This window comes from Erwinia artemisiae (assembly GCF_051400835.1).
In the GTDB taxonomy this organism is placed as follows: domain Bacteria; phylum Pseudomonadota; class Gammaproteobacteria; order Enterobacterales; family Enterobacteriaceae; genus Erwinia; species Erwinia aeris.
In genome coordinates, this window is sequence record NZ_JBLFFM010000001.1 from 901,041 (window position 1) to 957,095 (window position 56,055).

Below are 56,055 nucleotides of genomic sequence, written 5' to 3' on the forward strand. Positions count from 1 at the left end.
CCCGTTTCGTCCCGCCAGTCATGGAGCGATCATGAGTAACCCGTCCCGTAAACGTCCGCTGAAGCTCAGCACCTCCGTCAGCCTGATGGTCGGCGCGGTGCTCGCCGTGGTTTTGCTGATCGTTCATCTGTTCTATTTTTTCCAGATAAGCCATATCACCCGCACCGGCGTTAAGGATAAAGCGCTGGCGGTGGCGCGTACCCTGGCCGATTCTGCCGAAGTACAGCGCGGCCTGCTGCTGCCCGCCGATCGCAACATTATTCAGCCGCTTACTCAGGCGGTACAGGAAAGCAACCATTTGCTGTTTGTCGTGGTCACCGATATGCGCGGTATCCGCTATTCTCACCCTGATAAAACCGCCATCAACCGCCCTTTCATCGGCGAGGATTTGCAGCCGGCGCTGGCGGGTAAGGAAAACGTGTCGATCAATCGCGGCCAGCTGGCGCAGGCGCTACGCGTATTTACGCCGATTTACGACGCCCGGCAGCGGCAGATTGGCGTGGTGGCGGTAGGTATCTCGTTGAGCGAGGTCGCGCAGCAGATCGCGCGTACCCGCTGGTCGGTACTGTGGACGGCACTGTTCGGCGTGCTGGCGGGCGCTATCGGCACCTGGTGCCTGGTGCGGGCCTCCCGCCGCGTGCTCTCCGGTCTGGAGCCTTACGAGATTTCGATGCTGTATGAGCAGCGCCAGGCGATGCTGCAATCGATTAAGGAAGGCGTTATTGCGGTGGACGATCGCGTACAGGTCACGCTGATCAACCGCGCCGCGCAGCAGCTTTTTACCGAAGCGCGCCATCCGCAGGACGAAGCGCCCGGCCCGCTCATCGCCAACCTGCGCGAAGTGGTGCAAAGCGGCGTGCCGCAGCGCGACAGAGAGCTGCATTTCAAGGGGCGCGTGCTGCTCAGCAATACCATGCCGGTGCGCAGCAAGGGCATGATTATCGGCGCGGTCTGTACCTTCAGGGATAAAACCGAGGTCAGCCAGCTGGTGCAGCGGCTGGACGGCCTGGTCAACTATGTTGACGCGCTGCGCGAGCGCTCGCATGAATTTATGAACAAGCTGCATGTGATCCTCGGCCTGCTGCATATGAAAAACTACCAGCAGCTGGAAAGCTATATCCTGAAAACCGCCAACGGCTATCAGACAGAGATTGGCTCGCTGCTGATGAAAATTAAATCGCCGGTGATTGCGGGCTTTCTGTTAAGCAAGATCGAACGCGCGACCGATCGCGGCCACCGGCTGATCGTCAGCGAGGACAGCCTGCTGCCGGACTGCGGCAGCGAAACGCAGTCCGCCGCGCTGATCACCATTCTGGGCAACCTGATTGAGAACGCGCTGGAGGCCGCAGACGGCCAGCCCGGCGGCGAAATCAGCGTGCTGCTGCACTATCAGAACGGCTGGCTGGCCTGCGAGGTCAGCGATGACGGGCCGGGCATCCCGGAACCAGATGCTATCTTTGAGAAAGGCGTTTCCAGCAAAGGAGACGATCGGGGCGTGGGCTTGTTCCTCGTCAAACAACAAACCGAAAGCCTTGGCGGAAAAATTATTGTAGAGTCCGAACCCGGCGTTTATACGCAATTTTTAGTCCAACTGCCCTGGGATAGAGGAAACAAAAGCGCATGATTAACGTGTTAGTCGTCGATGATGACGCCATGGTCGCCGAGTTGAACCGCTGCTATATCGGCCAGCTGGAAGGATTTCACTGCGTGGGCATAGCCTCGACCCTGCAACAGGCAAAGGAGATGGCGCTGCATGGCGGCATTGATTTGATCCTGCTGGATATCTATTTGCAGCAGGAGAGCGGGCTGGATCTGCTGCCCGCGCTGCGCCAGGCGAAGCAGGCGGTGGATGTAATTGTGATCTCTTCCGCCGCCGATGCCGATACCGTCAGGCAATCGCTGCACTACGGCGTGGTGGACTATCTGATCAAGCCTTTCCAGTTCTCGCGTTTTGAAGAGGCGCTGACCGGCTGGCGTCGCCGCAAGACGCTGATGGACAGCCAGCCCTGGTATCAGCAGGCCGATGTGGATCGGCTGCTCCACGGCGACAGGGATGCGCCAGCCGAAGGCAAACGCCTGCCGAAAGGCCTGACGCCGCAGACGCTGCGCACGCTCTGCCAGTGGATTGACGCGCATCCGGCGGAAGAGTTCTCTACCGACGAGCTGGCCGCAGCGGTCAACATCTCCCGCGTCTCCTGCCGCAAATACCTGATCTGGCTGGCGCAGTGCCATATACTCTTTACCAGCATCCACTATGGCGCAACCGGCAGGCCGGTCTACCGCTATCGGCTACAGGCCGAATACAGCGAGCTGCTTAAACAGTACTGTCAATAACCCGCCAGCGCTCGTCCAGCAGCCGGAAAGGCTGTTGGGTTGCCAGCACCACCTGCTGCTCTCGCGTTACGAAAATGGCCTCGATCTGCGGATAATCCTTCAGGAAAACAAGGCTCTGTTCTACGCCCAAGCCATACAGCAGCGTGGTAAAAATATCGCCGTCGAGCGAACGGTCAGAAATGACCGTTACGCCGAGCAGCTCGTTGTCCAGCGGATAACCGGTTTGCGGATTGAGGATATGGTGATAGCGGCGGCCGTTCAGCTCGAAGTAGCGCTCATACACGCCCGACGTCACCACCGATTTATTGCTGACGGCGACGCTGCCGATCAGCGCGCCCTGCTCGCCAAAAGGCAGCTGCACGCCTATCGCCCATGCCGTTTCGCCTGCGGGTGCATCAAGCGTTTGCAGATTGCCGCCAAGATTGATCAGCCCGCAGAAGCAGCCGCGCTGATGCAGAAAATCCCTGACCACGTCGGCGATATAGCCTTTGGCTATCGCGCCCAGATCGATCTCCATGCCGGGCTGCGGCAGAAACACCGTCTGCTGCTGCTCGTCCAGCTGCACGCGGGCGGGATCGGTTAATGCCAGCAGCGCCTGTAGCTCGTGCGCGGGCGGCACGCTGTCGCCCTGAAAACCGATTTTCCAGCGCTTGACCAGCGGCCCGATAGCGAAGTTGAAACAGCTTCCGGCCAGCAGGCTCACTTCCCTGGCGCGTTTGATCAGCGCAAACACCGGCGCGCTGACCGCAACGGGATGGCTGCCCGCCGCCGCGTTCACCGCCATCAGCTGCGAACCGGCACGATTCACGGTAAACAGATTTTCCTGCTGGCGGATCAGGCGGAACACGTCGCCCGCTAGCTTTTCGTCGTGCTCCGCCAGCTTCAGCAGGATGGGCGAGCCCATCAGCACCGCAGAGTAAGCGTAAAGTCGCGCGTCAGCTGGCATCGTGGCTCTCCGGTGTGTTAATGATGCAGGGCGAAATCAGCCGCGTGACGTCCGGCCAGCGTGCCGAAGATAATGATATCGGCAATAGCGTTGCCGCCGATACGGTTACCGCCGTGAATGCCGCCGACGACTTCACCCGCCGCCCATGCCCCGGCAATAACCTGCTGCTGCTCATCCAGCACGGCGGTATCGCTGTTGATGGTGACGCCGCCCATCGTATGGTGCACGCCGGGCGCGATGCGGATGGCGTAAAACGGCCCCTGGTTCAGCGGATGGCGCATCGCGGTCTGACGACCGAAATCCTCATCCTGCTGGCGCTCGACAAACAGGTTGTAGCGCTCCAGCGTCGCCAGCAGCGCGTGCAGATCCATATTGAGCTTGATCGCCAGCTCCTGCGGCGAAGACGCGCTGACCACAAAGCCTTTGGCAAGGTATTCGTCGGCCGCCTTGTTGTTCAGCCTGACCTGTTCGTCAAAAATCACCCAGGCGCTTTTCTCCGGCAGCGCGATAATATCCGCCGACACTTTATCGCGGGTCGCCATCTCGTTGCAGAAACGGTGTCCGGCCTGGCTGACCAGAATGGCGCCGCCGCCGCGAATCGATTCGGAGATCAGATAGGAGGTGGTTTGCTCTACCGTTGGATGGATTTGGATTTCGCCCATATCCACCGTGCCCGCGCCAAGTTTTTGCAGCAGCGCGATACCGCTGCCGGTCGCGCCCTTATGGTTAGTGGTGACAAAGCCGTCCAGCTCCGGCCGGTAATGGGTGACCATCTCGCGGTTGGCGCTGAAGCCGCCGGTGGCAACGATTACGCTGCGGGCGTTAAGAATGCGGCTGTCATAATATTCATCGACCACCTTCACGCCGCTGACCCTGCCGTCGGTATAAATGATCTCTTCCACCGAGGTTTCCAGCAGCACCTCGATATTGCGCTGGTTAATGTTTTTCACCAGGCCGCTGATCAGAAAGCCCCCTACTGCCGAGCGGTCTGCCGGACGATGGGTGCGGTCGATGCTCATGCCGCCGGTGATGGTGATATCGTTCAGCTCAATGCCTTTCGCCGCCAGCCATTCGATAGCCTCAGGCGCCAGCTCCACAAACTCTTTCAACAGCACGGGATTGTTTTTGAAATGGCCGCCTTTCAGGGTTTCTTCATAGAACAGCGTTTTGCTGTCCTTGATGCCTTTCAGCTTCTGGAAGCGCGTTTCCGCCGCGTTCATGCCTACCGAGGCCTTGATGGTATTGCCGCCGATGGTCGGCATTTTTTCGATAATGGCCACGCGCGCGCCTTCGTCATGCGCCTGGATAGCCGCCGCCAGGCCCGCGCCGCCGCTGCCGATAACCACCACGTCGTAGTTTTGCGGCGCCTGCGGATTGCCGCCCTCTTCTATTACATGCTCTTTGCTGGAGGTAGCGAGCGCCCGCGAAACCGCTTTTTTCAGGGCTTCACTTTGGGTGGTGGCGCCGGTAATCGCATCCACATGCGGGCTGTTAGCAACCAGAATGCGGTTGCGCAGGCTTTCGAAAGTGGTGGTGAAATCGACGTCGAGCGTATCGTCCGGCACCAGCGTGATATCGGTAATGCGATCGGTATCCAGCGCGACGTTGATTTTTAGCTTCAGCGCCTCCGCCTCGACTTTTTCCTGATAAACGCCCGCTTTATATTTGCGGCCGGTCGCGCTCATATCGCGGATCATCGCATCCACCAGCGAGAAGCGCCACAGCGGCTCGGGGATTTTCAGCGCCTCGCGCCGGTTGCTGTCGATATAGAGTTCCAGATGGTCGTTGTGAATAATGCGATCGGCCCAGTCAGGATAGGCGATGCAGGCTTTGCCGATTGCCACCAGATCGAAACCGTGCTCCAGCCCGCTTTCGGCATCGGCTTTATTCACCACGCCGCCGACGCCGATCACCGGAATTTTTGCCAGCGTTTCGGAGCGCATAGCGCGGAATTTGGTAATCAGCGGCGTGGGATCCTGGGTGTCGACGATAGAAGGCCGCAGCAGCTGCCCTACGGAAAAATGCACGTAGTCCAGCCCGCGCTCGGCGAGTTTTTCCAGCAGATACATCGTGTCGTCAAAGCGAATACCGGGGACTTCCAGCTCTTCCGGCGAGAAACGATAGCCGATGATAAAGGTATCGTCCGCGAAGCGTTCGGCCATTTTATGCGTGATATCCAGCACCGCCAGCGGGAAGCGCGTGCGGTTATCGCGGCTGCCGCCCCACTGGTCGTCGCGCTGGTTGGAATTGGGCGAATAGAACTGCTGGATCAGGTAGGTGTTCGCGCCGTGCAGCTCCACGCCGTCGAAGCCGGCCTTGATGGCGCGGTTCACCGCGTCACCGAATTTGGTGATCATCACCTCAACTTCTTCGCCGGTCAGCGCCTGCGGCGTGGTGGCGCCTTCACGCGGCGCGGCGATGGCGCTGGGCGCAACCGGCGTTCTGCCGCCGATCAGCTCCGGCTCCACCATCCTGCCGCCGTGATAAATTTGCAGAATAGCCTGCGAGCCTTTGGATTTGATCGCGCTTGCTATCCGCGCCAGGCCCGCGATTTTGTTATCGCTGTCAATGCCTATCGCGCCGGGAAATGCCGGCCCTTTGGGATCGATAAAACAGCACTCCACGATCACCGCGCCCAGGCTGCCGGCACGTTCGCGATAATACTCTACCAGTTCACTGGTGACGGTGCCGTCGTAGAATCCCGTACAGGTGGTCATTGGCGCCATTACCAGACGGTTTTTTAATACGGCGCCATTCGGCAGCGTCAGCGGATTAAGGATCGGGGTGAGCGTGTTCATTATTATCGACTCCAAAATTTAAATTTTTGAACCGTGTTACATAAGAAACATCTTCGCTTAATTAACGGGTTCTGCTTTATGCAATAAATATATCAATTCTGGATTTATTAAATCGGTTAATTTAGTTATTAAACTTTTTAAATTACCAGAAACAATTACCGCATTATGTCACGCCGTCACCGCTCTGATTGTTACTCATTAGTTAACTAAAAGCAAATTCCAATTGCCACCTAAAAATAAAAGCATTAAAATCAATACACTAAAAATAGTACCAGCTATTTCAGGAAATAAAAACGTAACAGTAAACTGCTCTACACGTAACAATTTTGGGAAGACAATCAGGGAAAATGCATTTTCCAAAAAAAAGAACAAAATGGCTGGAAATATTTATTGATCCAGATCAATATTATTATTCAGGGCGACCTGCATTATCTTCACAGTTCCTTAATAGTATGTTAAAAACATGTTTAAAAAGGTCATCCTGTCACCAGGGTCGCGGTAAATAAGCCCGTTTAAAAAGGGCGTAGCCATTAACCGGGACATATCTCTTTTATTACTGTTAACTTGCAGATCAACACTATGAAAACAAAATCAACGTCGAGTGGATCGCCCGCCTCACCGGGAACCAAAAAACGTCTTGTTATGCTTTTTCTGCCCGTGCTGGTCACGGTGCTGCTGCTGCTGACGCCGGTCCCCGGCGGGCTGGAGCCTTACGCCTGGCGCTTCTTCGCGGTGTTCGTCGGCGTCATCGTTGGCCTGATCTTCGAACCGTTGCCCGGTGCGGTGATCGGCCTGACCGGGGTGGTGGTCATTGCCCTGTTCAGCCACTGGCTGCTGTTCAGTCCGGCCGAGCTGGCCGACCCCAAATTCCAGGCCGCCACGCAGTCCTTTAAATGGGCGGTCAGCGGGTTCGGCAACTCTACGGTCTGGCTGATTTTCGGCGCGTTTATGTTCGCCGCGGGTTATGACAAGACGCAGTTTGGCCGCCGTCTGGCGCTGATCCTGGTGAAGTATCTGGGGCGACGCAGCCTGACGCTGGGCTACGCCATTACCTTCGCCGATCTGCTGCTGGCGCCTTTCACCCCGTCCAACACGGCGCGCAGCGGCGGGACTATCTACCCGATTATCGCTAACCTGCCGCCGCTGTACGGTTCCAAACCCAACGATCCCAGCGCGCGTAAAATTGGTTCTTATTTAATGTGGGTGGCGATCACCGCAGCCTGTATTACCAGCTCAATGTTCCTGTCGGCGCTCGCGCCTAACCTGCTGGCGCTGGCGCTGGTGAAAAGCATCGTGGGCTTCGATATCTCCTGGGGGAACTGGTTCCTCGCCTTCCTGCCGCTGGGCCTGCTGCTGATCTTAACTATGCCTTTACTGGCCTACTGGTTCTATCCGCCGGAAGTGAAGATCAACGACGAGGTGCCGCGCTGGGCAAAAAGCGAACTGGAAAAACTGGGCAAGCTGTCGCGCAACGAAATGCTGCTGCTGCTGTTTGTCTGCTGCGCGCTGCTGATGTGGATTTTCGCCACCAGCTGGATTGAACCGGCCATGGCGGCGCTGCTGGTCGTGGTGCTGATGCTGTGGACGGGCGTACTGAACTGGAACGATATCACCAGCAATAAACCGGCCTGGAACACCTTCGCCTGGTTCGCCACGCTGGTGGCGCTGGCGGATGGCCTGGCGCGCGTCGGCTTTATCGCCTGGCTGGGCAAAGAAGGCGGCCAGCTGCTGACCGGCATCGATCCGCAAGTGGCGGCCGTGATGCTGCTGGTGGCCTTCTTCCTGCTGCACTACCTTTTTGCCAGCACCACCGCTCATACCACCGCGCTGCTGCCGGCCATGCTGACCATCGCTGCCGCCATTCCGGGCATCAATATGCCGGTCTACTGCCTGATGATGGTGACCTCGCTCGGCGTGATGGGGATTATCACCCCATACGGCACCGGCCCCAGCCCAATCTACTACGGCAGCGGCTATCTGCCGACCAAAGACTACTGGCGGCTTGGCACTATTTTCGGCGCGATTTTCCTCGGCGGCATGATGCTGATTGCCTATCCGTGGATGGTCATGATGTTCTGACCGTAAAAAAACCCAGGCTGACGGGCCTTTTCCGGCCCCGGCCTCTTTCCTTGCCGTGGCGCACGCTACGGCTTACCAGGTGAGCAAAATGTCAAACAAACCTTTCGTCTATCAGAACCCTTTTCCTCTCGCCCCTGACGAAACCGAATACTATCTGCTGAGCAGCGATCACGTTTCCGTCAGCGAATTCGCCGGTCAGGAAGTGCTGAAAGTCGAGCCGGAAGCGCTGACTTTGCTGGCGCAGCAGGCGTTTCACGATGCCGCTTTTATGCTGCGTCCCGCACACCAGCGCCAGGTCGCCGCTATTCTGAGCGATCCGGAGGCCAGCGAGAACGACAAGTATGTGGCGCTGCAATTTTTAAGAAACTCCGAGATCGCGGCGAAAGGCGTGCTGCCAACCTGCCAGGATACCGGCACGGCCATTATTATGGGCAAAAAAGGCCAGCGCGTCTGGACCGGCGGCGGCGATGAAGCGGCGCTGTCGCAGGGGGTTTACAACACCTACAGCCAGGATAATCTGCGCTACTCGCAGAACGTCGCGCTGGATATGTATCGCGAGATCAATACCGGTACTAACCTGCCTGCGCAGATCGATCTCTACAGCGTGGACGGCGATGAGTATAAATTTCTCTGCATGGCTAAAGGCGGCGGCTCCGCCAACAAAACCTACCTGTGGCAGGAGACGCGCGCTCTGCTCAACCCCGGCAGGCTGGAGGCCTGGCTGACCGAGAAAATGCGCACGCTGGGCACGGCGGCCTGCCCGCCTTACCATATCGCCTTTGTGATCGGCGGCACCTCGGCCGAAAGCACCCTGAAAACGGTCAAGCTGGCCTCAACGCACTACTATGACGGCCTGCCGTTTGAAGGCAATGAGCATGGCCAGGCGTTCCGCGATCGCGAGCTGGAGCAGGCGCTGCTGGCGGCCGCGCAGAAGCTGGGGCTGGGCGCCCAGTTCGGCGGCAAATACTTCGCCCACGATATTCGGGTGATCCGCCTGCCGCGCCACGGCGCTTCCTGCCCGGTCGGCATGGGCGTTTCCTGCTCCGCCGACCGCAATATCAAAGCGAAAATCAACCGCGATGGCATCTGGATTGAAAAGCTGGAGGATAATCCGGGACGCTATATTCCGGCCGAACTGCGCCAGCAGGGTGAAGGCGAGGTGCATCAGATTAACCTCAACCGGCCGATAGAAGAGGTTCTGGCGCAGCTGTCGCGCTTCCCGGTTTCTACCCGGCTTTCGCTAAGCGGTACCATTATCGTGGCGCGCGATATCGCCCATGCGAAGTTCGCCGAACGGCTGGAAAGAGGCGAAGGTTTACCGCAGTACCTGAAAGATCACCCCGTTTACTACGCCGGCCCGGCCAAAACCCCCGAAGGCTATGCTTCCGGCTCGCTTGGCCCGACAACCGCCGGACGAATGGATTCTTATGTCGATCGTTTACAGGCCAACGGCGGCAGCCTGATTATGCTGGCGAAAGGCAACCGCAGCCAGCAGGTGACCGATGCCTGTCGCGAACACGGTGGCTTTTACCTGGGCAGTATCGGCGGCCCGGCGGCGGTGCTGGCGCAGCAGAGTATCAAGAGCCTGGAGTGCGTGGAATACCCGGAACTGGGTATGGAAGCGGTATGGAAGATTGAGGTGGAAAACTTCCCGGCGTTTATCCTGGTCGATGATAAAGGCAACGACTTTTTCACGCTGATTGCGCAAAATCAGTGCGGTAAATGCGCTAAATAATCAGCGGCCCCTTTATCGAATAAAGGAGCCAGCCATGAGCGCGCCAGATAAAGGCTGCTGGCGCGCTAATACAACGACAGTGCCCTGCCCGTTACATGCCCTGTAAATTCGCTTCTTATCCACCCTGTTTATTTGCTGGCGCTACTTATCCCCTGTAAAAAATAACCTACACCCCATCTCTGGGGGAAACAGAAGCGCGCAGTAAAAATGAACCTGATAAAATACCACAGGGTTATTTTTGAAAAACGACTGGTAAAACAAGCGGGTCTTGTTACGAGCCTGGCTATAACGATGAAAAGCTCCGTTAAGAAACAGAACACATATTCCGCCCATCTTCTTTATACTATTTCAGGAAAACGTCATTCGTTTAAAAAGAAGCGCGCAGGCTATTATTTATTATTCTCCGAAGCGTCTTTACTGGCAGACTGAAGAATAAGCGCGTAGCGCGCCAGCAGCTGTTTTAAGCGATTCTCTATTTTCCCTCTTAATACCGGCGATAGCGGATTCGACTCAAGCTGACGCAACAGCTCCTCTGCGGGCTGCATCGCTTCCAGAGGCTGCCGAAGAGTGACCAGCTGAGCCTCGAATTCCGTATAGGTAAGACAGCCAGCGCGCTGCTCCTCCGGCACCTTCACCAGCGCCAGCATTTTTTTTAATCTCAACCGTGCCGTATGCCACAGCACCAGCTGCTCCCTGGGCAGCGCGGCCAGCATAACGGCCTCCTGCCAGTTTTTATCCTGGCCGCCCAGCTCTGGCGTAACCTGGCGGGCCAGCAGAGCAATCCGCTGCGCTTTATCCGGCTCGGGCTGCATCAGCTGCAAAGCCCACGAGCCTAAAGCGCACAGCAGGCAGGCGACAACCATGCCGGCAAAAAAGCCCCGGCTACGCTCCCAAAAACTAAAACTGACCGTGAGCGCGCCAGAGCTGGTCATATCACCCGGCACGTAAACCAGCGGCGTGAACTCATCGCTACGACCGGCCCGCGCCAGGGTCGCCCTCGTCAGCATGGTCCGGTCAGTTTTGAGCTGGCGTTCCGGCACGGTAAGCTGCGCTATAAGCTCGCTGATTTGGATATTCAGGCGATCAAGCTGGCTCAGATGCTTGTAGGCCAGCACCTCAAGCGTGTTGACATTTTGTTCCAGCTGCGCCTGCAGTCGGTAAAGCAGATCGAGATCGCTCGCTTCCGGCTGAAGCTCCTTAAGCCGTTGTTGCATCCCGGCGCTCAGCCAGGTCACAATCGCCAGCCGGGCGGAAAGCGGCTGCGGCCAGAGCGTCGGCCACTGATGTTTCATCATTGCCGTAATGATTTCAAACCCTTCGCACAATCCCGGCAGCCCGGCGCTGTGCGCCCTGGCCAGCGTATACCAGGCCACGCTTTGCAAATCCATGCCGTTCGCCCGAAAAAGCGCGATCGCGAGCGCCTCCACGCGCTGCCAGTCCGGCCCTGACTCGCCAGGCTGATTGAGCAAGGCGATTTCCTGCCGCAGGGCGGAAAATTCCGCCAGCGCGCGAGGATCGCCGCCTGTCTGCAAAATATTGTCGCCGTGTGTTGTCATGCCGGTTGTTCCTTTTTTCCAATAATTCTGTCAATCCCTGAATGGACTTCAAGCGTTTGCGTCAATATGCTTTCCCGCGTCACGATAAAAAATTTTCCTCAGGACAGAGGATAAAACCGTGATGTCACCCTAAAGTCACCTGTAATATATTAACCATAATAGTGATTTGCAAAAGTAATTTATCGTTCCTCGTTGCAATGAGGATGCTTCTTCACAAAACAGGCGGCTTTTATTTTCATTATTTCACCATCCGATCTTTTTCAGTAACATAAAGCGGCGGCTTGTTGGCAAGCGTAGCAAACAGCCCGCTAAACAATTATCGAAAAAAGATCCTTCATAAAACCACCGTTCCAGTTAGCGGGTTGTTTTTTACGGACGGCCGCTGATATCAGATGGCTTTCAGGAAGCTATTAGCCGCCGCATCCTGAATAAGCCATTTTTACTTTATTTGCTTAATAGATTTGATTAAATATTTCCAGTTTGTACCCCTTTTCTTTCATGCGCCGTTGATAAAAAGCCTGGCGCATCACATTTCGCGGCACCGGTCCGGGCGAACTCCGGAATTTCGTCTAAAGTTTGTTTCAGGGTCAATAACTTACAGCTATTCGATTGGGATAGGGAGAACGACTAATGCAGAAAGTTGAAAAACGTCAATGGAAAACCGTGCTGTCGCTGCCGTTGCTGATTGCCGCGCTGACGCAGGCCGGCTTCGCCGCTGCCGCCGATGGGCAGCCGCAGCCGCCTGATATGACGCTGGGGCCGCTGTTTAAGGCGGTGCAGGCCGCTAAACTGTTTCCCGATCAAAAGACCTTCGCCGACGCCCTGCCGAAAACCAGTCCCAGCCTGATCCTGGCAGACTGGCAGATGCAGAGAAAACAGCGCAATTTCGACCTGCGCCGATTTGTGAATACTAACTTCACGCTGCCCACCAACGGCCCGGCCTACGTGCCGCCTGCCGGACAGAGCCTGCGTGAACATATCGACGGGCTGTGGCCGGTACTGACCCGTAACGCCACGCCGGTTAACCAGTGGGATTCTCTGCTGGCGTTGCCCAAGCCTTACGTCGTGCCGGGCGGCCGCTTCCGGGAGATTTACTATTGGGACAGCTATTTCACGATGCTTGGCCTGGCGGAAAGCGGCCACTGGGATCGCGTGCAGGATATGGTGGATAACTTCGCCTCGCTGCTGGATAAATATGGCCATATCCCTAACGGCAACCGCAGCTATTATCTCAGCCGCTCGCAGCCGCCTTTCTTCAGCCTGATGGTCGACCTGCTGGCGACGCATAAAGGCGACAGCGTCTATCGTCAGTACCTGCCGGAGCTGCAGAAAGAGTATGACTACTGGATGAACGGCGCTGACCACCTCAAAGCGGGCGAAGCCAGCAAGCGGCTGGTGAAGCTGAAAGACGGCGCGCTGCTGAACCGCTATTGGGACGCCCGTGACGTGCCGCGTACCGAATCTTATATGGACGACATCGCGACGGTGGAAAAAGCTAAAGGACGCGATAAGGGCGAGCTTTATCGCGATCTTCGCTCGGGCGCGGCCTCCGGCTGGGATTTCAGCTCACGCTGGTTCGCTAAGCCGGACGATATCTCCTCGATTCAAACCACCGCTATTTTGCCGGTCGATCTGAACTCGCTGATGTTTCATCTGGAAAAAACGCTGGCGCGCGCCAATAAAGAGGCCGGTCAGGCGGACGCCAGCGAGCGCTTTGCGCAGCGGGCCGAACAGCGCCAGCAGGCGATTAACCGCTATTTCTGGGATGAAAAACAGGGCTGGTACGCCGACTATGACTGGAAGATGGCGCAAGTCCGTCCGCAGCTGACGGCCGCGACGCTGTTCCCGCTTTATCTCAAGGCGGCAACGGCGGATCAGGCCAACCGCACGGCGACGGCGGTCCAGGCGCAGCTGGTGAAGGAAGGCGGCCTGGTAACAACCAACGTCAACAACGGCCAGCAGTGGGATGCGCCAAACGGCTGGGCGCCGTTGCAGTGGGCAGCCGTGGAAGGGCTGAACAACTACGGCAAGCAGACGCTGGCGAAAGATATCGGCATGCGCTTTTTGAAAAACGTGCAGACCACCTATGACAAAGAGCACAAGCTGGTCGAAAAATATGTGGTGGAAGGCAATAACCTGGGCGGCGGCGGCGGCGGCGAATACCCGCTACAGGACGGCTTCGGCTGGACCAACGGCGTCACGCTGAAGTTAATGGATCTCTACTGCCCGAAAGGGGTGGTATGTAATAACGTCGGCGATATCACTAAAGGCCAGTAAGCCTTTCTTCAGGCGGTCCAGGATCGCCTGATTTCCCCCTGCTTGTTTCTCTCCCTTCGTTGCTTACCAGAAAATCACGCACGCTTGCCTGATTCCTCCTGCTTATTTTTCCCCTTCACGCCGTTTATCAGAAAAATCACGGATTGTACGCCGTAGTTGTAAAGATAATAATTATCATTAAGATTGTCATACTCTTTACACTTTTGCTGCCAGCCGTTAACAAGTCCGGCAGCGCTTTCTGTTTGAACTCTGAAAGGGAAGAAGCATGGTTTTCGCTCAAAAACGCCTGCTGTTCTGTACTACGCTGTTTGTCTCGCCCGTTGCCCTTTGCGCCGCCGATACGCTGGTCGTTACCGCCGCTCCTGCCGAAACGGCCACTACGCCGACCTCCGGCTATAACGCCACCACCAGCCAGGGCGCAATGAAAACCGACCGGCCGCTGGCGCTTACCGCGCAGGCCGTTTCCGTTGTCACCCGACAGCAGATGGAGGATCAGGGCGCAACCGACGTCAACCAGGCGCTGAGCTATACCGCCGGTGCTTTTACGAATTTTGCCGGCGCAGCCAGCCGCTACGATACCGTTTCGCTGCGCGGCTTCCACGGCGGCGACGTGGATAATATCTTCCTGGACGGCTTGCGGCTGATGAGCGATCCCGGCAGCTACAATATACTGCAGGTCGATCCCTGGTTTCTGGAACGTATCGACGTAATTAAAGGCCCCTCATCGGCGCTTTACGGTCAAACGGTGCCCGGCGGGCTGGTGATGGAAAGTTCGAAGCGTCCGCAGTTCAGCCAGCAGGGCCATTTCCGCGCCTCGGCGGGCAACCATAACAGCACCAGCACCGCCTTTGATTATACCGACGCCATTAACGAACAGTGGGCATTCCGGCTGACCGGCCTTAGCCGCCACAGCGATACGCAATACGATCATACGCGCGAAGAGAAATACGCCCTTTCCCCTTCCCTGCTCTGGCAGCCGGATGAAGATACCTCTCTGCTGCTGCGCGCTTATCTACAGAAGGATCCTTCCGGTGGCTATCACGGCGCGGTGCCCGGCGACGGCAGTATTACCGAACATAACGGACGCAAGCTGAGTACCGGCTTTTACGATGGCGACAGTTCTCTGGATCAATTTAAACGGCGCGAGCAGATTTACAGCTATGAATTTGCCCATCGCTTTAACGATACCTGGGCTTTCCGCTCCAACGCCAGCTACGCCCATTCCAATGTCGATCTCGATCAGGTTTACCAAATTGGCTGGGATACGGCTGACGCGGATCGGCTGAACCGCTATTACTCCGGCTCCCGCTCGTCACTCGATGCCTTTGCGCTGGATAATCAGCTGGAGGCGGATTTCGCCACGGGCGAGCTGGCACACAAAGTCGTGCTGGGCGCGGAGTACCATCAGTATAAAAACGATCTTTACGAAGCCAGCGGCAACGCCAGCCAGCTGAACGCGCGCACGGGTGAAGCGCTGGGGCCGCAGCCGGATTACGATTTTTCCCGCTCGCAGCGCCGCTACTATCAGACCGGCGTTTATTTGCAGGACGAGATGAGCTGGCAGCAGTGGCATCTGGATCTGTCCGGGCGCTATGACCGTATCGTATCGCAAACGGAGAACGATGCGACGGCAGACAAGCATCGCCGCCAGGACGATCATCTCAGCGGGCGCGCCGCACTGCTTTACGCCTTTGCCAACGGCGTTTCGCCTTACGTCAGCTACAGCCAGGCGATTACGCCGCAGTCGCTTTCCGACATTAACGGCAATCTGCTGCAGCCGACGACCTCGGAGCAGTATGAAACCGGCGTGAAATATCAGCCGCCGGGCACCTCGGATCTCTATAGCGCGGCAGTGTACGATTTAACGCAGAAAGATGTGGGCAACCGCGTGGTTAAGGAATCCTATTACGACCCGGCAGGCAAAGTGCATTCGCAGGGGCTGGAGCTGGAAGCCCATCATCAGTGGACGCCGCGCCTGAGCACGCTGGCCAGCTACACGCTTAATCACGTCCGTTATAAGGATGCCGTGGACGGCAACGACGGCCACACGCCTTACGTGACGCCAAATTCAATGGCTTCTTTCTGGGGTAAATATCAGTTTGCGTGGGGCGTCAGCGCGGGCGCGGGCGTACGCTATATCGGCAAGCAGTGGGCGGACAATGAAAACACCACGCGGCTGCCCTCCGTCACGCTGTTTGACGCTTCGGTGCGGGCCGATTTGGGCGTCTGGAATCCCAGCCTGAAAGGCGCTTTCGTGCAGCTTAACGCCACTAACCTCACCGACCGTCACTACGTCGCGGCCTGCTACGGCACGGGCTACTGCTACTGGGGAGCGGAACGTTCGGTGATGGCCACCGTCGGCTACGATTTCTGAGGCAGATAAGAGAAACCCCACGCCGGAGCGTGGGGTTTCTCAGTAAGCTTTACCGCTGCGCGATTAGCTTCTGACTTTACGGTAGATCCACAGCACAACGATGGCGCCAATGACCGCCACGATAAAGCTGCCGAAGTTGAAGCCGTCTACCTTGCCGAAACCGAACAGCGTACTGATCCAGCCGCCGACCACGGCGCCGACTACGCCCAGGATCACGGTGATAATAATACCACCGCCATCTTTACCCGGCATAACCCACTTAGCGATGATACCGGCAATCAGACCGAAAATGATCCATGACAAAATTCCCATTTACTGCTCCTTTGCTTGTACTGATTAGACGGCATAAGTATAGGCAAGATTTCTAACTCTGTGATTTAAAGCCAAACTTTTTGCGATTTTTTTTTCAGACCGGCTAAAGCGTCACGCGCCGATGCCGATAATTTGACGTAACACCGCCAGGTGCGGATTTTCTGACACCCAATCGGAGTAGGACGTGAAAGAAGAAGAAAAAGAACAATATCTCAAGCGTGGCCCGCTCGCCGTGCTTGCCGTATTAAAAAATTTGCTAAAAAATCAGACACCTGTTCTGGTTTCTCATGCAAGAGGCCAGTTTATTACGCGGCTGCTGTATGCGGATAAAGAGCGTCTGATCGTCGACTACGGCAGCAATGAGTATGAAAACCAGCTGGCGCTGGAAATGAATGAACTGCATCTGGCCGCAGAAACCTACGGCGCAAAAGTCGAGTTTACGCTTAACGCCCTTGAAAACGACAGTCATGAAGGCCTGCCCGCCTTCGGTGCCGGGCTGCCCGACGAGCTGCTGATGATCCAACGACGTGAGTTCTTTCGCGTGGCCGTCCCGCTTGACCCCATTTTTTACTGCTATGTCAAATGGCCGGACGGCAGCGGCCAGGGCCGGATGCGAGTCCAGGATCTCTCGCTGGGCGGTATCGGCGTGTTAAGCGATTCTCCCATTCCGGAAAGCCTGGAGGGTGGCGAAATCTTTAAGAAAGTGTGTGTTGAACTGGGCGAATATGGTCGCCTTGAGGCGGACGCCACGCTGATTAACGTCGGCGAGCGCAGCGTGGTAGGCAATAAAAATGAAACCGTGGTCACGCCGCGCCTGAGCTTTCGCTTCGCCTCGCTGGATTTCAGCCAGGAGCGCCTGTTACAGAACGTGATTTTCTCGCTGGAACGTCTGGCGCGCGAAAAAGCCACCCGCTTTCAGTAGCCGTAAGCCATCCTGCTGACGCAGCAAGCTTTATCAGGTCGCGCGCCCACTAAATTGTCCGGTAGGCCGTGGTCACTTTCCACAAATAGCGCGGCGCCTGCGCTGCCGGATGCTTGTTCTGTACATGCTGATAAAACTCTTCCGGCGTCATGGCGTTGATCATGGCAATAGCCCGATCCCTGTCGCGTGAGAACGTTCTCAGCAGCGCGCCTGCGCCATTGGCGTAGGAAACAATAGTGGCGTAGCGCAGCGTTTTCGGATCGCGGATCCCCGACAGCGAACTATCCTGCAAAATTTTCAGATAAGCCGTACCAATATCGATATTTTTCACCGGATCGCGCAGTTCCGAGGTGCTTGGCTGCCCGCGACGGCCCTGTACCCGATAGACTTCCCGGCCCGCCGTAGAGGCTTTTATCTGCATCAATCCAATGGCATTCGACTTACTGACTACCGTTGGATTGCCGCCCGATTCCACGGAAATGATCGCCTCAACCAGCTTCTGATCGACGCCGTAGTTATGCGCGGCGTTTTCCGTAAACAGCGACCAGGCCTGAGCAACCTTCCCCGGCGGCGCCTTGGTGAGCGGGGTTTGCCGCTGATGTTCATTCGGTTTATGCGGCTGGCTGGCGCACCCTGCCAGCAGGAGCATACTCACGATCGCCACTGTTTTTATGCTCTTCACGCTATTTTATTCCTCTCAGCTTTAGCTTCGCGTTTTATCATAGCGGCGATTTGCCGGGATAATATTACCGAAACTCTTAATTTAGCGCAGCGGTGGATGACTTCAGCTGCGCTTTTCGTCATTATCAGCCGTATTGGACCCTGTATTGCGTAAAATAATTCATTAACCCTGCGCAGAAAACAGATGTCCCGCCTGAAAGTACAAGGCTAACAGCTTTACCGCGACGAAAAACCGTTGAATAAGGGCCAAAATTTAGCCAATTAAGGATAAAAGTGAAGATTATGTCCGTTACTCCACGCACTTTTCATTTGATCGCGCCTTCCGGCTATTGCCAGAATCAGGCGGCCGCGCGGCTCGCCGTGCGGCGTTTGCAGGAGCAGGGTCATCAGGTGAATAACCTGCAAACGATCCCCCGTCGCAGCCAACGCTTTGCCGGTAGCGACGAGCAGCGGCTACAGGATTTGGATTTACGGCAGGTCGAGGCGGATATTGTGCTGACGGTTCGCGGCGGCTACGGCGCCACCAGGCTGCTTCCCGGTTTCGATGCCGCCGCGCTGGCGGCGCGTCTGCGCGAGCGCCCGCTGGCAATTTGCGGCCACAGCGACTTTACCGTGATCCAGATGGCGCTGCTGAAGGCGGGCGGACAAACCTTCAGCGGCCCGATGCTGGCAGGCAATTTTGGCGCGGAGGTCGTTTCTGATTTCACCCTCGAACATTTCTGGCGGGCGCTGACCTCGCCCGAATTCACGCTGGAATGGCCGACTGCGCCGCAGGATGTAGACGTTTCGGGCACGGTTTGGGGCGGAAATCTGGCGATGCTGACTTCGCTGATCGGTACGCCGTGGCTGCCGGAGATCGACGGCGGCATCCTGGTGATTGAGGATATTAACGAGCACCCTTTCCGCGTGGAGAGAATGCTGCTGCAGCTGGCGCAGCACGGCGTGCTGGCACGGCAGAAAGCCATTGTCACCGGCAGTTTTACCGGCGTAAAACTCAGCGAGTACGACAACGGCTATGACTTTGACAGCGTGTGGACGCTAATACGCGAGCTGACCGGCCTGCCGGTGGTGACCGGGCTGGAATTTGGCCATCACTGGAACACCGTCACGCTGCCGCTTGGTGCGCATGGCCAGCTGCGGGTCGCAGGCGACGTTGGCAGGCTGACTCTGTCAGGGCATGCGGTACTGCGGGAGCATTCATGAAGCAGCTGTATGAAGATCTGTGGATCTCAACGCCGGAGTTTCCGCCGGGCGAACGCGATCCGGAAGTGATGATGCACGGTTTTCTGCTGAAGCTTTCACGTGGCAACGTGCTGATTTCACGCGTTGAGGATCATGAAGACCATAATATTATCAGCGATCTCGGCGGGATTTTTCGCCACTATCTGACCCACTGGCACGAGGCTGGCCCGGGCGCGCGACTGCTGCAGCAACGCTTTAATTCAGCGCTCTATTGCCACAACCGCGCGCTCGGCCCCGTCAGCTCGTTCGCCGAAGCGGACGACACCTTTAATCAGGCGGAAGTGCACTGCGGCAGCCTGCACGTGGTGCCCACGCCGGGCCATACGCCGGGCAGCACCACCTACCTTTATGCTTCGCCCTATGGCAAAACCTATCTGTTTGTCGGCGATACTATCAGCCTCAGCCACCAGCGCTGGGTAACCGTGCTGGTGCCGGAAAGCAACGAGGCCGATCTGAAAAAAACGCTGGAGTTTTATCGGGCGCTGCGCCCGGACGTGGTGCTGATGGGAACCACAAAAGGCCACCTTTCCTGGCAGGAAGTGACGATGCGGGAGTGGCTGGCGCTGCTGGATGAGGCGGAGAATTCGCCGCTGGATCTGCGTCAGCGGCCAGGAGAATAATCGTCGTCTTCCTGCTACAGCGTTTTCGTCAGGTAAAACCGCTGGTGCACGCGCGGATAGTTATCCAGTACCAGCTGGACAACGTAGCCCTGTTTTTCATAGAAAGGCCGGGCCTGGAAGCTGGCGGTATCGACCTGAGCGTAGAGGCAGCCGCGTCGACGGGCCTCTTCTTCCACCGCCTGCATCAGCGCCGTGCCCGTCCCCTGCCCACGCAATGCTTCGCTTACCCAAAGCATATTAATGCGCAACCAGTTGCCCACCGTTGAACCCGTCAGGCCAGCAAGTTTTTTGCCGCTGGCGTCTTCAATAAATGCCCCGATACTTTTTAACTCGCCGATAGCCATAAACTGCGAGTTATAAGCCAGCAGGCCGGCTTCAATTTCCGCCAGTTCGTCCGCCCCAGGCTGGTGCGTTATTCTGATAGTCATAGACTCCTCTTTTATACGTAAAAGTTTGCGGCCCGCGCCGGCCTCCCGGCAAGATTGCCCGACTGACTACTCAGGATTCGACCTTTCCCGACGCATCGGTTCGTTGCAATGTTACCGTGCTGTTTTCGCGTTCGCCGGTGCGGCTACAGGAAACCAGGTTTTTCTTACCGTCATACGAGAAAAAGGTCTCATTGGTGCTTTTGTTCATCACCATCTGGTCTCCGTTGCGAAACAGCACGATAGCCACTTTATCGCCGTTATCGGTACGGGACTGCTGGCTGCCGGACGCAATCTGGAAGTTATCGCCCGCCCACAATACCGTGGTCAGGCCATACTGTGCGTTGGTCACGGTCATGGTTGGCCTGCCCGGACAGGTAATCTGATACTCGCTGTTTTGTAACGGCGCAGTGCCTTCAGAGGATTGAGCAAAAAAAGAACAGGCGCAAAGGCCGCCGAGGGCAAGTAAACGAAGCATGAGCATTCTCCGGGCAAGTGTCTGACAGGTCTGGCACAGTATCCTGCCCGCGTCGTGGTTGGGCCGCAATCGGAAGTGGCCTGGTCTGGGTTACAGGCTGCTCATCTCTTTAATATCCGCCTGGTTTACCGCCTGCTGCCTGCCGGATTCATCGGTGTAGATAACCATACCGGTCGCCTTATCGATTTCCGGCTTCCCTTCAACAACCTTTGTGCTGCCGTCGCGCATATGAATGATATGGTCATTTGCGCAGCCGCTCAGCAAAGTGGCCACGGCAATCAGTGGAAAAAGTAACAATTTTTTCATCTTTTCTCTCCTTAAGTTAACCGAGGCAAGTGTAGTCTATGTGCACAGCAATTTTTGATGATTGCTGCGCAGCGGGAGGGGTCGCAAGTGTCGACCAGATAAGGAAAGTTATCGCCGCCATCAACAAATTTCAGTTGAAGCCAGGCAGATTTAACTGTATTTTTATCCAGCATTGATAACCAGGATCCCTCTCATGTTTGTTGAACTGATTTACGATAAGCGCAACGTTGCGGGCTTACCAAACGCGCAGCAGCTGATTTTAGATGAACTGGAAAAGCGCATTAAGCGAGTTTTCCCCGATGCCGACGTCAAAGTAAAACCTATGCAGGCAAACGGCGTGAAAACGGACGCCAGCAAAAGCGACAAATCGGTAATGTTGAGAATTATTGAAGAAATGTTCGATGAAGCGGACCAGTGGCTGATTGCAGAAGAATTTTGATAACCCTCGCACTTCAGGCGTTATTATAACGATTTTTGCCCGTGGACGGTTGCGTTTTACCGTCATCATGCCACTATTCTTCTATCAAGTTTCCCTGGTGTTGGCCCGTGATTATCCTCTTTGCGGGCATTTTTTATCTGAAAACTGAAACCGCACTGATACATCCCTCTCTTTATTACTTTAATGAGTTGTTAAAATTTATTTAAATAAATTTAAATTTCGTAACAACCTAAAGTTTTCTCCGGACGAGCCGACGATCTGAGCAGGCAATTAATTGAGACGCAACTATGGCGGTTATATCTGTTCCTGCGCTGGGAGGGCTACTGGCGAAGGCTGAATGGCGTAAAGGCTCGCCGTTAACGAAGGAAGAAGTGGAAAAGATTCGGGATATCACCACGCAGGTTTTAGTACCGGATAATATAGCCCGCACGCTGGATCCTTTTTGCGGATACGCTAATGTCGATCCGCAAAAATGCTGGGAAACCTGGCAACGCTATCGGGCCGACGCGCTGGCCCGAAGGTAATCAGCGGTTTTCCTGCGCTTTTTGATGCTCAGCGATTTCGGCGTAAAGCAGATCGTAAACCTGTGCAGCGTAGGCCGAGCTGTCTCGCAACATTTGAATAGCATCCTCAAGCGTTTGCGGCTCCATCTGGCCTACAATTCGCCACCCCAAAGCGATGTTCTTCGCTTCTTCCAGTCGTTCCGGATGATAGACATACGCAGCTTCTGACACGAAATTCTCCTGATTTGAGTTTTGGCCCTATTTTACTGAGCAATGGCTGAGCATCTCAACCCTTGATTTAAACAGATTTAACTTTTTTGCCATTTTTACCCATCTTTTACCGGAAAATGTTTCTTTATCCGGCAAATCTACAGGGGATTTAAGAGAAAAACAGATTAATCCTGGCAGAAGAAAGTTGTAAACCCAATGAAGATTAACTACCACTGGTAAATAATGTAAGGAAATCGTTCGTTTTACCATTATTAATGAAACTTTCCCGTAACAGAACATTTCTGGCGGATTTGGCTTTATTCGCATCGTGAAAGAAAGCGATTTATTAATAGCGGGAGCGGGGATTGACTGCCTTTTAATACAGCAGGTTATGTCTGAAAAGAACGCGCAACAGATTGATGGATAAGCGGCAGAGTGAACATGTATTTATTACGCTAATTTAGCTTAGGTAAGAATAATATATTAATACGGCGTATGACCTTAACAGTACCGTTCAAAAAAAGAACTCCTGCCAGTGAGACAAGCCGACCGGCAGGCGAAAATTTCATCTACCGGGGCGCAGCACGGCAAGGATCTCCGCTACGTTGCCTTTTGAGCGAAATACCGCCGCGCAGAACACCAGATTGATGAGGATAGAAGCCCAGCTGCTATGACTGTAATCATCAAAGAAATAACGAAACGGAACCGAACCATAGGCCAGCACCAGCAGATAGGCCAGCCATGATGCCCACCATTGATGGTGCGCGCCGGGCTTACGGAAAAACATCAGCCGCAGGGCAATTGCCGAGCAGGTGATCACATTGGTAATCACCATAGGATCATTTGTGACCATGAAAGCCTCCTTTGATGCGGGCCAGCCAGGCGGCCGGATCCTGCTGATTAAAGAATGTTAAGGTTTTAATGGCCAGCGCCGAGAGCAGTACCGCTCCAAGCCCATCCAGCGGCCTGTCGCTATATCCCAACAGGCCAGCCAGTTTGGCGCCTACAACATCGGCGCCGAACACGCCCACGATCCATGAGACAACAAAATAAGCAGCCCGCACGCGCAAAGCGATGTCAGCTGCGCCGGCAACATAAAACACCGATCCGGCAAAGGCGCCAAACAACACGCTGTAGTTCATGCCACCTAACTGACTCGCCACACTCGCTCCGGCTGAAGATACCACACCAATCCTCACTACCATTTCATGAATGAACATAGAGCCCCCTTTCTGCTTCAGCGTCTTCTCAAATGGACGAGAAAAAAATCCCGGCCTGCGCCAGGAATAAGAAAATTCGATTTAGCACAGCTGGAGTAGTTGATATTTTTACATTAGTGCGGGAAATGCGTACGCGTGAGGGCGCTGTAAATTTATTTGGTGCTGATTCTGAAAAGCCACGCAGCTAACCAGACGACCTGCCAGTCTTAATAAGGGGACAGCGCGGTTCGACGCTATGACGCTGCCTGAAGGGTTATGAGGTCGTAAAGGAAAGGTAGACGGCGCGGCATTTATTCGGCGAAAGGCGTCGCTTCTGCTGTGACCAGCAGTTTATCAAGTTTTTTTCGCTTTCAGTCTCAGAAATGACGCCACAGGGTGCGTCAACCTGTTTTATGCGTTCAGGATCCCGCGATAAAGACAAGAAATGATGGTAGACAAAGTTTCCGGTAAGCAGGATTGCTACCCTACCGGCCCGTAACCGCCTGCCTGCCGGGCGCAACCGTTGAGATTATCGGAAACTTTAATGGAAACAGTGTTAAACAAAACGTTGAAAGAAAGGGTTTTTCACTCAATACTTTTTGAGGTGGTGGCTAATGTCCTGATTGCGCTCATGCTGGCGGCGATATTAGCCGTGCCCGTAACGCAATCTGCCGTGCTGGCAGCGCTGTCCGCCGTCACGGCGATGCTGTGGAATGTTATTTTTAATCGCCTGTTTGATGCTGTTCAGATAAGAATGGGTTTCAGGCGGAGCCTGCCTGTCAGGATCCTCCACGCCGTCCTTTTTGAAGCCGGACTGCTTGCCGTCCTGATCCCGGTAACCGCCTGGTGGTTTACTGTCTCATTGTTAAAAGCCTTTATGTTGCAAATTGCGCTGGTCGCCTTTTTTCTGCCTTATACCGTTGTGTTTAACTATGTTTACGACTTTTTCCGGTTTCATTGGGTTTGCCGCTCCAGGGGCGCAGAGAGGTGATAATGCCGCGTATTATAACAAGCTGCCTGATTTTACTGGTTTTAGCCGTGCTGATTATCAATTATTCGGTGCCCATCAGGTTTGCTGTAGAGGATCTGCTTTACCATCTGGCGCTGTTTCTGATGCGCCTTCGCTCGCCCTGAACGTTTTGCTGTAAAAAGGGTATTGTCGTTAACGAGGAATGTTATGGTCGATTCTGCTGCTTCTCCACCCTTGCTGCATCTGCTGTGCGGTAAAATTGCTTCCGGTAAATCCACCCTGGCGCAGCAGCTTGCCAGTGCTCCCCGCACGCTTATCCTGTCTGAAGACAGCTGGCTGTCCGGGCTTTATGGCCCGGAAATGAAAAACGTCACGGATTACGTCAAATACGCTGCAAGGCTGCGCGATACGCTGACGCCTCATCTTGTTGCCCTCTTGACAACGGGCACTTCCGTAGTGCTTGATTTTCCGGCAAATACGCTTGCGCAACGCCAGTGGATGAAACAAATTGTGGATCAGGCCCGCTGTATGCACATCCTGCATTTCCTGGATGAGCCAGACAGTTTGTGCAAAGCCCGGCTGGCGTTAAGAAACCAGGCCAAAAGCCATGACTTTGCCGCTACGGAGGCCGAATATGAGCTTATCAGCCGCTATTTTGTTGCGCCGGTAGAAGAAGAAGGTTTTAACATCAAACGTTATTCCAGCCACGCTGGCTAAGGTCAAGCCGATGATCAGACGGGCACGCCCGGAAGAAGCACGGGCGCTATGGCAACTACGCAACCTGGCTATCCGCGCCGGTTGTAGAGCGTCCTACGGTGAAGAGAAGGTCATGGCCTGGACGCCGGACAAAATGCCTGGTGGCTATCTTCAGGCCATTGTTCAGCACCCTTTTTTTGTGGCAGACGCGCCGGGTTTTCCCGTAGCGACAGGCTTTCTTGACAGCGAAAAGCACAGCGTGGAGGCCATTTTTACCCTGCCGGACCATATGGGCAAAGGGTACGCCACGCAAATTTTGACGGCCATAAAAAATGAGGCCCTCTCCAGGGGCATCACCACGCTCACCCTTTCCTCCACGCCGGACGCCATGACATTTTACCAGCGTCACGGCTTTACGCTGCTCAGAGAATCGGTTTACCACTCTGCGCTGGCGGGCGATCTGCTCTGCATGGAGATGCAGGCCGGGCTGTTACATTCAGAAAAAGTTACATTCTGAAACCCCTGAAAAACCAACTAAATAACAATAATTTAATTGCCTCCCCTTTTTGCCGGGCTTGCGATCCGTCACAGGCCTGCCAGGGTTAACGGAGCGTTTTAACAAGAGATTTATTCCAACAGGAGGTTAATATGGCCCGTTTTCAGCAAAAAGTCGTGGTGGTAACCGGTGCAGGTTCCGGTATTGGTCAGGCTGCGGCAGAACGCTTCGCCAGCGAAGGCGCTTCCGTGGTGCTGGTAGGCCGCACGAAAGAAAAGCTGGATAAGACGCTGGCGAAACTGGCTCAGGGTGAGCATCTGGTTGCAACTTGCGACGTGGGCGAGGCGGAACAGGTAGAACGGCTTGCCAAAAACGTACTGGATAAATATGGTCGGGTGGACGTGCTGGTAAATAATGCCGGCCAGATCGTGCAGGGCCGCATTCATGAGATCGCGCTGGACGACTGGAAACAGCTGATGAAGGTTGACCTGGACGGCGTGTTCTACTGCGTGCACTACTTTATGCCCGCGCTGCTGAAAAGCAAAGGCAACGTGGTTAACGTTTCTTCCGTTTCCGGGCTGGGTGGCGACTGGGGAATGAGCGTTTACAACGCCGCCAAGGGCGCGGTCACCAATTTTACCCGCTCGCTGGCGCTGGATTATGGCGAAGACGGCGTACGCGTAAACGCCATCTGTCCCGGCTTTACCTTTACCGATCTGACGGAAGAGATGAAAGATAACCAGCAGCTGCTGAATAAGTTCTATGAGCGTATTCCGCTGGCGCGTGCAGGTGAACCGGAAGATATCGCCAGCGCGATTGCCTTTATTGCCAGCGATGACGCCCGCTATATCACCGGCGTTAATCTGCCGGTCGATGGCGGTATCATGGCATCCAACGGTCAGCCTAAACAGGCCTGATGTTTCCGGCGGCACGGCGTGCCGCCTAATCCTCGTTACTGGCCGCTCGCCATTGATTAATCATTTCCGCCGTCACTTCTTTTACATAGCAAATCGGCGCTTCACCGCCCTGCCTGCTCCATGCGCTTCGTCCACCGCAGCGGCTGCCGTTTCTGGCTGAATTAAACGGGCAGGCGCAGCTACCCGAATAGTCTGCGATGGACTCGGCTACAATCCGCTGCTGCACTTCCTCGTCCGACAACCGGGCAGCCAGCGCCGGGTCTGCATAAAAAAATATTATCGCCAGGCTTAATACCCATTTTAATCTCATAGCGCCTGTCCTTACGATCTTCTTGCTGTTTGCAGCGGAAAGGGATGTTTTTGTGCGCGACCTCAGGCCGTTTCAACCTCATCAATCAGATCGGGACGCTGATTTTTGACATTGCCCACGGCCTTACTAACCGGATGCCAGGCAAATTCATCAATCGGGACGGCCCCCTCTTTTACTATTTCGCTCGCCTGCTCCGGGGTGGTTTTTTCACTTATCCAGGCAAGCGCGGCCTCGGGCGTCAGCACCAGCGGCCGACGATCGTGAATATCCAGGAGTCCTTTATCGCTGGCGGCCGTTACGATCAAGAAGCCCTCATGGTCGTCCTCTTTGTTAAAAGGCGCTTTACCGATGGCCGCAAAAAAAAGCGGCCCGCCGCTCTGATGATAAATAAAGTAAGGCTGCTTGTTACTGCCGTCGCGTTTCCATTCGTACCAGCCGTCGGCCATGACTATCGCCCGCCCGCTGCGCCAGAGCGGCTTAAACATTTTGCCCGTCGCCGCCGTTTCCGATTTAGCGTTAATCAGCGGCTGCTTGTGCCACCATTCCGGGCTGTATCCCCAATGGACAGGATCGAGATGAAGCGTCGCGTCACGTTCATTGAGCAACAGTACGCGCGTACCTGGCGCCACGTTATAGCGGCCAAGCGGCTCTGGATCGTAAGCGATATCCCGCTCGATACTGTTGCTCAAGGCTTCCAGATAAGCCTCACGGGATCGGTATTGAGTAAAACGTCCGCACATAATCTCCTCCTTTTCGATAAGCGTAGCAGCGAAAAACGGCAGGCCGCCCATGCCGTTCCCTTTTTTTCACGTGCTCGTAGCAGGCATAACTCGCCCTTTTGTAACGAAAGTTTATTAGTTACTGTCGCTTACCTTACCGCCGCAGGCTGAGCTGGACAGCCTGGCGGAAACAGCGTGATAGTACTGTTTTTTTATCAGGATCCTTATTGGGATTTATAAGCGTATATTATCTTTGCTTCGTCACTTACAGAGAACAGAGATGAAAAAAACGACCTTGCTTTTGCTGGCGTCCCTGATGGCTGTGCTGTCTGCTTCAGCATTCGCCTGTCCTAAGGGACAACATCCCCATGGCGGTACCGGTTCCCATCATAAAGGCGGCTATTGCTCTTACTGAGTCTTATTTTCAGAGCACCGCCCCCGAGTGATTTTTTATCAAGGCGCAAGCATTTATCAGCATGGCAAAGACCTGACACAGCAACATTGCGCCTTTTATAACGGCTTTAGATGAACAGGTTCAGCGCTCATCATCGCCGACCGCAAACAGCACTCCCCCCACCACAGATCGCCAGGCTCCCCCTGTCAGCAGTAAACTTAAAAAAGAACAGCATGCTGGCCGTCAGAAATCAGAGGGCAATGAACGGATAGCGCGCTAAAAACCTGTAACGGCGCTGAATAAAGTGTTTATCAGCCTCCGACAAGAAGGTTTCTTTACGCCTTTGAGCAGGTATGGCATCACCTTATTTTTTAAAAAAGGATAGCGATGGCATCAGGAAGATATCAGGTATACAGGCTGCCGCCCGACACGGACGGCAGGTGCTGGCCGTCAGGCATGCGCTTCGCGGTCCGCCAACAGCTGGTCGACAAACGCGACGATTTCCGGCTTATCCCGCTCTATTTGCGCTATTTTTTCGGCAAATTTCGGCAGATACGCCTTATGGGCATACAGTAGCGAATCCAGCACTTTGATGGCCGTATCGCCAGCCGGGATCAGCGGATTGATGGTAAACGCATGCAGCGCCGCGCCATAATCGCCGGTCACGGCCGCTTCGATAGTGGTTTCCTCCATCGCCTTCATCAGCTGGATCATGCCTCGCGCCGCAGGCGGCAGCGCTCCCCAACGCAGCGGCTCCGGGCCATGCGCGGTAATAGCTGCCGTCACTTCCACAATACAGTCGAAAGGCAGATCGGCAATGGCGCCGTTATTGCGCGTTGACACCACCATCTGTTTACCGGTGTTGTTCTGGATAGCGGCGATCAGATCGCAGGCCGCATCGCTGTAGTGTGCGCCGCCGCGCTGGCTCAGCTCTTCCGGTTTGTAGTTAAGGTTGACGTCCTTGTAGAGTTCAAACAGCCGCTTTTCGGTTTTTTTCACCACCTCGGCGCGCGTTTCATACTGCCTGAATTCTTCAACAGCGTGCGCCAGCATCGGCTCCTGTAAATAGTAATAGCGATGATAGCCGCACGGCAGGATGCCAAGGTGTTTGACCTGCTCATAGTGGAAAGGGATCTGGTGAATATTTTTCAGGCCTTCATCAGAGCGATCGCGCTGTTCCGGCGCATAGATTTTATCGATCAGTTCGGCGGTGCGTTCATTTCCTTTGTTGTCCCAGACGCGGTGCCAGTGAAAATGGTTAAGCCCGGCGAACTTGAAGTTTAGTTCCGCCTCGGGGGTCACCAGCAGCTCACAGGCCTGGGTGATATGGCTGAAAGGCACGTTGCACAGCCCCACCGTTTTTTCCCATTGACCATATTTTATCGCGGCTTCCGTCACCATCCCGGCCGGATTGGTAAAGTCGACCAGCCACGCGTTGGGACAAAGCACGCGCATATCGTCAATAATTTCCAGAATAACGGGAATGGTGCGGAACGCTTTAAACAGCCCGCCCGCACCGTTGGTTTCCTGCCCCAACAGGCCGTTGGCCAGCGGGATAACCTCATCTTTCAGGCGAGCATCCAGCAGCCCTACGCGAAACTGCGTGGTCACGTAGTCGGCATCTTTCAGCGCCGCTTTACGATCGAGCGTCAGATGAACCTGCCAGTCCAGTCCGGCCGCCGCAATCATACGCTTCGCCATATTGCCGACGATTTCCATTTTTTCGGTGCCGTCCGCAATATCCACCAGCCAGAGTTCCGCAATGGGTAACCGATCCTTGCGCAGGATCAGCCCTTCGATCAGTTCCGGGGTATAGCTGGATCCGCCGCCGATGGTGACAATCTTTATTTTGTTTTGCATACAAAAAGCTCCTTGAATGAGCGGACAGACAGAGAGTGGGCTGAAAGCAGGTAGCCCTGCCCCTCACCGCATGGATGATGAATGACTGAATAAAACCCGCTGGGCTTTATTTATGCCGGCTGTTCAGGTAGTGATACACCGCGCCCGTCAGCCCCGCGCTGTTGCCATGGCTGGCTCTGGCGACAGACACCGTCAGGCCATACCAGGCCAGATGCGCTTTGATCTCGTCGATAAAGCCTGGCCGTTCGGTTATGCCTCCCCCCAGGAAGACACATTCCGGATCGAACAGATGCGCCAGGTTATAAATGCCCGAGCAAAGATCCTGATAAAATTGCGTAACCAGCCGGACGCAAATTTTATTTCCCTGGTCATAGCCGGCGAATATCTCTTCGCCCGTGACCGTTTCCAGCGGCCTGTCGCTTATCAGCGAATAGCGCCTGCGCAGGACCGCCAGCGTGCAGTTTTCATTCATGGTGTAGCTGTTCAGCCGTCCCGCGCCCGGCCGTTCGCTGAGCAGGTAGCCGAATTCGCCCGCCCTGAAACGATGCCCGCGCACCAGCTCACCGTTGCAAAAGAGCGCGCCGCCAATGCCCGTGCCGATAGTCATCATCAGAAAATCCCGCATCGTCTGCGCGTTACCCAGCCAGCGTTCGGCCAGCAACGCGCAGTTGGCGTCGTTTTCTACGCTAACGGGCAGGCCGGTTTTATTTTGTAGCCACGCCTGTAAAGCAAAGCCGTCAAAATCGCGCAGGGAGCCGCCCATCGTAATAAAGCCCGTCCAGGGATCGACGTAGCCGGGAACGCTCAGGGCTATTCCTTCGCATTCGGAATGGCTCGCCAGCCATGCCTGAATCGACGCCAGTATGTGCTCGCCGGAAAAATTCGGGACCGCCGTTTTTTCCTGCGCCAGGATCTCGCCCTTCTCGTTCAGCACGCCCATTTTTAAGGCGGTTCCGCCAATATCGTAAGCTGCAATTCTCATCATTCACTCCGGCTTGTTGGCGGGCGGCATGGCATCGCCCGTCAGGCCTTTCCGGTCAGCCGGATTTAAAGGGATGCACCGTCAGAGGCGATAACCTCTTTATACCAGTCGAAGCTTTTCTTTTTGGCGCGGGAGAAATCGCCGCTGCCGTCATCGCTGCGGTTAACGTAAATAAAACCGTAGCGCTTATCGTACTGTCCCGTGCCGAAAGAGACGCAGTCCAGACAGCCCCAGGGCGTAAAGCCCATCAGATCGACGCCATCCTCCAGCACGGCTTTTTTCATCTGCACAATATGCTCGCGCAGGTAGCTGATACGGTAGTCGTCGTTGATCTCGCCGTTCTCCTCAACCTTATCGAACGCGCCGAAGCCGTTTTCCACGATAAACAGCGGTTTCTGGTAGCGTTCATAGAGCACGTTAAGCGTGTAGCGCAGGCCGACCGGATCGATCTGCCAGCCCCAGTCGGAAGCTTTTACGTGCGGATTTTTGCGGCTGCCGGGGAACGCCTCCAGCGGCGTATCGTCAGTTTGCCGGGCGGTCGCGTACTCTACGGCGTTGCTCATGTAGTAGCTGAAGCCAAGGTAGTCGGTGCAGCCTTCGCGCAGCGTCTGCTCGTCTTCCGGCGCCATATTGATAGTAAATCCGCGCTGCGCCCACTCTTTGCGAACCCAGGCAGGGTAAGCTCCGCGCATATGCACATCGCCAAACAGATAGCGCTGCTGCATCGCTTTGTGCGCGTACATTACGTCGTCCGGATGACAGGACCACGGATAGAGCGGCACCATCGCCAGCATGCAGCCAATTTTAAAATCCGGATTGATGGCGTGGCCCAGCTTCACCACTCTGGCGCTGGCAACAAACTGGTGATGCAGCACCTGGTACATCACTTCTTCAGGGTTTTCGTGATCGGTAAAAATGACGCCGGAGTTGCTGTAGCCATACAGCGGCTTGCGCCAGTTGCGCTGATTGTTGATCTCGTTAAAGGTCATCCAGTATTTCACTTTGTGCTTATAGCGCTTTAGCACCACTTCGCTGTAGCGCACAAAGAGGTCAATCAGCTCCCGGTTAAGCCAGCCGCCATACTGTTTAACCAGATGCAGCGGCATTTCAAAGTGCGACAGCGTGATCACTGGCTCAATGCCGTGCTTTAACAGCTCGTCAAAAACGTCATCATAAAACTTCAGGCCCGCCTCGTTAGGCTCGACCTCGTCGCCCTGCGGGAAAATACGCGTCCAGGCGACAGAGGTGCGGAAACACTTAAAGCCCATTTCCGCAAACAGCGCGATATCTTCCTTGTAACGATGATAAAAATCCGTGGCGAGGTGATTAGGATAATTTTTACCGGCAATCACGCCGTCGGTGATTTCTCTGTCCACACCGTGCGAACCGCCCGTCAGCACGTCGACAATGCTCGGGCCTTTGCCGCCCTCCTGCCAGCCGCCCTCAACCTGATGAGCAGCGACGGCGCCGCCCCATAAAAAATCAGCGGGTAATTTGTCAGACATAAATGGTTCCTTTTTAAAAACTACTGCGTACGGGTTTTGGTCAGCTCCTGCACTTCACGATGCAGGTAGATAATCTCTTCCACCAGCTCACGGCACAGCATGGCGTTCATCAGGTGATCCTGTGCATGCACCAGGATCAGGTTGACCGGGATTTTGCCGCAGCCTTCGTCCGCGCCGATCAGCTCAGTCTGGATCCTGTGTGCTTCACGCACGGCTTTTGTCGCCTCCAGCAGCGAGGCGTCTGCCTCTTCCCAGCTATGCTTTCGCGCCGCCTGGAGCGCCTGCATGGCAGCAGAGCGCGCTTCACCGGCATGGATAATCAGCTCCATCACCGTCGTTTCCATATCCTGTGGTGCATCCATTATTTGGTCTCCTCAGCCAGAACCATGCCGTCAGCCATTTCCGCTTCCTGTTGCAGCAGCTGGCGTTCATACATTTTGAAGAACGGGTAATAAATTAACGCCGACAGGCCAATCAGAAACGCGACCAGCACCACCGCGCGCCAGTCCCACCCCGTAGACCAGGCAGCGCCAATCGGGCCGGGCGTAGTCCACGGCGCCAGGGAAATGGCATGGTTAATCAGGTTGGTGCGCGTCGCTGTCCAGGCGATAACCGCGTTGATCAGCGGCGTGGTCACAAAGGGAATAAACAGCAGCGGATTCATTACTACCGGCGAACCGAAAATGATGGGCTCGTTGATATTGAACATGCCGGGAACCAGGCCCAGACGACCGATCGAGCGCAGATGGGCAGACTTGCTGCGCAGATAAAGGATCACCAGACCCATAGTCGCGCCGGAGCCACCCACCGTAATAAAGAACTGCCAGAACGGCTCAACAAAGACTTTGGTGACCTCCTGCCCCGCGTTAAGCGCTTCCTGGTTAATACCCAGGTTAGCCAGCCAGAACGCCTGGAGCAGGCCGCCGACGATTGCCGCGCCGTGGATGCCGGCAAACCAGAGCAGATGGCACAGCAGCACGGCTATCAGCACGGCGGGCAATGAGTCCGCAGCGGACAGGATTGGCGCAAACAGAGACATAATTGCCTGCGGCAGGATCAGCCCGAAATGGCTCTCCATAAGCAGATTCAGCGGATAAAGCGTGAGGAAAATAACCAGGATCGGGATCAGCAGATCGAAAGACTGCCGGATTTTGGGCGGCACCTGTTCGGGAAGCTTAAAGCCGATATTGTATTTCGTCAGCAGATGCATGATTTCGGTACAGTACAGGCTGATAAGAATGGCGGTGAAGATGCCCTCACCGCCCAGAGAGGCAACCGACAGCGCACCATCTTTTTGCGGCGCGGCGACCACCAGAAAGGTCATCAGCGAGAGCAGCGCGGCCATCAGGCCGTTGAGCTTATAGCTCTGCGCCAGGTTATAGGCGATAGCGCTGGTGATGAAGACGGCCATAATCCCCATCGTCATATTGTAAGGCATCATCAGCTGGTCGTTATATTGCCTGACGATGCCCAGCCACCATTTTGCAAAAGCCCACTGGCTGTTTTCACTGAACGGCGGATGAGAAAACAACAGCATAAAGGAACCTACAATTAAAAACGGCATGGAAGCAATAAAGCCATCTTTAATAGCGACAACATGTCTTTGTGAAGATAAGCGCGCGGCTACCGGACTGATACGATTTTCAATCACCCCAAACAGCGAATCGGCCAGTGTGCTCATTATGCCCCCTGATGAGATTCAATAAGCGACAGGGCGGATTGCAGAATTTTTTCGCCGTTAAGCATCCCATAATCCATGGTGTTAATAACGGCAACCGGTTTATGGTATTCGGCCGCGCATTTCTGAAAATCATTGAGCTTGTATTTGATTTGCGGGCCCAGCAGGCAGCAGTCAAAATCAGCGATCTTTTCGCTGAACTCTTCCATGCCAACTGCCTGAATTTTCGTATCAATCCCGAGCTTTACGGCGGCCTTTTCCATCCGCTGCACCACCATGCTTGTGGACATGCCTGCAGAGCAACATAATAATATCTTGATCATAACATCCCCCTTTGTTTCCTGAATTTTTACGCGCCATTCGATCAGCCTGCAACCGGTTACAGATCCTCTTTTTGCTTTTTGTGATCCATCACCCACTCATTCAGTAATTTATTTATCGCTAAACATAAAATAATGTGAGACCGGTTACAGATTATTTATTTATGACGCACCTGAATATATTTACCGTGCATCATTTAATCTTTTCTGGCGTGGCGAGAAAAAAATGCGGGTTTTAACCGCTGCGTTTTTGGTTACAATAAGCGGCCGATACAGAAAGGAAACTCTCCATGATTACGATGCTGGATGTGGCCAGGCGTGCTGGCGTCTCAAAAGCGACCGTTTCTCGCGTGCTGGCCGGGCATGGCTACGTGTCGAAAACGGTGCGGGACAAGGTCATGAGCGCCGTGGAGGAGATGGGCTACCGGCCTAACTTACTGGCGCGTAATCTGGCGACCAACCGCAGCCAGAGCATTGGCCTGATGGTGCCCAATACCCTTTATAACGGCCCCTTTTTTAGCGAGCTGCTCTATCAGGTAGCGACGCTGACCGAACAGCTGGGGTCGCAGCTGGTGCTGGCCGACGGCAAACACACGGCGGACCAGGAGCGGCAGGCCATCAATTTTTTGATCGACAGCCGCTGCGATGCCCTGATCATTTATCCAAGATCGTTGAGCGTAGAAGAGATCGACGCGCTGATCCCGACGATCAGTAAGCCAATGCTGATCCTGAACCGCAGTTTAAAAACGTTCCCACACTATGCCGTCTGCGCCGATCATGAAAACGATACGTTCCAGGCGGTAGATTATCTGATTGGCCAGGGACATCGGGAAATCGCGTTTATCAAAGGCATGGCGGGATCACACACCGGTCTCAGTCGACTGAACGGCTATTTATCCGCGCTAAAACGGCATGAGATTACGCCACATCCGGCGCTGATGCTGGAAGGCGGCTGGACTAACGAGAGCGGCAGGCTGGCGGCCTGCGAGCTGCTGCGGCGCAACGTCAGGTTTTCCGCTATTGTCGCCAGTAATGACGATATGGCGATCGGCGCCGCCTGCGCGCTGAGCGCCGTGGGGCTGAAAGTGCCGGACGATGTCTCCCTGCTCAGCTTTGATGATATCCCCGTCGCCGCCTATGTGACGCCAGCGCTGACTACCGTACGCGTGCCGGTTGCAAAGATGGTGTCCAGCGCGATGATGCAGCTGGCGAAAATGCTGGATGGCGGGCAGGTCGAGCCGCTGGCGCTGATGCCGGGCGAACTGATCCGCCGACAGTCGGTGGGGATCGGGCCTTATGGTAAGGCACAGGAGAGATGAAGCCTGCCAGGGATCGGCAAGCCGTTATCTTACTTTTCCCGTTACAAACCCGGCGATCTCACGGTTTCCTGAGGTATAGCCTGGGGATTCTCTCTCCCGTCAGATGTGCTGTTATAACTCTGTAGCGATCACACCACTTTTGCATGAAACAGTAGAATTATTTATATTATCTGCAAATTTTTCAAAGGCGATGGCATTGCCACGCTTAGAGCAATCACTAAAAGGGAGCACGGCACGTCATGTAGCCCCAGGATATTGTGTGGTGAAGAGATCCGGACATCTTAATAATCAGATGTGGAAACGGTTCAGGGATGCCCCTTTTAATAGTGGGTTATAACCTGTTTCCATTGCGAGACGGGGCGTTAGCACTATTTAAACTGCGCTTATTATGTACCGTTTTAAAAGGATTTGGATAAAGGCCTGGAATATAAAAAGCCAACATAAAATTTACATCCTATGTTGGCTACATATTGCAAAACTCAGCTTACATGTGCTGAATCATAGCATCGCCAAACTCTGAAGATTTCAGCAGCTTAGCGCCATCCATCAGACGTTCGAAGTCATAGGTAACGGTTTTGGCCGCGATGGCACCTTCCATACCTTTAACAATCAGGTCTGCGGCTTCGAACCAGCCCATGTGACGCAGCATCATTTCTGCGGACAGAATAACGGAACCCGGGTTCACTTTATCCTGACCTGCATATTTAGGCGCCGTACCGTGGGTGGCTTCAAACAGCGCACATTCGTCGCCGATGTTTGCGCCAGGTGCGATACCGATACCGCCAACCTGCGCCGCCAGGGCGTCGGAGATGTAATCGCCGTTCAGGTTCATACAGGCGATAACGTCATATTCTGCCGGACGCAGCAGGATCTGCTGCAGGAACGCATCGGCGATCACGTCTTTGATAACGATCTCTTTGCCGGTGTTCGGGTTTTTGATCTTCATCCACGGGCCGCCGTCAATCAGCTCGCCGCCGAACTCGTCTTTCGCCAGCTGGTAACCCCAGTCTTTGAATGCGCCTTCGGTGAACTTCATGATGTTGCCTTTGTGCACCAGGGTCACAGAATCGCGATCGTTGGTGATGGCGTATTCAATCGCCGCGCGTACCAGGCGCTTGGTGCCTGCTTCTGAACATGGCTTCACGCCGATGCCGCACTGCTCAGGGAAGCGAATTTTCTTCACGCCCATTTCGTCGCGCAGGAATTTGATCACCTTATCCGCTTCCGGCGTACCGGCTTTCCACTCGATACCGGCATAGATATCTTCGGAGTTTTCGCGGAAGATCACCATATCGGTCTCTTCAGGACGTTTAACCGGGCTTGGCGTGCCGGTATAGTAACGGACCGGGCGCAGACAGATATAAAGATCCAGCTGCTGGCGCAGGGCCACGTTCAGGGAACGAATACCGCCGCCAACTGGCGTGGTCAGTGGGCCTTTAATCGCCACACGGTACTCTTTGATTAAATCGAGGGTTTCCTGCGGTAGCCAGACGTCCTGGCCGTACAGCTCTACTGATTTCTCACCGGTATAAATTTCCATCCAGGAAATTTTACGCTCACCGTTATAAGCTTTCTGCACGGCGGCATCGACCACCTTGATCATCACGGGAGAAACGTCGACCCCAATACCGTCACCTTCAATAAAAGGGATGATTGGATTGTTTGGGACGTTCAGCTTGCCCTGATCCAGGGTGATTTTCTGACCTTCCGCCGGAACAACTACTTTGCTTTCCATTAACCTCTCCTTCGAGCGCTTTTTTGTTAATGATTTGTAAGATGCGCGTCAATACTACTCGAATATTCACGCCGCGCCAATCTTCACCGCTTTGCGTTATAATGCGCCCATTGTGAACAAGTGCAAAGACTATGCGTAAATCTTCCGTTAATAATCACCGCCTTAAACGATTCAGCCCGGCCCGCAGCGCCAAAGCCGCCGACAAGGGGCCAAGGCGTGTTATCGTTTTTAACAAACCCTTTGACGTCCTGCCGCAGTTCAGCGACGAGGCAGGCCGCAGCACGTTAAAAGATTTTATTCCCGTTAGCGGCGTTTATGCTGCCGGCCGTCTGGACCGCGACAGCGAAGGCCTGATGGTGCTGACCAACGACGGCGCGCTGCAGGCTAAGCTGACGCAGCCGGGCAAACGCACCGGAAAAATCTATTATGTTCAGGTGGAAGGCGCACCGGGCGAGCGTGATATTCAGCCGCTGCGCGATGGCGTTAATCTGAAAGATGGCCCTACGCTGCCCGCTGGCGTAGAAATCGTCGAGGAGCCGGAGTGGATTTGGCCGCGCAACCCGCCGGTACGCGAGCGCAAGGCTATTCCCACCAGCTGGCTGAAAATCACTTTATTCGAGGGTCGGAACCGTCAGGTGCGGCGCATGACCGCCCATATCGGCTTCCCTACCCTGCGTCTGATCCGCTTTGCTATGGGCAATACGGAGCTGCAAAACTTATCGCCCGGCGAATGGCGCGACGTCACCGGCGACTTTCCCCTCTGAGCCTGCAAGGAGTCAGCATGTTTAAACCGCACGTTACCGTAGCCACCGTCGTTCAGGCGGAAGGCCAGTTTTTGGTGGTTGAGGAAATGGTGCGCGGCCGCGCCACCTGGAACCAGCCCGCAGGCCACCTGGAAGCCAACGAGACCCTGCTGCAGGCCGCCGCGCGCGAGCTGTACGAGGAGACGGGCCTGGAGGCCGTTCCTCAGGTTTTTCTGCGGCTTCATCAATGGATCGCGCCCGACAATACGCCGTTTCTGCGTTTTTTGTTCGCGCTGGATTTACCGAAAATGCTGCCGACCAGCCCTCAGGATCGCGATATCGATCGCGCATTATGGTTGCCGCCGGAGGCGATTATCGGTGCGAAAAAGCTCCGTTCGCCGCTGGTTGCCGAAAGTTTGCGGATTTATCAGCAGGGCGTACGCTATCCGCTTGAGGTGCTGAGCGCGTTCCAGTGGCCCTTTAGCGAGGATGCGCCCGCCGCCGACGCGTGGTAGAATATGCCGCAATTTTAAAGTGCAGCCTTTAACTGCAACTCAAAGTCGGGTATTTCTCATGTCATTAGGTAAAAAAGTGATCGTCGGTATGTCCGGCGGCGTGGACTCCTCCGTTTCCGCCTGGTTACTGCAACAGCAGGGCTATCAGGTTGAAGGCCTGTTTATGAAAAACTGGGAAGAGGACGACGGTGAGGAATACTGTACCGCAGCGGAAGACCTGGCGGATGCGCAGGCGGTCTGCGACAAGCTGGGCATCCACCTGCATACGGTGAACTTTGCGGCGGAATACTGGGACAACGTGTTCGAGCATTTCCTCGAAGAGTATAAGGCTGGCCGCACCCCTAACCCGGATATTCTCTGCAACAAAGAGATCAAATTCAAAGCCTTCCTGGAGTTCGCGGCCGAAGATCTGGGCGCGGATTTTATCGCTACCGGTCACTACGTGCGTCGCCGCGACGTTGACGGCAAAAGCCAGCTTTTGCGCGGTCTGGACGACAACAAAGACCAAAGCTACTTCCTCTACACGCTGGGCCATGAGCAAATTGCGCAGAGCCTCTTTCCGGTTGGTGAACTGACCAAGCCAGAAGTGCGCCGCATTGCCGAAGATCTGGAACTGGTGACGGCGAAGAAGAAAGACTCTACCGGCATCTGCTTTATCGGCGAACGCAAGTTCCGCGATTTCCTGGGGCGCTATCTGCCCGCTCAGCCCGGCGCTATCGTCAGTACGGAAGGCGACGTGGTGGGCGAGCATCAGGGGCTGATGTATCACACGCTGGGCCAGCGCAAAGGACTGGGGATCGGCGGTACCAAAGAAGGCAGCGAAGAGCCGTGGTACGTGGTGGATAAAGACGTGGCGAACAATCTGCTGGTGGTTGCGCAGGGTCACGACCATCCGCGCCTGATGTCGGTCGGGCTGATCGCCCAGCAGCTGCATCTGGTCGACCGCGAAATTATCGCCGCGCCAATGCGCTGCACGGTGAAAACCCGCTATCGCCAGAGCGATATTCCCTGTACGGTAACGCCGCTGGGTGCCGATCGGCTGGAAGTGCGTTTTGACGAGCCGGTCGCGGCGGTCACGCCGGGCCAGTCCGCCGTGTTCTATCAGGGTGAAATCTGTCTGGGCGGCGGCATTATCGAAGAGCGTCTGCCGCTTTAAAAAGGTTATGCCGGGCGGGCCTCTGTCCGGCGGCGCATACAGGAGTTACCGTGGCGAAAAATTATTACGACATTACGCTGGCCCTCGCGGGCATCTGCCAGGGCGCGCACCTGGTGCAGCAGCTGGCGCATCAGGGACACTGCCCGCCCGAGTCGCTAAAGGTGTCGCTGTCGAGCGTGGTCGATCTCAACCCCTCCTCGACGCTCGCCGTTTACGGTGGCAAAGAAGAGAACCTGCGCTTCGGGCTGGAGACGCTGATTGCCGTGCTGAACAGCAGCAGCCGTCACGGCGCGGGCGCGGAGCTGACGCGCTATACCCTGAGCATGATGGTGCTGGAGCGCAAGCTGAGCGCCAGTAAAACCGCGCTGGACGAACTCTCAAAACGCATTGCGCAGCTGGATCGCCAGCTGGCGCATTACGACCTGGAATCCGATACGCTGCTGAGCGCTATGGCCGCCATCTATGTGGATGTGATTAGCCCGCTTGGCCCGCGTATCCAGGTCACCGGCTCGCCCGCCGTGCTGCAAAACTCGCAAATTCAGAGCAAAGTCCGCGCCGCGCTGCTGGCCGGTATTCGCTCCGCCGTACTCTGGCATCAGGTAGGCGGCGGCCGCCTGCAGCTGATGTTTTCACGCAATCGCCTTGTGAAAGAGGCGAAACAAATTTTATCCCGTTGTCCCCAACCTCTTTAATCTTCAGGAGTTACACTGATGGAATTATCCTCTCTGACTGCCGTCTCCCCTATTGATGGCCGTTATGGCGACAAAGTCAGCCCGCTGCGCGCTATTTTCAGCGAATTTGGCCTGCTGAAATTCCGCGTTGAGGTTGAAGTACGCTGGTTACAGAAACTGGCCGCCTGCGCAGAGATCAAGGAAGTTCCTGCATTTGACGCTGACGCAAACGCTTACCTTGATGCCATTGTCGCTAATTTCAACGAAGAAGACGCCGCGCGTATTAAAACCATCGAGCGTACCACCAACCATGATGTCAAAGCGGTTGAGTATTTCCTGAAAGAGAAAGTAGAGCCGGTTGCCGCGCTGCACGCCGTATCTGAATTTATTCACTTCGCTTGTACTTCTGAAGATATCAACAACCTCTCGCATGCGCTGATGCTTAACACTGCGCGTCGTGAAGTCATCGTGCCCTACTGGAACAAAATTATCGCGGCGGTTAAAGACCTGGCGGTACAGTATCGCGATATTCCGCTGCTTTCCCGTACACACGGCCAGCCCGCCACGCCTTCCACGCTCGGCAAGGAGATGGCGAACGTCGCCTACCGCTTTGAGCGCCAGCTGCGTCAGCTGGAGCGCATCGAGGTGCTGGGTAAACTCAACGGCGCGGTCGGCAACTACAACGCCCACATCGCCGCCTACCCGGAAGTGGACTGGCACCAGATGAGCGAAAGCTTCGTCACCTCGCTGGGCATTACCTGGAACCCCTACACCACCCAGATCGAGCCGCACGACTACATTGCCGAAATGTTTGACTGCATCGCGCGCTTCAATACCATTCTGATCGACTTCGATCGCGACGTGTGGGGCTATATCGCGCTGAACCACTTTAAGCAGAAAACCATTGCGGGCGAAATTGGCTCCTCCACCATGCCGCATAAGGTCAACCCAATCGACTTTGAAAACTCCGAGGGCAACCTGGGGCTGGCTAACGCCGTGATGCAGCACCTGGCAAGCAAGCTGCCGGTTTCCCGCTGGCAGCGCGATCTGACCGACTCTACGGTGCTGCGCAACCTGGGCGTTGGCATGGGCTATGCGCTGATTGCCTACCAGGCGACGCTGAAAGGCGTGTCCAAACTGGAAGTGAACCGCGATCGTCTGCTGGACGAACTGGATCACAACTGGGAGGTGCTGGCGGAGCCGATCCAGACCGTGATGCGCCGTTACGGTATTGAAAAACCTTATGAAAAACTGAAAGAGCTGACGCGCGGCAAGCGCGTGGATGCCGCGGGGATGAAAGCCTTTATTGACGGGCTGGCGCTGCCGGAAGAAGAGAAAACCCGCCTGAAGCTGATGACGCCGGCCAACTATCTGGGCCGCGCGGTGCAGATGGTCGACGAGCTGCCGTAATTTTCCGCGCGACGTCTGGTTCGCGCTACATCAGAAGGCCGACGCAAGTCGGCCTGTGTTAATCTATTGTTTATCTGCTTTAACCTATACTTTCCTCAGATCGTAATCGGCCCCGGTCTTTGACCGAATCTACTGAAAGGATAATGTTATGCGCGTATTGATTGTGGAAGATAATCCCTTACTGCGTCATCATCTGGCCGTGCAGCTGCGCGAAATGGGCCATCAGGTAGATGCGGCGGAAGATGCCAAAGAAGCTGACTATTTTCTTACCGAACATACCCCCGATATTACCCTGGTCGATTTAGGCCTGCCGGATGAAGACGGCATGACGATGATCCGCCGCTGGCGCGGTCTGGAAGTCAAACAGCCGATCCTGGTGCTGACGGCTCGCGAAGGCTGGCAGGCTAAGGTAGAAGCGCTGGAAGCCGGTGCCGATGACTACGTGACCAAGCCTTTTCATATTGAAGAAGTGGTGGCCCGTATGCAGGCGCTGATGCGGCGCAACAGCGGCCTGGCTTCACAAATCATCTCGCTGGCGCCTTTTCAGGTCGATCTGTCGCGGCGCGAGCTGAGCGTCAACGAGCAACAAATTAAGCTGACCGCTTTTGAATACACCATTATCGAAACGCTGATCCGCAATGCCGGTAAGGTCGTCAGCAAAGATTCGCTAATGCTCCAGCTTTATCCCGACGCTGAACTGCGTGAGAGCCACACCATCGACGTATTGATGGGGCGCCTGCGTAAAAAAATTCAGGCCGTCTGGCCGCAGGATGTGATCACCACCGTCCGCGGGCAGGGTTATCGGTTCGATCTTTAATGACGTTACTTCGTCCTGATACGCCTTTTTCACTGCGCGCCCGCTTTCTGTTAGCTACGGCGGCGGTCGTGCTGATCCTGTCGCTCTCTTATGGCATGGTGGCCGTTGTCGGCTACGTGGTCAGTTTTGATAAAAACACCTACCGGGTAATGCGCGCGGAGAGCAATCTCTTTTTTACGCTGGCGCAGTGGCAGAATAACCAGTTAACCATTGCCCAGCCCGAGCGGGTATCGCTTAACTTCCCTACCCTGGTTTTTATCTATAACGAGGACGGCAAGCTGCTGTGGCAGCTGCGCGACGTGCCGGAGATCCGTTCTCGCATCAAGCGAGAATGGCTTAAACGCGCTGATTTCTATGAAATTGACGCCGATAACAACATCAGTCGCCAGGCGCTGGGCGATAATAAGGAAGCGCAAAATAAGCTGACCGCCTATGACGACGATAACAACGACACTTTTACCCACTCGGTAGCGGTAAACCGCTACGCGGCGACGCCGACCCTTCCGGCGTTGACCGTGGTCGTGGTGGATTCTATTCCTCAGGAGCTGCAGCATTCCGACGTGGTATGGTCGTGGTTCAGCTATGTGCTGCTGGTCAACCTGCTGCTGGTCATTCCTTTGCTGTGGCTGGCCGCGCACTGGAGCCTGCGGCCGATAGGCCTGCTGGCCGCACAGCTGCGCGAGCTGGAGCACGGCACGCGCGAAACCCTGGCCGACGAAACGCCGCAGGAGCTGCAAAGCCTGGTGCGCAACCTGAATTTCCTGCTGGATAACGAGCGTCAGCGCTACACCCGCTATCGCACCACGCTCAGCGATCTGACCCACAGCCTGAAAACGCCGCTGGCGGTGCTGCAAACCACGCTGCGTTCGCTGCGCGGCGGCCGCAACCTTTCCGTCGAGCAGGCCGAACCTATTATGCTGGAGCAGATCAGCCGTATCTCGCAGCAGATCGGCTACTATCTGCACCGTGCCAGCATGCAGGCCGATCACAACGTGCTGAAGCGCGAGCTGCATTCCGTGCCGGCGCTGCTGGACAGCCTCTGTTCGGCACTGAACAAGGTTTATCAGCTGAAAGGCGTGGAGCTGACGCTGGATATCTCGCCGGAAATTACCTTTGTCGGCGAGCAAAATGACTTTATGGAAGTGCTGGGTAACGTGCTGGATAATGCCTGCAAGTACTGCCTGGAATTTGTGGAAATCCGGGGTCGCCAGACCGACGATGAGCTGCATTTGATCGTGGAAGACGACGGGCCGGGCATTCCGGAAAGCAAACGCGATATGATTTTTATTCGCGGTCAGCGCGCCGACACGTTGCGTCCCGGCCAGGGCATTGGTCTGGCCGTAGCGCGCGATATCGTGGAGCAGTATGCCGGCGATATCATCGCCACCACCAGCGAACTGGGCGGCGCCCGAATGGAAGTCATCTTCCGCCGTCAGGAAGTGGTCGGCGAAAAACCCTGAAGGCGGCTATTTGCGGCGGCGGCCGCAAATGCTTTTCCCTGCCATCCTTTCCGACTGTTATAATCGATGAAATTCAGCGTTTCAGGAAGACCCATTATGGATTATCAGCTCGATCTCAACTGGCCCGATTTTATCCAGCGCTATTGGCAAAAGCGTCCCGTCGTGCTCAAGCGCGGCTTTAAAAATTTTGTCGATCCTATTTCGCCGGACGAGCTGGCCGGTCTTGCGATGGAAAACGAGGTCGACAGCCGCCTGGTCAGTCATGACAACGACAAGTGGCAGGTCGCGCACGGGCCGTTTGAAAGCTTTGACCACCTTGGCGAAAACAACTGGTCGCTGCTGGTGCAGGCGGTCGACCACTGGCACGAGCCGTCGGCCGCGCTGATGCGCCCTTTCCGCTTTCTGCCGGACTGGCGCACTGACGATCTGATGATCTCCTTCTCCGTGCCCGGCGGCGGTGTTGGTCCGCATCTGGATCAGTACGATGTCTTTATCATTCAGGGCACCGGCCGTCGCCGCTGGCGCGTGGGCGAAAAAGTGGCCATGAAGCAGCACTGTCCGCATCCGGACCTGCTACAGGTCGAGCCGTTCGACGCGATTATTGATGAGGAAATGGAACCGGGCGATATCCTTTATATTCCGCCAGGATTCCCACACGAAGGCTACTCGCTGGAAAGCGCGATTAACTATTCCGTTGGCTTCCGCGCGCCAAGCGGCCGCGAGCTGATTAGCGGCTTTGCGGACTATGTGCTGTCGCGCGAGCTGGGCAGCCGTCGCTTTACCGATCCGGACGTGCCAGCGCGTGAAAATACCGCAGAAATTCTGCCGCAGGAGCTGGACGGTATCCGCGAAATGATGCTGGAAGTGATTAACCAGCCGGAACACTTTAACCAGTGGTTTGGCGAGTTTATCTCCCAGTCCCGCCACGAACTGGATGTGGCGCCGCCGGAACCCCCTTACCAGCCGGATGAGATTTACGACGCGCTGCAACAGGGCGACAGCCTGCAACGTCTGGGCGGCCTGCGCGTGCTGTCTATTGGCGATGCCGTGTTCGTTAACGGCGAGCAGCTTGAATCGCAGCGGCCGGACGCATTGCGGGTGTTAGCGAATCAGCATTCCGTGCACGCGGCGGATCTGGGCGAGGCGCTGGACGATCCGTCTTTCCTGGCGCAGCTGGCGGCATTGGTTAACAGCGGCTACTGGTACTTCAGCGAAGAAGAATAACCGTAACGGCCCTGATTTCAGGGCCGTTTTTACTTGCTCAGGATTTTTTCGCTTTTTCCGCCGTCAGCGCCGCGATGCGCATAATCACCGTCACCGTTTTTTCCATAATATCCAGCGAGGCGAACTCGTGCTTGCCGTGATAGTTATAGCCGCCGGTAAAAATGTTCGGGCAAGGCAGTCCCTTAAACGACAGCGCCGCGCCGTCGGTCCCGCCGCGTATCGGCTTCGTCACCGGCTCCACGCCGCTTTCCCGCATCGCCTGTAGCGCCAGCTCAATAATATGCGCATGCACTTCGACCTTTTCGCGCATGTTGTAATAGCTGTCTTCCGTCTGCACGTCAATGCTGACGCCCGGCTGTTTGCCCTCGCTCAGCGTGGCGGCGATATCTTTCATCACCTGTTTTCTGGCTTCAAAGCTGTCGCGGTCGAAATCGCGGATGATGTAGTGCAGCTCCGCTTTATCCACGCTGCCTTTGATACCGTGCAGATGGTAAAAGCCCTCATAGCCTTCAGTCTGCTCCGGCACCTCTTTTTCCGGCATGGCGGCGTGAAAACGCATCGCCAGATCCAGCGCGTTGACCATTACGCCTTTAGCGCTGCCGGGATGCACGTTGTTGCCGACAATCTTCACGGTAGCGGAAGCGGCATTGAAATTCTCATATTCAAACTCGCCCAGATCGCTGCCGTCGATGGTATAGGCCCACTCGGCGCCAAAAGCCGCCACGTCGAAACAGCTGGTGCCTTTGCCTATTTCTTCGTCCGGGGTAAAAGCGATGCGGATATCACCATGCGGCACGTTCTCGCTTTTCAGCCGGGCGATAGCCGTCATGATCTCCGCCACGCCCGCTTTATCATCCGCGCCCAGCAGCGTTTTACCATCGGTGGTGATCAGCGTGTGGCCCGTCAGGCGGTGCAGCACGGGGAACATCACCGGCGACAGCACCTCATCGCCAATGCCCAGCGCGATGTCGCCGCCGCGATAGTTCTCAACGATCTGCGGATTAACATTTTTACCGGTAAAGTCCGGCGACGTGTCCATATGGGCGATAAACCCGATGGTTGGTACAGGCCAGGCAACGTTTGCAGGCAGGGTCGCCATAACGATGGCGTGCCCGCTCAGCGTGACGTCGCTCAGCCCCAGCGCTTCCAGCTCCTGTTTTAACTCACGAGCCAGCCGCCATTGCCCTTCCGTACTGGGAACCTGCCGAACATGTGCTTTGGACTGCGTGTCGAATGAAACATAGTGCAAGAAGCGTTCGAGTAAATTTGTCATCTGCCTTCCCTCTGAGTGCGGACGGTTATTATCTGTTATTTTGCCCGACGTTTATTGCGTCAGGTCAGTTACCTGCTCGGATCCTGCGGCTTCGGCGCGCCCCCGCCCGGAAGGCTAAAGGCGCACGGATAGTGGATCAGACTGTAAAAACGCACCGGCGCTGTGCCGTCATTGCGGTAGCTGTGCGGCGTATCGGCCTGAAAACGCAGCCCTTCGCCTGCTTTAAGCGTATGCCATTGCGCGCCGGTCGCCAGCCGGAGTTCGCCTTCAATAACGACAACGTGTTCAATTACGCCGCGCTCATGGGCGGAAGACTCGCTGAGCGCGCCGGCGGCCAGCTCAACCACCAGCATGTCAAAACCCAACTGGCGATCGAAGGGAAACAGCGGGCTGGCCTGCATGGTCGTATGCTGCTGTCGCCAGCCATCGGTTCCTACGCTGCGAAGAAAGGCGCTCTCAGGGGCGGGGTCGGCAATAAAATGCGAGAAAGGCACGTTAAAACCGGTCGCTATCTTCCATAGCGTCGCCACGGTTGGGCTGGATTCGCCGCGTTCTACCTGGCCAAGCATCGCTTTGCTGACGCCTGTCTGCACGGCGGCTTCCGTCAGGCTCCAGCCGCGCGCCAGGCGCAGCGCTCTCAGAATACGACCAGGTTCCGGTAGTGTTTGTGGCATCAAAACTCCCCCGTTTTTTTCCTTAGCATAACACTTGTGCGTTATAGCGCACAGTGCTAGCTTGTGCGTTATAACGGTCAATCGGGAGAGGATCATGCGTCCTGCCTTTTCTTTACGTCACCTGACTTTTCCTGCCGTGGTGGCGGGATTTGTCGCGGTGCTGGTGGGCTACACCAGCTCTGCCGCCATTATTTTCCAGGCCGCCGGGGCCGCCGGCGCAACGGCGGCGCAGACTGGCGGCTGGCTAAGCATGTTGGGTCTGGCAATGGGCGTGACCTCAATTGGGCTGTCGATCTATTATCGCGCGCCCGTGCTGACGGCCTGGTCTACGCCGGGCGCGGCGCTGCTGGTCACCAGCCTGCCCGGCACGCCGATGCCGGAAACCATCGGCGTATTTATCTTTGCTTCCGGGCTGATTTTTCTCTGCGGCGTGACCGGCCTGTTTGCACGCCTGATGAACCATATTCCGCAGGCGATTTCCGCCGCCATGCTGGCGGGTATTTTATTGCGTTTTGGTCTGGATGCTTTCGCCTCGCTGCAGCCTGATTTTACGCTGACGGCCAGCATGTGCCTGGCTTACCTGTTAGCGCGCCGTTTTCTGCCGCGCTACGCCATTGTGCTGACGCTGCTGGTGGGTCTGGCCGTCGCGGCGATAAAAGGAGAGATCCACCTTTCGCAGCAGCCGCTGACCTTTGCCGTGCCGGCATTTATCGCGCCGCATTTTAGCTGGTCATCGCTGCTCGGCATTGGCGTTCCCTTTTTTATAGTGACGATGGCCTCACAGAATGCACCCGGCATCGCCACGCTGAAAGCGGCAGGCTATCCGGTGCCCGTTTCGCCGCTGATGAGCTGGACCGGGCTGGCTTCGCTGCTGCTCTCTCCTTTCGGCGGTTTTTCCGTCTGTATCGCGGCCATTACGGCGGCAATCTGTATGGGGCCGGACGTGCATCCCGATCCGCAGCGTCGCTACTGGGGCGCGGTCTGCGCAGGCTTTTTCTATCTGCTGGCGGGCCTGTTTGGCGGCGCGATTGGTCAGCTGTTCAGCGCGCTGCCGCCTGCGCTTATTCATACCCTCGCCGGGCTGGCGCTGCTGGGAACAATAGCGGGCAGCCTGCAGCGCGCGCTGGCGGAGGATAAACAACGTGACGCTGCGGTGATTACCTTTCTGATCACGGCGTCGGGCCTGTCGCTACTGGGGATTGGCGCGGCGTTCTGGGGGCTGGTGGGTGGGATAGTGGCGCATCTGGTGTTTTGTTTGCCACGCCGCTAAGACGGGTTGCCGATTTGAACGCTATTTTACCGGCTGGCGTGACTGCCGTTGCGCCAGAGACTATGCGCGCGGCCTGCTGTATCAGCCACGCTGCCAAAGGCAAAGCACAGATACAGTCGTGACTCAGAGCGCTAATCACCTTGCGTGCCTCCTCGCTATAATGAGGATTACCCGGCGCGCTGCGTGCCGGGCGCAACCAAAGAGGTGAAATTTGATTAAATATAGCGTGTTATACCCGAACGTTGAAAACGGTGAGTTCGATCATGACTACTATCGCGATGTGCATCTGCCGCTGATCCAGGCAAGGATGGGCGACTATCTGGTGTCCTTCTCCATCGACAAAATCATTGGCACACCTGAAGGTACGCCAGCACCTTATGTTGCCGCCTGCCATCTGGTTTGCCGCTCTGTCGAGGATCTGCAAAAAGGCATGGAAGGCCATATCGATGAGATTGTGGGTGATGTTGCAAACTTTACTAATATCAAGTCAGTGAAGTGGATTTCTGAAGTCGTGGCGTAACACTGGCGAAAAGGCGGAAGCCATCCCGCCTGAACTGCATTTTTGCCTGAGAAACGTAACGGCAATCATATACACAATCGCAAAAGCCATGCAGAAAAAGGACGGCAGGTTGCCGTCCCATATGGCATGGGTTACTTGATCTTCGCCAGCAGACGCTGCACAAATTCCGGCACCACCTCGCTTGCCAGTCCGTACTCTTTCTCTTCGAATTCGCTGCCGACCTGGCTTGGCTCCAGGTTCAGCTCGACGGTGTGGGCGCCCTGCAGTTTCGCCTCATGCACAAAGCCCGCCGCCGGATAGACGTGGCCGGAGGTGCCGATAGCGATAAAGTAGTCCGCCTGCGCCAGCGCCTGATAGATCTCATCCATCTGTAGCGGCATTTCGCCAAACCACACCACGTGCGGCCGCAGCACCGACGGGAACTGACAGCAGTGGCAGCGATCGTCTTCCTTGACGTCTTCCTGCCAGTGCAGCACCTGGCCGCTGGAGACGCAGCGTACCTTCAGCAGCTCGCCGTGCATATGGATAACGTTACGACTGCCCGCGCGTTCGTGCAGGTTATCAATATTTTGCGTCACCAGCAGAAAGTGGTCGCCCAGCGCGGCTTCCAGCTCGGCCAACGCTTTGTGCGCCGCATTGGGCTGGATATCACCGCTGGTCAGCTGGCGACGGCGGGCGTTATAAAACGCCTGCACTTTTTGCGGATCGCGCGCGAAGCCTTCAGGCGTCGCCACGTCTTCCACCTTGTGCTCCTCCCACAGGCCGTCGGCAGCCCGGAAAGTGCGGATCCCCGACTCGGCAGAGATACCTGCGCCGGTCAGGACAACAACTCGCGGTAAAGGATGCATGGCGATCTCCAGATTGCGGTCGCGTTCGAAAATGCGCTGACGCAAACGCTGCTGCACCTTGCGTCGGGTTTTCTTGTAGCGAGCCAGTCTCAGCCGGCGACGGGGTGTACGCATGTTAAATCCTCTAATCCTTAATGTGCAAAAAAGCGGCGCCGCGCGTGCCGCCTGCATCGCCATGGCGGGCTTTGGCAAAACGCGGCGGCTTTGCTCGCGGCAGCAGATGCGTTGCCACCTGCTGCTCCAGCCCGTCGTAAAGCGCGCCAAAACCAGACAGCCCGCCGCCCAGCACCACCAGATGCGGATCCACCAGCGTCAGCCAGTTTGCCAGGCAAACGGCCAACAGCGCCTGATAGCGGGCGGTATGGGCTATGGCCTGCTCGTCCCGTTGATAATAACGGCTGGCGATTTCCGGCGCACTGAGATCTGACTGATTATGCAGCCGCCACAGGCGGGCAAAGCCCGGCCCGGAAAGCCACGGCTCGATACAGCCGCGCTTGCCGCAGCCGCAGAGAGGCTGCGCCACGTCGCGGCCCAGCACTTCCAGCGCATCCAGCGGCAGCCGCATATGGCCAAACTCGCCTGCGACGAAGTTGCGTCCGGTCAGCGGTTTGCCTTCCACTATCAGCCCGCCGCCCACGCCGGTGCCCAGGATCAGCCCCAGCACCACCGGATAGGCTTTGAACTCGTCGTCCCAGGCTTCCGACAGCGCAAAACAGTTGGCGTCATTATCAATACGCACTTCCCGCCCCAGCCGCTGGCTCAGATCCGCCTGCAGGCGCTGTCCCTGCGCCGCCGGCACGTTGGCGGTAAAGACCGTGCCGTCATCCGGCACGGGCAGCCCAGGGATGCCCATACCGACGCTGCCCCGCGTGCCGCAGAACTTATCGGCTTCGTCCGTCATCGCCGCCAGCCTGTCGAGCAGCTGCGCGTAATCATGCGTGGGCGTGGCGGCGCGCTGGCTCCAGATAAGCTGGCGCTGCTCGTTATAGACGCCAAGCGCGATTTTGCTGCCGCCGACGTCAAAGCCGTAATACATGCTACTGCCCACTCAGCACGCGCGCCGGATCGATGCGGCTGGCGCGTCTGGCCGGATACCAGCTGGCGATCAGGCTCAGCAGCAGCGAGGTAAGCAGCACGATGCCCACATCCTGCCAGTGCACTTCTGACGGCAGAAAATCGATAAAATAGATATCGCCGGACAGGAAGTGGTAGCCGGTTAAGGTTTCGATACCGTGGATAATCGGCGTCAGGTTAAAGGCCGCCAGCACGCCGACCACCACGCCGCTGACGCTGCCCAGCAGGCCAGCCATCAGCCCGTACCAGACAAAAATAGCGCGGATCAGTCCGTCCCTGGCGCCCAGCGTGCGCAGCACCGCAATATCGCCGCTCTTGTCCTTCACCGCCATGACCAGCGTGGAGACAATGTTAAAACAGGCCACGCCGATCACCAGCACCATTGCCAGATACATAATGGCGCGGATCATCTGGATGTCGCGGTACATATAGCCGTAGGTGCCAATCCAGCTGCGGATATAGACATAGGCGTGCGTCACTTCGCCCGCGTCCCGCACCAGCTTCTGCGCGGCAAACGGATTGGTCATCTTCAGCGCGATGCCCGTGACACTGTCACGCATCGCCAGATAATTTTGCGCATCCTGCAACGGCACCAGCGCCAGGCTGTGATCCAACATCCCGCTCAGCGCCAGAATGCCGCTGACCTGAAGGCGCACGCGTTTCGGCTGGAGCAGCTTATGTTCGGGATCGCTATTGGGGATCATAATAGTCAGCCAGTCGCCCTGCTTTACCTTCAGGCTGTTGGCGACGCCCTGACCTAAAATAATCTGCTGCTTGCCCGCGCCGAAGCTTTGCCAGGCATTATTCTGCACATAGGCAGGCAGCGCGCTCAGTTTGGTTTCCTGCTGCGGATCGACGCCTTTAACCTGGATCGCCTGAAGCTTTGCGCCGCTCTCAATCAGGCCGGTGAAATTGATATAGGGTGCAGCCGCCGCAATGCCCGGAACCTGCTCCACCTTCGGCAGCAGCGACTGCCAGCCGGTAAAGGGCTGGTTGACCGGTTCGATTTCACCGTGCGGTACCACGGCCAGAATGCGGTTATTCAGCTCGCGTTCGAAGCCGTTCATGGCGCTGAGGCCAATAATCAGCACCGCCACGCCCAGCGCAATGCCAACCGTAGAGATCGCTGAAATCAGCGATACCATGCCGCCGCGACGGCGCCCACGGCTGAAGCGCAGGCCCAGGAGCAGAGAAAGAGAACTTGCCATTACGCCATGCCCGCTAGCGTCAGTTCTTCGCTGAGCACGCCGTCACGCATTTCCATCTGGCGGTTAAGCCGCTTCGCCAGATGCAGATCGTGCGTCACCACCAGAAAAGCGGTGCCCTGACGCACGTTCAGTTCGCCCAGCAGATCGAAAATGGCGTCGGCGTTGCGCGCGTCCAGGTTGCCGGTCGGCTCATCCGCCAGCACCAGACGCGGATTGTTTACCAGCGCGCGGGCAATCGCCACGCGTTGCCGTTCCCCGCCCGAAAGCTCGGAAGGCCGGTGCGCCGCCCGCTTTTCCAGACCAACCGCACGCAGCATATCAATGGCTTTCGCCTCGGCCTGCGCCTTGCTGGCCTTGCCAATCAGCAGCGGCATGGCGACGTTTTCCAGCGCGCTGAAATCGGGCAGCAGATGGTGGAACTGATAGATAAAGCCCAGCTCGCGGTTGCGCAACTCCGCCTTTGCCGACGAAGACATGCCGTTCAGCGACTTGCCGTTAAACACCACGTCGCCGGAGGTTGGCGTATCCAGCCCGCCCAGCAAGTGCATCAGGGTGCTTTTGCCGGAGCCGGAGCTGCCAACAATCGCCATCATTTCGCCAGGCGCCACGCTGAAAGAAACATTACGCAAGACGTCTGTCTGGACGCTGCCTTCCTGGTAGCGTTTGCACAGGTTGTCGCACTGCAACAGAATCGGGTTACTCATAACGTAAAGCCTCAGCGGGTTGAACGGCGGCGGCGCGCCAGGAGGGATAGAGCGTGGAAAGCAACGCCACGGCCATCGCGATAACAACAATGGTGGCCACCTGAACGGCGGAAATCTCGACGGGCAGCGCCGCGCCATCCAGGAAGATGCCGATCAGCGGCATCAGATTATTCAGCTGGCTGGCAAGCAGCACGCCCAGCAGCGCGCCGACCAGCGAGCCAACGATGCCGGCGGTTGCGCCCTGCACCATAAATACCAGCACAATTTGCCGGCGGGTCAGCCCCTGAGTTTGCAGGATCGCCACTTCGCCCTGCTTTTCCATAATCAGCAGGCCCAGCGAGGTGATGATATTAAACGCGGCGACGGCGACAATCAGGCTGAGCAGCAGCCCCATCATGTTTTTCTCCATCTTCACCGCCTGGAACAGCTCGCCCTTGCGCTCGCGCCAGTCTTTCCAGACCAGGCCGTCCGGCAGCTTCTGCTCGCTGAGCGTATCCACCTGGAGAGGTTTGTCCAGCCACAGCCGCCAGCCGGTGATATGGCCAGCCGGATAGCGCATCAGGCGCGAGGCGTCCTGCTGGTTGACCAGGATCTGATAGCCGTCCACCTCGCTGTTGGCGGCGAACGTGCCGATAACGGTAAACAGGCGCTGGCTGGGCAGCCGCCCCATCGGCGTAAACTGGCTGGCGGACGGCACCATCAGCCGCAGCTGGTCGCCGCGCTTCAGCCCAAGCTGTTCCGCCAGCTGTTCGCCGACGATAATGCGGTACTGATTGGGCTGTAGGTCGCTCTGCTTCACATTGGCGAGATACGGCGTCAGCGGATCCGGCTCGTCAGGGTTGATGCCCAGCATAACGCCGACGCCGACGCTGCGGGCGCTTTGCAGCACCACGTCGCCGGTGGTCAGCGGCGTGACGCGACTGACGCCTTTCAGCTGCAGCGAATCCGCCGGCACCTGCTGCGGGTCGATCGAGCCTTTCTCGCTGCTAATCAGCGCCTGGGGCATCAGGTTTAAGGTGCTTTTTTCCAGCTCGTGTTCAAAGCCGTTCATCACCGACAGCACGGTGACCAGCGCCAGCACCCCCAGCGTGATGCCGATGGCGGAAAGCCAGGATACAAACCGCCCGAAGCGGTCTGATGCTCGCCCGCGCATATAACGCAGGCCGATAAATAACGCGACAGGTTGATACATGTAATCCGTCTTCTGGCGGTAATAAGGCAAAAAGTGATCGAAGATGATAAAGGTTAGCCCGGCGTTATGGAACCTCTAAGCCGCTGACTCTTTTGCTAAGTTTTGTTATCTCTTGCGACACGCGCTTTTATTGGCGAAATATCACACTAAAAACGACCGTTAATTACTCAATTATTACGCAAAAAAGGGCATAGACTTAATTATCCCTTAAAGGGAGCAGCGTAGAGTAAAGGCGGGAGTGGTCATAATGTCAAAGTATGAAAAAGGCAGTATTGTCCGGCATAAAACGGGCGAAATTAAAGGACTGGTCGTCAACGTGTTTGAACAGGGCGATGCGCCGGCGGGCTATTACGTGAAGTGGGACGATGGCAATCACAGCTATCACGGCGAAAAAGAACTCATTTGGGCAAACATTGACCGACCCAGAATGCACTACACCCAACAATCGCCGAAATAGAGGTATACTCGGTTAGCCGAACAGGAAACGCGTCGTTTTCTGCTCTCCCTTTATGTGAAGAGACCGACTAACTGACTATGCCTGAACAAGCCCGATATACCCTGCCAGCAAAAGCAGGCGACCAGCGCCAGCTGGGACAATTAACCGGTGCCGCCTGTGCGGTGGAATGTGCTGAAATCCTGGCGCGACACGGCGGCCCCGTGATGCTTATCGCACCGGATATGCAAACCTCGCTGCGGCTGCAGGATGAAATCCGCCAGTTTACCGATGAGCCGGTATTAACGCTGGCCGACTGGGAAACGCTGCCTTTCGACAGCTTTTCGCCGCATCAGGAAATCATCTCTTCCCGTCTCTCCACGCTTTATAATCTGCCCTCGCTGGAAAAAGGCGTGCTGATCCTGCCGGTTAACACGCTGATGCAGCGCGTCTGTCCGCACAGTTTTCTGCATGGCCATGCGCTGGTGATGCGCAAGGGCCAGCGCCTGTCGCGGGATACGCTGCGTTCCCAGCTGGAGCAGGCAGGCTACCGTCACGTCGATCAGGTGATGGAGCACGGCGAATACGCCACGCGCGGCGCGCTGCTGGATCTCTATCCGATGGGCAGCGAGCAGCCTTACCGCATCGACTTTTTCGATGATGAAATCGACAGCCTGCGCCTGTTCGACGTCGACAGCCAGCGCACGCTGGAAGAGGTCGAGGCGATCAATCTTTTGCCCGCGCACGAGTTTCCTACGGACAAAGCGGCCATTGAGCTGTTCCGCACCCAGTGGCGCGAGCACTTTGACGTCCGGCGCGAGGCCGAGCACATTTACCAGCAGGTCAGCAAAGGCACGCTGCCGTCCGGTATCGAATACTGGCAGCCGCTCTTTTTTGAGCAGTCGCTGCCCGCGCTGTTCAGCTATCTTCCGGCCAATACGCTGCTGATTAACACCGGCGATCTGGAAGGCGCAGCGGAACGCTTCTGGCAGGAAGTGATGGCGCGCTTTGAAAACCGTCGCGTCGATCCGATGCGTCCGCTGCTGCCGCCGGAAAAGCTGTGGCTGCGCACCAACGAACTGTTCAGCGAGCTGAAAAACTGGCCGCGCGTGCAGCTGAAAAACGAGGCGCTGCCGGAAAAAGCCGTCAACACTAACCTGGGCTATCAGCCGCTGCCCGACCTGGCCGTCCAGGCGCAGGCAAAAGCGCCGCTGGATGCGCTGCGTCGTTTTCTGGAATCGTTCAGCGGCCCGGTGATTTTTTCGGTAGAGAGCGAAGGCCGCCGCGAGGCGCTTCAGGAGCTGCTGGCCCGCATCAAGCTGGTGCCGAAGACCATTCACGCGCTGCATGAGGCGGAGCAGCCCGGCGCTTACCTGATCGTCGGCGCCAGCGAGCACGGCTTTATCGACAGCCTGCGCAACCGCGCGCTAATTTGCGAAAGCGATCTGCTGGGCGAGCGCGTCAGCCGCCGCCGTCAGGACACGCGCCGCTCTATCAACCCGGACGTGCTGATCCGCAACCTGGCC

Annotated in this window: 56 protein-coding genes (1 of these 56 cut by a window edge); 29 read left to right on the plus strand and 27 right to left on the minus strand. The window is 56.2% G+C overall.

The annotated features are described in order from the left end of the window. Positions 1-31: 31 nt before the first annotated feature. Together ACMGEE_RS04270 and dcuR are read left to right on the plus strand one after the other, a co-directional pair. Positions 32-1,624 carry a sensor histidine kinase gene (locus ACMGEE_RS04270; RefSeq protein WP_436829723.1) on the plus strand — a complete coding sequence of 531 codons (1,593 nt, stop codon included), beginning with the start codon at positions 32-34 and terminating at the stop codon, positions 1,622-1,624. Further along, positions 1,621-2,334 (plus strand): two-component system response regulator DcuR, encoded by a 714-nt coding sequence (dcuR, locus tag ACMGEE_RS04275; RefSeq protein ID WP_253454520.1) that lies wholly within the window; start codon positions 1,621-1,623, stop codon positions 2,332-2,334. The genes ACMGEE_RS04270 and dcuR overlap by 4 nt, the downstream gene beginning before the upstream one ends. On the opposite strand, the gene ACMGEE_RS04280 is transcribed toward dcuR, so the two are convergent. Both ACMGEE_RS04280 and ACMGEE_RS04285 read right to left on the minus strand, forming a co-directional pair. After that, positions 2,315-3,280 carry an FAD:protein FMN transferase gene (locus ACMGEE_RS04280; protein WP_436829724.1) on the minus strand — a complete coding sequence of 322 codons (966 nt, stop codon included), beginning with the start codon at positions 3,278-3,280 and terminating at the stop codon, positions 2,315-2,317. The two genes, dcuR and ACMGEE_RS04280, sit on opposite strands and share 20 nt — an antisense overlap. Positions 3,281-3,297: 17 nt before the next feature. After that, a complete protein-coding gene (locus ACMGEE_RS04285) occupies positions 3,298-6,078 on the minus strand; it encodes a flavocytochrome c (RefSeq protein WP_253454522.1) in 2,781 nt (926 codons plus the stop codon). A gap of 579 nt (positions 6,079-6,657) precedes the next feature. Here ACMGEE_RS04285 and ACMGEE_RS04290 point away from each other — a divergent pair. Then, on the plus strand, positions 6,658-8,157 hold the full coding sequence (locus ACMGEE_RS04290; protein ID WP_125289686.1) for a DASS family sodium-coupled anion symporter: 1,500 nt from the start codon (positions 6,658-6,660) through the stop codon (positions 8,155-8,157). A gap of 88 nt (positions 8,158-8,245) precedes the next feature. Further along, positions 8,246-9,892, plus strand: coding sequence for a class I fumarate hydratase FumA (gene fumA, locus ACMGEE_RS04295; protein ID WP_253454523.1), 1,647 nt, complete (start codon positions 8,246-8,248; stop codon positions 9,890-9,892). Positions 9,893-10,281: 389 nt separating this feature from the next. Here fumA and ACMGEE_RS04300 read toward each other — a convergent pair whose 3' ends face one another. Beyond that, positions 10,282-11,448 carry a type VI secretion system ImpA family N-terminal domain-containing protein gene (locus tag ACMGEE_RS04300; protein ID WP_253454524.1) on the minus strand — a complete coding sequence of 389 codons (1,167 nt, stop codon included), beginning with the start codon at positions 11,446-11,448 and terminating at the stop codon, positions 10,282-10,284. 630 nt (positions 11,449-12,078) lie between these two features. Here ACMGEE_RS04300 and treA point away from each other — a divergent pair. Then, positions 12,079-13,725: an alpha,alpha-trehalase TreA gene (gene treA / locus ACMGEE_RS04305; RefSeq protein ID WP_301251747.1), complete on the plus strand. Its 1,647-nt coding sequence runs from the start codon at positions 12,079-12,081 to the stop codon at positions 13,723-13,725. A 265-nt stretch (positions 13,726-13,990) separates the two neighbouring features. Further along, positions 13,991-16,099: a TonB-dependent siderophore receptor gene (locus ACMGEE_RS04310; protein ID WP_253454526.1), complete on the plus strand. Its 2,109-nt coding sequence runs from the start codon at positions 13,991-13,993 to the stop codon at positions 16,097-16,099. Positions 16,100-16,162: 63 nt separating this feature from the next. On the opposite strand, the gene ACMGEE_RS04315 is transcribed toward ACMGEE_RS04310, so the two are convergent. After that, a complete protein-coding gene (locus ACMGEE_RS04315) occupies positions 16,163-16,411 on the minus strand; it encodes a GlsB/YeaQ/YmgE family stress response membrane protein (protein WP_253454527.1) in 249 nt (82 codons plus the stop codon). A 184-nt stretch (positions 16,412-16,595) separates the two neighbouring features. Between ACMGEE_RS04315 and ACMGEE_RS04320 the strand changes: the two genes are divergently transcribed. Further along, entirely contained in the window at positions 16,596-17,333 is a 738-nt protein-coding gene (locus ACMGEE_RS04320) for a flagellar brake protein (protein ID WP_253454528.1), read from the plus strand. Positions 17,334-17,382: 49 nt separating this feature from the next. On the opposite strand, the gene emtA is transcribed toward ACMGEE_RS04320, so the two are convergent. Next, entirely contained in the window at positions 17,383-17,982 is a 600-nt protein-coding gene (emtA, locus tag ACMGEE_RS04325; protein WP_125289821.1) for a membrane-bound lytic murein transglycosylase EmtA, read from the minus strand. Positions 17,983-18,296: 314 nt separating this feature from the next. Between emtA and ldcA the strand changes: the two genes are divergently transcribed. Both ldcA and ACMGEE_RS04335 read left to right on the plus strand, forming a co-directional pair. Further along, entirely contained in the window at positions 18,297-19,217 is a 921-nt protein-coding gene (ldcA, locus tag ACMGEE_RS04330; protein ID WP_436829725.1) for a muramoyltetrapeptide carboxypeptidase, read from the plus strand. After that, positions 19,214-19,876 (plus strand): MBL fold metallo-hydrolase, encoded by a 663-nt coding sequence (locus ACMGEE_RS04335; protein ID WP_253454530.1) that lies wholly within the window; start codon positions 19,214-19,216, stop codon positions 19,874-19,876. Before ldcA ends, ACMGEE_RS04335 begins: the two co-directional genes overlap by 4 nt. A 14-nt stretch (positions 19,877-19,890) precedes the next feature. On the opposite strand, the gene ACMGEE_RS04340 is transcribed toward ACMGEE_RS04335, so the two are convergent. The 3 genes from ACMGEE_RS04340 to ACMGEE_RS04350 all read right to left on the minus strand — a co-directional run bounded on the left by ACMGEE_RS04340 (position 19,891) and on the right by ACMGEE_RS04350 (position 21,085). Further along, positions 19,891-20,304 (minus strand): GNAT family N-acetyltransferase, encoded by a 414-nt coding sequence (locus ACMGEE_RS04340; protein ID WP_436829726.1) that lies wholly within the window; start codon positions 20,302-20,304, stop codon positions 19,891-19,893. A gap of 70 nt (positions 20,305-20,374) precedes the next feature. Next, positions 20,375-20,779, minus strand: a complete 405-nt coding sequence (locus tag ACMGEE_RS04345; protein ID WP_253454532.1) for a hypothetical protein — start codon at positions 20,777-20,779, stop codon at positions 20,375-20,377. Positions 20,780-20,869: 90 nt separating this feature from the next. After that, the gene (locus tag ACMGEE_RS04350; RefSeq protein ID WP_253454533.1) at positions 20,870-21,085 is read right to left on the minus strand and encodes a YgdI/YgdR family lipoprotein; all 216 of its coding nucleotides are present in this window, start codon (positions 21,083-21,085) and stop codon (positions 20,870-20,872) included. A gap of 193 nt (positions 21,086-21,278) precedes the next feature. On the opposite strand from ACMGEE_RS04350, the gene ACMGEE_RS04355 reads away from it, so the two are divergent. Beyond that, positions 21,279-21,524, plus strand: a complete 246-nt coding sequence (locus tag ACMGEE_RS04355) for a DinI-like family protein (protein ID WP_125289676.1) — start codon at positions 21,279-21,281, stop codon at positions 21,522-21,524. 287 nt (positions 21,525-21,811) lie between these two features. After that, positions 21,812-22,048: a hypothetical protein gene (locus tag ACMGEE_RS04360; protein ID WP_253454535.1), complete on the plus strand. Its 237-nt coding sequence runs from the start codon at positions 21,812-21,814 to the stop codon at positions 22,046-22,048. On the opposite strand, the gene ACMGEE_RS04365 is transcribed toward ACMGEE_RS04360, so the two are convergent. The 3 genes from ACMGEE_RS04365 to ACMGEE_RS04375 form a co-directional block, all read right to left on the minus strand. Next, the gene (locus tag ACMGEE_RS04365) at positions 22,049-22,258 is read right to left on the minus strand and encodes a hypothetical protein (RefSeq protein WP_125289674.1); all 210 of its coding nucleotides are present in this window, start codon (positions 22,256-22,258) and stop codon (positions 22,049-22,051) included. Positions 22,259-22,802: 544 nt separating this feature from the next. Beyond that, a complete protein-coding gene (locus ACMGEE_RS04370; RefSeq protein ID WP_253454536.1) occupies positions 22,803-23,090 on the minus strand; it encodes a phage holin family protein in 288 nt (95 codons plus the stop codon). Further along, on the minus strand, positions 23,077-23,457 hold the full coding sequence (locus ACMGEE_RS04375; protein WP_394149109.1) for a putative holin: 381 nt from the start codon (positions 23,455-23,457) through the stop codon (positions 23,077-23,079). Before ACMGEE_RS04375 ends, ACMGEE_RS04370 begins: the two co-directional genes overlap by 14 nt. A gap of 532 nt (positions 23,458-23,989) precedes the next feature. On the opposite strand from ACMGEE_RS04375, the gene ACMGEE_RS04380 reads away from it, so the two are divergent. The 5 genes from ACMGEE_RS04380 to budC all read left to right on the plus strand — a co-directional run bounded on the left by ACMGEE_RS04380 (position 23,990) and on the right by budC (position 26,515). Continuing rightward, on the plus strand, positions 23,990-24,427 hold the full coding sequence (locus ACMGEE_RS04380; protein WP_436829727.1) for a PACE efflux transporter: 438 nt from the start codon (positions 23,990-23,992) through the stop codon (positions 24,425-24,427). 2 nt (positions 24,428-24,429) lie between these two features. Continuing rightward, positions 24,430-24,570: a hypothetical protein gene (locus ACMGEE_RS04385; RefSeq protein WP_436829728.1), complete on the plus strand. Its 141-nt coding sequence runs from the start codon at positions 24,430-24,432 to the stop codon at positions 24,568-24,570. A gap of 43 nt (positions 24,571-24,613) precedes the next feature. Beyond that, entirely contained in the window at positions 24,614-25,123 is a 510-nt protein-coding gene (locus ACMGEE_RS04390; protein WP_436829729.1) for a P-loop nucleotide/nucleoside kinase family protein, read from the plus strand. 10 nt (positions 25,124-25,133) lie between these two features. Next, the gene (locus ACMGEE_RS04395) at positions 25,134-25,619 is read left to right on the plus strand and encodes a GNAT family N-acetyltransferase (RefSeq protein ID WP_301251739.1); all 486 of its coding nucleotides are present in this window, start codon (positions 25,134-25,136) and stop codon (positions 25,617-25,619) included. Between the two features lie 131 nt (positions 25,620-25,750). After that, positions 25,751-26,515 carry a meso-2,3-butanediol dehydrogenase gene (budC, locus tag ACMGEE_RS04400; protein ID WP_253454540.1) on the plus strand — a complete coding sequence of 255 codons (765 nt, stop codon included), beginning with the start codon at positions 25,751-25,753 and terminating at the stop codon, positions 26,513-26,515. A 25-nt stretch (positions 26,516-26,540) separates the two neighbouring features. On the opposite strand, the gene ACMGEE_RS04405 is transcribed toward budC, so the two are convergent. The 8 genes from ACMGEE_RS04405 to ACMGEE_RS04440 form a co-directional block, all read right to left on the minus strand. Then, entirely contained in the window at positions 26,541-26,825 is a 285-nt protein-coding gene (locus tag ACMGEE_RS04405) for a hypothetical protein (RefSeq protein ID WP_301251738.1), read from the minus strand. 62 nt (positions 26,826-26,887) lie between these two features. Beyond that, a complete protein-coding gene (locus ACMGEE_RS04410) occupies positions 26,888-27,565 on the minus strand; it encodes an SOS response-associated peptidase family protein (RefSeq protein WP_370733921.1) in 678 nt (225 codons plus the stop codon). 823 nt (positions 27,566-28,388) lie between these two features. Next, the gene (locus ACMGEE_RS04415) at positions 28,389-29,798 is read right to left on the minus strand and encodes a 6-phospho-beta-glucosidase (protein WP_436829730.1); all 1,410 of its coding nucleotides are present in this window, start codon (positions 29,796-29,798) and stop codon (positions 28,389-28,391) included. A 106-nt stretch (positions 29,799-29,904) separates the two neighbouring features. Then, on the minus strand, positions 29,905-30,780 hold the full coding sequence (locus ACMGEE_RS04420; protein ID WP_301251808.1) for an ROK family protein: 876 nt from the start codon (positions 30,778-30,780) through the stop codon (positions 29,905-29,907). 65 nt (positions 30,781-30,845) lie between these two features. Further along, positions 30,846-32,285 (minus strand): 6-phospho-beta-glucosidase, encoded by a 1,440-nt coding sequence (locus ACMGEE_RS04425; protein WP_301251736.1) that lies wholly within the window; start codon positions 32,283-32,285, stop codon positions 30,846-30,848. Positions 32,286-32,305: 20 nt separating this feature from the next. Then, positions 32,306-32,647, minus strand: coding sequence for a PTS lactose/cellobiose transporter subunit IIA (locus ACMGEE_RS04430; protein ID WP_253454545.1), 342 nt, complete (start codon positions 32,645-32,647; stop codon positions 32,306-32,308). Next, positions 32,647-33,966, minus strand: a complete 1,320-nt coding sequence (locus ACMGEE_RS04435; RefSeq protein WP_253454546.1) for a PTS sugar transporter subunit IIC — start codon at positions 33,964-33,966, stop codon at positions 32,647-32,649. The genes ACMGEE_RS04430 and ACMGEE_RS04435 overlap by 1 nt, the downstream gene beginning before the upstream one ends. Next, positions 33,966-34,286, minus strand: a complete 321-nt coding sequence (locus ACMGEE_RS04440) for a PTS sugar transporter subunit IIB (protein WP_253454547.1) — start codon at positions 34,284-34,286, stop codon at positions 33,966-33,968. Before ACMGEE_RS04440 ends, ACMGEE_RS04435 begins: the two co-directional genes overlap by 1 nt. Before the next feature lie 287 nt (positions 34,287-34,573). Between ACMGEE_RS04440 and ACMGEE_RS04445 the strand changes: the two genes are divergently transcribed. Then, positions 34,574-35,602 carry a LacI family DNA-binding transcriptional regulator gene (locus ACMGEE_RS04445; protein ID WP_253454548.1) on the plus strand — a complete coding sequence of 343 codons (1,029 nt, stop codon included), beginning with the start codon at positions 34,574-34,576 and terminating at the stop codon, positions 35,600-35,602. 484 nt (positions 35,603-36,086) lie between these two features. On the opposite strand, the gene icd is transcribed toward ACMGEE_RS04445, so the two are convergent. Then, positions 36,087-37,337 (minus strand): NADP-dependent isocitrate dehydrogenase, encoded by a 1,251-nt coding sequence (gene icd / locus ACMGEE_RS04450; protein WP_301729699.1) that lies wholly within the window; start codon positions 37,335-37,337, stop codon positions 36,087-36,089. A 131-nt stretch (positions 37,338-37,468) separates the two neighbouring features. Between icd and rluE the strand changes: the two genes are divergently transcribed. The 8 genes from rluE (at position 37,469) to ACMGEE_RS04490 (ending at position 45,333) form a co-directional block, all read left to right on the plus strand. Then, the gene (gene rluE / locus ACMGEE_RS04455; RefSeq protein WP_301251732.1) at positions 37,469-38,101 is read left to right on the plus strand and encodes a 23S rRNA pseudouridine(2457) synthase RluE; all 633 of its coding nucleotides are present in this window, start codon (positions 37,469-37,471) and stop codon (positions 38,099-38,101) included. A 17-nt stretch (positions 38,102-38,118) separates the two neighbouring features. Then, positions 38,119-38,595 (plus strand): NUDIX domain-containing protein, encoded by a 477-nt coding sequence (locus ACMGEE_RS04460; protein WP_125289649.1) that lies wholly within the window; start codon positions 38,119-38,121, stop codon positions 38,593-38,595. A 58-nt stretch (positions 38,596-38,653) separates the two neighbouring features. Then, the gene (gene mnmA / locus ACMGEE_RS04465; RefSeq protein ID WP_125289648.1) at positions 38,654-39,751 is read left to right on the plus strand and encodes a tRNA 2-thiouridine(34) synthase MnmA; all 1,098 of its coding nucleotides are present in this window, start codon (positions 38,654-38,656) and stop codon (positions 39,749-39,751) included. Between the two features lie 50 nt (positions 39,752-39,801). Continuing rightward, on the plus strand, positions 39,802-40,443 hold the full coding sequence (gene hflD, locus ACMGEE_RS04470) for a high frequency lysogenization protein HflD (RefSeq protein ID WP_125289647.1): 642 nt from the start codon (positions 39,802-39,804) through the stop codon (positions 40,441-40,443). 18 nt (positions 40,444-40,461) lie between these two features. After that, positions 40,462-41,832: an adenylosuccinate lyase gene (gene purB, locus ACMGEE_RS04475; protein ID WP_125289646.1), complete on the plus strand. Its 1,371-nt coding sequence runs from the start codon at positions 40,462-40,464 to the stop codon at positions 41,830-41,832. A gap of 148 nt (positions 41,833-41,980) precedes the next feature. After that, entirely contained in the window at positions 41,981-42,649 is a 669-nt protein-coding gene (gene phoP, locus ACMGEE_RS04480; RefSeq protein ID WP_125289645.1) for a two-component system response regulator PhoP, read from the plus strand. Further along, on the plus strand, positions 42,649-44,109 hold the full coding sequence (gene phoQ / locus ACMGEE_RS04485) for a two-component system sensor histidine kinase PhoQ (RefSeq protein WP_125289644.1): 1,461 nt from the start codon (positions 42,649-42,651) through the stop codon (positions 44,107-44,109). The genes phoP and phoQ overlap by 1 nt, the downstream gene beginning before the upstream one ends. A gap of 96 nt (positions 44,110-44,205) precedes the next feature. Beyond that, complete coding sequence (locus tag ACMGEE_RS04490) at positions 44,206-45,333, plus strand: ribosomal protein uL16 3-hydroxylase (RefSeq protein WP_253454551.1); 1,128 nt, start codon at positions 44,206-44,208, stop codon at positions 45,331-45,333. 37 nt (positions 45,334-45,370) lie between these two features. Here the strand turns inward: ACMGEE_RS04490 and pepT are convergent, their stop codons facing one another. Further along, complete coding sequence (pepT, locus tag ACMGEE_RS04495) at positions 45,371-46,606, minus strand: peptidase T (RefSeq protein ID WP_436829731.1); 1,236 nt, start codon at positions 46,604-46,606, stop codon at positions 45,371-45,373. A gap of 68 nt (positions 46,607-46,674) precedes the next feature. Beyond that, on the minus strand, positions 46,675-47,280 hold the full coding sequence (locus ACMGEE_RS04500; protein WP_301251731.1) for a helix-turn-helix domain-containing protein: 606 nt from the start codon (positions 47,278-47,280) through the stop codon (positions 46,675-46,677). Between the two features lie 94 nt (positions 47,281-47,374). Between ACMGEE_RS04500 and ACMGEE_RS04505 the strand changes: the two genes are divergently transcribed. Beyond that, entirely contained in the window at positions 47,375-48,550 is a 1,176-nt protein-coding gene (locus ACMGEE_RS04505; protein WP_436829732.1) for a benzoate/H(+) symporter BenE family transporter, read from the plus strand. A 211-nt stretch (positions 48,551-48,761) separates the two neighbouring features. Next, positions 48,762-49,070 carry an EthD family reductase gene (locus ACMGEE_RS04510; protein WP_436829733.1) on the plus strand — a complete coding sequence of 103 codons (309 nt, stop codon included), beginning with the start codon at positions 48,762-48,764 and terminating at the stop codon, positions 49,068-49,070. A 131-nt stretch (positions 49,071-49,201) separates the two neighbouring features. Here the strand turns inward: ACMGEE_RS04510 and cobB are convergent, their stop codons facing one another. Genes cobB through lolC form a run of 5 tightly spaced genes read right to left on the minus strand, consistent with a single transcriptional unit; the run spans position 49,202 to position 54,096 of the window. Continuing rightward, positions 49,202-50,032: a Sir2 family NAD+-dependent deacetylase gene (gene cobB, locus ACMGEE_RS04515; RefSeq protein ID WP_253454556.1), complete on the minus strand. Its 831-nt coding sequence runs from the start codon at positions 50,030-50,032 to the stop codon at positions 49,202-49,204. 10 nt (positions 50,033-50,042) lie between these two features. After that, on the minus strand, positions 50,043-50,954 hold the full coding sequence (gene nagK / locus ACMGEE_RS04520) for an N-acetylglucosamine kinase (RefSeq protein WP_369896092.1): 912 nt from the start codon (positions 50,952-50,954) through the stop codon (positions 50,043-50,045). Position 50,955: 1 nt separating this feature from the next. Continuing rightward, positions 50,956-52,200: a lipoprotein-releasing ABC transporter permease subunit LolE gene (gene lolE, locus ACMGEE_RS04525; RefSeq protein WP_253454558.1), complete on the minus strand. Its 1,245-nt coding sequence runs from the start codon at positions 52,198-52,200 to the stop codon at positions 50,956-50,958. Then, the gene (gene lolD, locus ACMGEE_RS04530; RefSeq protein ID WP_125289636.1) at positions 52,200-52,904 is read right to left on the minus strand and encodes a lipoprotein-releasing ABC transporter ATP-binding protein LolD; all 705 of its coding nucleotides are present in this window, start codon (positions 52,902-52,904) and stop codon (positions 52,200-52,202) included. The genes lolE and lolD overlap by 1 nt, the downstream gene beginning before the upstream one ends. Further along, a complete protein-coding gene (gene lolC, locus ACMGEE_RS04535) occupies positions 52,897-54,096 on the minus strand; it encodes a lipoprotein-releasing ABC transporter permease subunit LolC (protein ID WP_253454559.1) in 1,200 nt (399 codons plus the stop codon). The genes lolD and lolC overlap by 8 nt, the downstream gene beginning before the upstream one ends. 247 nt (positions 54,097-54,343) lie before the next feature. Here lolC and ACMGEE_RS04540 point away from each other — a divergent pair, with 247 nt between their 5' ends. Both ACMGEE_RS04540 and mfd read left to right on the plus strand, forming a co-directional pair. Then, positions 54,344-54,553 carry a hypothetical protein gene (locus ACMGEE_RS04540; protein ID WP_125289634.1) on the plus strand — a complete coding sequence of 70 codons (210 nt, stop codon included), beginning with the start codon at positions 54,344-54,346 and terminating at the stop codon, positions 54,551-54,553. A 77-nt stretch (positions 54,554-54,630) separates the two neighbouring features. Beyond that, a protein-coding gene (mfd, locus tag ACMGEE_RS04545) for a transcription-repair coupling factor (RefSeq protein WP_436829734.1) crosses the window boundary here: on the plus strand, positions 54,631-56,055 show its start. 2,019 nt of this gene lie beyond the right edge of the window; only the first 1,425 of its 3,444 coding nucleotides appear in the window; the start codon lies at positions 54,631-54,633; the stop codon falls past the right edge of the window.

Excerpts from the sequence above, each read along its gene's own strand:
- ACMGEE_RS04270 (WP_436829723.1), top strand. The coding sequence starts at position 32 with ATGAGTAACCCGTCCCGTAAACGTCCGCTGAAGCTCAGCACCTCCGTC.
- dcuR (WP_253454520.1), top strand. The coding sequence starts at position 1,621 with ATGATTAACGTGTTAGTCGTCGATGATGACGCCATGGTCGCCGAGTTG.
- ACMGEE_RS04280 (WP_436829724.1), bottom strand. The coding sequence starts at position 3,280 with ATGCCAGCTGACGCGCGACTTTACGCTTACTCTGCGGTGCTGATGGGC.
- ACMGEE_RS04285 (WP_253454522.1), bottom strand. The coding sequence starts at position 6,078 with ATGAACACGCTCACCCCGATCCTTAATCCGCTGACGCTGCCGAATGGC.
- ACMGEE_RS04290 (WP_125289686.1), top strand. The coding sequence starts at position 6,658 with ATGAAAACAAAATCAACGTCGAGTGGATCGCCCGCCTCACCGGGAACC.
- fumA (WP_253454523.1), top strand. The coding sequence starts at position 8,246 with ATGTCAAACAAACCTTTCGTCTATCAGAACCCTTTTCCTCTCGCCCCT.
- ACMGEE_RS04300 (WP_253454524.1), bottom strand. The coding sequence starts at position 11,448 with ATGACAACACACGGCGACAATATTTTGCAGACAGGCGGCGATCCTCGC.
- treA (WP_301251747.1), top strand. The coding sequence starts at position 12,079 with ATGCAGAAAGTTGAAAAACGTCAATGGAAAACCGTGCTGTCGCTGCCG.
- ACMGEE_RS04310 (WP_253454526.1), top strand. The coding sequence starts at position 13,991 with ATGGTTTTCGCTCAAAAACGCCTGCTGTTCTGTACTACGCTGTTTGTC.
- ACMGEE_RS04315 (WP_253454527.1), bottom strand. The coding sequence starts at position 16,411 with ATGGGAATTTTGTCATGGATCATTTTCGGTCTGATTGCCGGTATCATC.
- emtA (WP_125289821.1), bottom strand. The coding sequence starts at position 17,982 with ATGCTCCTGCTGGCAGGGTGCGCCAGCCAGCCGCATAAACCGAATGAA.
- ldcA (WP_436829725.1), top strand. The coding sequence starts at position 18,297 with ATGTCCGTTACTCCACGCACTTTTCATTTGATCGCGCCTTCCGGCTAT.
- ACMGEE_RS04335 (WP_253454530.1), top strand. The coding sequence starts at position 19,214 with ATGAAGCAGCTGTATGAAGATCTGTGGATCTCAACGCCGGAGTTTCCG.
- ACMGEE_RS04340 (WP_436829726.1), bottom strand. The coding sequence starts at position 20,304 with ATGACTATCAGAATAACGCACCAGCCTGGGGCGGACGAACTGGCGGAA.
- ACMGEE_RS04345 (WP_253454532.1), bottom strand. The coding sequence starts at position 20,779 with ATGCTTCGTTTACTTGCCCTCGGCGGCCTTTGCGCCTGTTCTTTTTTT.
- ACMGEE_RS04350 (WP_253454533.1), bottom strand. The coding sequence starts at position 21,085 with ATGAAAAAATTGTTACTTTTTCCACTGATTGCCGTGGCCACTTTGCTG.
- ACMGEE_RS04355 (WP_125289676.1), top strand. The coding sequence starts at position 21,279 with ATGTTTGTTGAACTGATTTACGATAAGCGCAACGTTGCGGGCTTACCA.
- ACMGEE_RS04360 (WP_253454535.1), top strand. The coding sequence starts at position 21,812 with ATGGCGGTTATATCTGTTCCTGCGCTGGGAGGGCTACTGGCGAAGGCT.
- ACMGEE_RS04370 (WP_253454536.1), bottom strand. The coding sequence starts at position 23,090 with ATGGTCACAAATGATCCTATGGTGATTACCAATGTGATCACCTGCTCG.
- ACMGEE_RS04375 (WP_394149109.1), bottom strand. The coding sequence starts at position 23,457 with ATGTTCATTCATGAAATGGTAGTGAGGATTGGTGTGGTATCTTCAGCC.
- ACMGEE_RS04385 (WP_436829728.1), top strand. The coding sequence starts at position 24,430 with ATGCCGCGTATTATAACAAGCTGCCTGATTTTACTGGTTTTAGCCGTG.
- ACMGEE_RS04390 (WP_436829729.1), top strand. The coding sequence starts at position 24,614 with ATGGTCGATTCTGCTGCTTCTCCACCCTTGCTGCATCTGCTGTGCGGT.
- ACMGEE_RS04395 (WP_301251739.1), top strand. The coding sequence starts at position 25,134 with ATGATCAGACGGGCACGCCCGGAAGAAGCACGGGCGCTATGGCAACTA.
- budC (WP_253454540.1), top strand. The coding sequence starts at position 25,751 with ATGGCCCGTTTTCAGCAAAAAGTCGTGGTGGTAACCGGTGCAGGTTCC.
- ACMGEE_RS04405 (WP_301251738.1), bottom strand. The coding sequence starts at position 26,825 with ATGAGATTAAAATGGGTATTAAGCCTGGCGATAATATTTTTTTATGCA.
- ACMGEE_RS04410 (WP_370733921.1), bottom strand. The coding sequence starts at position 27,565 with ATGTGCGGACGTTTTACTCAATACCGATCCCGTGAGGCTTATCTGGAA.
- ACMGEE_RS04415 (WP_436829730.1), bottom strand. The coding sequence starts at position 29,798 with ATGCAAAACAAAATAAAGATTGTCACCATCGGCGGCGGATCCAGCTAT.
- ACMGEE_RS04420 (WP_301251808.1), bottom strand. The coding sequence starts at position 30,780 with ATGAGAATTGCAGCTTACGATATTGGCGGAACCGCCTTAAAAATGGGC.
- ACMGEE_RS04425 (WP_301251736.1), bottom strand. The coding sequence starts at position 32,285 with ATGTCTGACAAATTACCCGCTGATTTTTTATGGGGCGGCGCCGTCGCT.
- ACMGEE_RS04430 (WP_253454545.1), bottom strand. The coding sequence starts at position 32,647 with ATGGATGCACCACAGGATATGGAAACGACGGTGATGGAGCTGATTATC.
- ACMGEE_RS04435 (WP_253454546.1), bottom strand. The coding sequence starts at position 33,966 with ATGAGCACACTGGCCGATTCGCTGTTTGGGGTGATTGAAAATCGTATC.
- ACMGEE_RS04440 (WP_253454547.1), bottom strand. The coding sequence starts at position 34,286 with ATGATCAAGATATTATTATGTTGCTCTGCAGGCATGTCCACAAGCATG.
- ACMGEE_RS04445 (WP_253454548.1), top strand. The coding sequence starts at position 34,574 with ATGATTACGATGCTGGATGTGGCCAGGCGTGCTGGCGTCTCAAAAGCG.
- icd (WP_301729699.1), bottom strand. The coding sequence starts at position 37,337 with ATGGAAAGCAAAGTAGTTGTTCCGGCGGAAGGTCAGAAAATCACCCTG.
- rluE (WP_301251732.1), top strand. The coding sequence starts at position 37,469 with ATGCGTAAATCTTCCGTTAATAATCACCGCCTTAAACGATTCAGCCCG.
- ACMGEE_RS04460 (WP_125289649.1), top strand. The coding sequence starts at position 38,119 with ATGTTTAAACCGCACGTTACCGTAGCCACCGTCGTTCAGGCGGAAGGC.
- mnmA (WP_125289648.1), top strand. The coding sequence starts at position 38,654 with ATGTCATTAGGTAAAAAAGTGATCGTCGGTATGTCCGGCGGCGTGGAC.
- purB (WP_125289646.1), top strand. The coding sequence starts at position 40,462 with ATGGAATTATCCTCTCTGACTGCCGTCTCCCCTATTGATGGCCGTTAT.
- phoP (WP_125289645.1), top strand. The coding sequence starts at position 41,981 with ATGCGCGTATTGATTGTGGAAGATAATCCCTTACTGCGTCATCATCTG.
- phoQ (WP_125289644.1), top strand. The coding sequence starts at position 42,649 with ATGACGTTACTTCGTCCTGATACGCCTTTTTCACTGCGCGCCCGCTTT.
- ACMGEE_RS04490 (WP_253454551.1), top strand. The coding sequence starts at position 44,206 with ATGGATTATCAGCTCGATCTCAACTGGCCCGATTTTATCCAGCGCTAT.
- pepT (WP_436829731.1), bottom strand. The coding sequence starts at position 46,606 with ATGACAAATTTACTCGAACGCTTCTTGCACTATGTTTCATTCGACACG.
- ACMGEE_RS04500 (WP_301251731.1), bottom strand. The coding sequence starts at position 47,280 with ATGCCACAAACACTACCGGAACCTGGTCGTATTCTGAGAGCGCTGCGC.
- ACMGEE_RS04505 (WP_436829732.1), top strand. The coding sequence starts at position 47,375 with ATGCGTCCTGCCTTTTCTTTACGTCACCTGACTTTTCCTGCCGTGGTG.
- cobB (WP_253454556.1), bottom strand. The coding sequence starts at position 50,032 with ATGCGTACACCCCGTCGCCGGCTGAGACTGGCTCGCTACAAGAAAACC.
- nagK (WP_369896092.1), bottom strand. The coding sequence starts at position 50,954 with ATGTATTACGGCTTTGACGTCGGCGGCAGCAAAATCGCGCTTGGCGTC.
- lolE (WP_253454558.1), bottom strand. The coding sequence starts at position 52,200 with ATGGCAAGTTCTCTTTCTCTGCTCCTGGGCCTGCGCTTCAGCCGTGGG.
- lolD (WP_125289636.1), bottom strand. The coding sequence starts at position 52,904 with ATGAGTAACCCGATTCTGTTGCAGTGCGACAACCTGTGCAAACGCTAC.
- lolC (WP_253454559.1), bottom strand. The coding sequence starts at position 54,096 with ATGTATCAACCTGTCGCGTTATTTATCGGCCTGCGTTATATGCGCGGG.
- ACMGEE_RS04540 (WP_125289634.1), top strand. The coding sequence starts at position 54,344 with ATGTCAAAGTATGAAAAAGGCAGTATTGTCCGGCATAAAACGGGCGAA.